This window comes from Pseudoflavonifractor capillosus, from assembly GCF_016899775.1.
In the GTDB taxonomy this organism is placed as follows: domain Bacteria; phylum Bacillota; class Clostridia; order Oscillospirales; family Oscillospiraceae; genus Lawsonibacter.
Genome location: NZ_JACJJE010000014.1, coordinates 1 through 56548 on the forward strand (window position 1 = coordinate 1; position 56548 = coordinate 56548).

Genomic DNA, 56548 nt, shown 5'->3' on the forward strand with positions numbered 1-56548 from the left:
GTAAACAACGTCATCCGCTTCCTGCGGGAGCGGGAGATCGTGCACTTCCAGCGGTTTGGCGAGTGTCTGCGGCTTTGCAAGGAAAAGATGGACGCGAAAAACGTCTACCTCACCAACCCTGCTTTTGACAAGCAGGCCGCCGTACAGCCCCAGCCCAGGAACATGGCCCACGGCTGAGCGTATACAGCAGACAGCCCGGACCCTGCCTGGTCCGGGCTGTCTCCGCATATTTCTCTGGCTCATTACATTTTTCCGCTCTGACTCTGCGTTTCCCACTCATATAGGCGTGAACACACCGCTTTTTCCGCTGGAATCTTCCTTTTTCTCAGCCTGGTCTATCAATCAGGCAGGCTGTACAAAGCTAGGCCTTGTTTGAAAAATGTCAACATACCCGAACAGGGAGTCTTTTTCCGTCATACTGCGTTACTTTTGCGCCGTTGTTCGGCGCAAAAGTCCTCGCTTTGCTTGCCGGAATCCTTGCACAGCAAGGCTTCCGGGGCATTTGATCCCACTCGAGGCGAACTGCCGCCCCCTCGAGCTCCCCCGCCTCAACTTGAGCAGATTCATCTCAGCAGAGGTTTTTTGACAAGCCGCGCGGGGTCTGGTCCTGAAATAGGGCCAGACCCCGCAGTCGGTTTTTCTATGATGTACCCGCTGCTTCAGAACAGCTCCCTCTGCTCCAAACAGCCTGTGGGACGGAGATTGTATTTTTCCGCATCAGCCCAGGATCATGGGACCCACAATGGCATACGCGATGACAAACACCCAGGCAAAGGCCACGCTGATCCAGGCGGCCTGGAGGGCCTCCTTGGTGTTGGTGCACTGGGCGATGCCCAGCTGTCCGGCGAAGTTGGAGGTGGGATAGATGGAGCCGGTGAGCCGGGTCGCCGCCAGAATAGAGACGGCGAAGCAGCCCATGGGCAGGCCGGCCGAGACCGCCAGACCGCCGAACATATCGGAAATGATCTTGATCTCCGCCACAGCGGCCGCCTCGATGCCGAAGCCGCCCACCACAGAGGCCACCAGCATAACGGCAGTGGCGCTGTTGCTGGCAAGTCCGCCCAGCAGGTTGGACAAGGCGTCAAAGCCGCCGCCCAGAGTTACCAGATTCAGCAGCACCTCGATGCTCACAAAAATCAGGAACATATTGGCCTGAGAGGCCACGCCTTTTGTAATGCAGTCCACCGACCGGTCGATCTCGATGCGGCCGAAGATGGCCACTACGGCGGCCAGCACGATCATCACGATGAGGGCGTAGCTGGTGCCCTGTCCGGTGGCGATTCCGTAGCCCACCAGGAGCACGAAGCACAGCAGGAAGGCGATGGTGGTCACCTTCTGCTGCTTGGTGATGACCACCTGGTCCAGATGCTTCACGTCATCCCCCAGGGTGTAGCTCTCCTTGCCCTGGGTGCGCTTCTGGGCACGGTTGGCGCCCACCCAGGCGCCGGCCAGCCAGACGATGGCAAAGGGGATGGCCGCCTGAATCATCAGCTGTCCATAGGACAGGCCGGTGACCTCCTCAGTAATCAGGGTGACGCCGGTGAGGGGGCCCAGGATCAGGCCGATCTCCCCCGCCACCTTAAACAGGGTGGCCACCACAGTGGGGGTCACCCCCAGAGAGGCCATGATGGGCAGCATCACCGGGGCGATGACCGCGTTGCCGCCGCCCAGCGTACCCAGCAGGCCGCAGACAATGATGGACACGATCACCAGGGCGATCTTGCCCTTGGTCTGGGTGTTAACGCCAATGCGCTTGACGATCCAGTAGACCAGGGTGTGGGTCACACCGGCCTCATTCATCAGAACGCCCAGGCCGGCGCCCATCATAATGATCAGGCCGATCAAGGCGGTGGATGAGCCCAGAGCGGTGCTGAACGCGGCCGCCATATCCCCCAGGTCCTGTCCCATCAGGAGCGCGCCCACCAGGACGCCCACCATGATGCCGGACACATTGCTTTTGCCGATAAAGATCAGCACGATCATCACGATCAGGGGAATCAGAGCCAACAGAGATGGGGCAGTGATCAAAGACCAGCTTCCAAGTTCCATAGTTGCATTTCTCCCTTCATGCTTCAAGTTCTGTATCCAGGGTAGTTCTCTCCCTCTCTCATGTTTTGATGAGCACACCTCCCGTTCTGGAGCCAGAGGCCGCTCCGTCCCATACGGCCGGCTGGCCGCCCACCAGGACATAGGGAATCCCGGCGGGCTTTTTTACGGAATCGGTATATTCGGACCGGTCCGCCACGCGGTCCGGGTCGAATACTGTGACATCGGCAGCCGCCCCCTCCTGCAGCACCCCCCGGTCAGTCAGGCCCAGGATCTGGGCCGGCAGTCCGGTGAGCTTATACACCGCATCCTCCAGCGGCATCAGCTGATGCTCCCGCACCAGGCGCAGGAACCGTGGGAAGGTGCCGAAGCTGCGGGGGTGGGGATTGGTCCGAGTAATGGTCCGGTCAAAGGAGAAGCCATAGCCGTCGCTGCCTACCGCAATGCGCATGTCCCGCATGATGCGGAGCATATCGCCCTCGTCAATGCAGAAGTAGATGCAGGCCACTCCCCCCTCGCACCGGGCCAGGACTTCCAGCACTGCGTCCACTGGGGAGAGTCCCAAGATCTGGGCCAGTTGGGCCACCGTCTTTCCCTCCCACTCCGGGTGGTGGCCGTGGGTGCTGGAGACCAGAATCCGGTCCGGACCGCCTCGGTTCTCCATCTCCTCACCGGTCTCGTCCTTCAGGGCCTGGGTGGGGGCCTTGACCCGCTGGAGCATGGCGGGCACTCCGCCGCCATGGGCCCAATGGGGGAGCAGAGCGCTCAGGGAAGTGGAGGTCGCCGTGTAGGGGTATTGGTCGCAGGTGACGACCGCCCCCTCCCGCCGGGCCGCCTCGATGCGCTCCAGCAGTTCCTCCGCCCGCCCCCACTGGGGCTTGCCCATAAGCTTCAGATGGGAGATCTGCAGATGGACCCCCGAGCGCAGGGCGATGCCCAGCATCTCGTCCACCGCCTGGAAGATGCGGGGGCCCTCATTCCTCATATGTACGGTGAGCAGGGCGTCATGTTCCCGGAGCACCCGGGCCAGGGCCGTAAGTTCCTCTTCCCTGCCGTAGGCGCTGGGGGGATAGATGAGCCCCAGGGACATTCCAAAAGCCCCCGCCTCCAGTTCCCGGGCCAGGAGGTCCTTCATGGCCTCCAGTTCCTCCGGAGCGGGATCCCGGTCGTCAAACCCCATCACCGCCGCCCGCAGAGTGCCGTGCCCCACCAGCAGGCCGTAGTTGGCGGAGCAGCCGTGGGCCTCCACCGCCTTTTGGTAGTCCTCCAGGTGGTACAGGCCGGTGAGCTGCAGATCTCCCACCGGCAGCTCCAGCTCGCTGAAAAAGTACTCCTGATTGGCAGCCAGGCGCTCCGGGGTGTTGGGCAGGATGGAGGTGCCGCAGTTGCCCACAATCTCAGTGGTTACCCCCTGATAGAGTTTGCTCTCCGGCTGGTAGTCCACCAGGGGGCAGGCATCCGAGTGGCTGTGGATGTCGATAAAGCCGGGGGCCACCGCAAGGCCGGAGGCGTCCAGCACCCGTCTGGCCTGGCCGGCCGGAATGGACTCCTGGGCAATGCGGGCAATCCGGCCATCCTGAATGCAGAGGCTGGCCCGGTATGGCTTTCTTCGGGTCCCGTCCACAATCAGTCCATTCTGAATGATGAGGTCATACATTGACACATCCTCCTCTCTACACTTCACACAAGTCCGCTCTCATGGCGGCGCAGAAAGTCCAGGGCGTTCTGGTACAGGATGCCGGACACCACCGGCTCCGGCAGGCCGCGTCCCAGCAGATAGCCGTAGATCCCAGCCGCTTTCTCCGGGGAATTCAGGCACTCCGGCAGTTCCGCCCCGTCAAAGTCGGAGCCCAGAGCCAGGCACTTCTCCGCCCCCAGGGACAGGAAGTGGTCCACATGGCGGTACAGGTCGTCCAGGCTCTCTACCTTCCGGTCCTCCCGCAGGAAGGCCACGAAGTAGTTCAGCCCGATGAGGCATTTCCGGCGGACCATCTCCCGGATCATGCCGTCGGTCAGGTTCCGCTTGTGGGCAGCCACGGCCCGGGCGTTGGAGTGGGTGGCCACGAAGGGGCGCTCCGCCACCTCCAGCAGGTCGGCAAATCCGGCGTCGTTCAGGTGGGACACATCCACCAGGATTCCGTACTTCTCCAGCTGTGGGATCACCTGCTTTCCAAAGGGAGACAGGCCGTGCCCGGTCTGGTGGCCGGAGCCGATCTCGTTCTCCCCGTTCCAGGTGAGGGTAACCGCCTTCACCCCGTCCGCCGCCAGCAGGGGGACCCGGTCCAGATCTCCCGCCAGGGCAGAGCCGTTCTCCACGCTGAGAAAGGCCGCCGTCCGTCCGGTGCGGAAGGCCTCCTCCAGGTCGTCGCAGGTCCGGCAGCGCAGGACCCGGGAGGAGAATCGCTCTGTCTGCCTGAAAAAGCTGTCCCGGTTGCGCTCATAGTAGGCAACGGCCTCCGCTCCATGGTACTCGTCCGGGATGAACACCGCATAGAACTGAGCCCAGTGAACGCCCTGTGGAATATTGGACAGGCGCAGAACCCGCTGGGGATCGTCCAGGGTATCGGTCTCCCCACCGCTGGTGTATTTGCAATCAGTCAGGGTGTCGCAGTGTAGGTCTATCAGCGCATAGGGCTTTTCTTCCAAGGCTCTCTTCCTCCTTTGATCAAATCGTCAAACCGGCTCTTTTTTCCCGCCCCTCCGCATCATTTGATACCGCTTCAGGGCGTTCTGGTATGCCACGAGGACTGCCTTTCGGGAGGAGCCCCCGTAGCACTGCTCCAGCTTTTTCTCCAGCCAGCTGTCGATCTTGGGAAAATTCCGCCCGATAAACAGCCGCTTTAAGTACTCCTCCGTCAGCTGCAAGGTGTGGGTGCAGCCAAAATCCAGCACCTGCTCCGTCTCCTCGTCCACCTCAAACGCCATATAGAAGGAGCCGTACATTTTGGTAATGGCGTTGTCCGCATTGGTTCTGGACTCGCCGATGATATAATAGCTCTGTACCTGATCCTCCGGGAAACGATCCATCTCTGACATCATATTCCATTCCTCCCTGTATGCAGCTGGCCGGCGTTCTCCGCCTGTCTCCCTGGATTTCTCAGACCCCGGAAACAAAAAACCAGTAAGAATCACGCAATCCACATTTGAGATTACGTCTCCTTACTGGTTTTCATGCACGCAGTCACAGGGGGAAGCCTGTGTGTAGTAACATGAAGCAGCTTCGATTCAATTTCTGCTCACGTCCGGCCAGCTGTTTTGGACGATTCAAATAACTTCACTGTTGTTTTTCTTCTACAATTTATACTATACATCCACCCATTCCTTTTTGTCAAGGCTTTCTTTCCAGAGGCGAAACAGTTCCCCGCCGACCGCCCTCCGCCTTCCTCGGCAGACCGCGGGCTGTATCCGGCAAAATGGTCGACGGCCGCTCTGCCAATCTGCGCTGTTTCTCTTTTTTGCAGTCCCGAGCGCAGCTGCATTTCATCGCGGCTCTTTCTTTTCTGCACAAGGGAAAATTCCACATTTCACTTGCATATAAATTGTATAAAAATATTACTCATATTTTATATAATTTGTGGAGATTGCCGGTTTTGTGTCTTTATGTTATATTTAAGGTACCATCTCGGACGCAGCTTTTTGAAAGGAGGGTAGAGCAAGCCATTCAAGAAAAGGAATCTTGGCTGTCGTTCCGTTGTACAAGACGCAACCAACCTGTGTTGAAAGGAGTGTTGACATGAACGTGAACCGCACCCGTAAATGGACCGGCCTGCTGCTGTCGGGAGCCGTGCTGAGCAGTCTGTTGGTCACTTCCTCCCTGGCCGCAGAGTCCTCTGCCTCTCTGGAATTTCAATATCCAGAGGATGTGAACCCGGCGGAAGTCACCATCACGGTGCACGAGGGCTATCCATCCGCCAGCGGCGAGGACGCTGTGACCGCCCTGCCCCAGGTATCCCAAAATTCTGACGGCAGCTTCGTCCTCAGCGAGCCCGGCACCTACTGCTATTGGGTCCGGGGCGACGGCTACTACAACGTGTGCAAGATCTTCAACGTGACACAGGAGGATCTGGCCGCCGGAAGTATGGAGTTGACGGTGGAGACGGGGAAAATGGCGTATACCGGCTATGAACCCACCTCTCCGGACCTGGCCAACGTCCCCGACAATTACGCCCAGGGGGCCGCAGACACCGTTCTGACCCTCTGGCCGGATGAAATTCTGGACCACTTTACCACAGATACTCTGGCCAACTATCAGGAGTATGATACCCCCTTCTTTACAGAAGAACGCGCCGATCACGAGTTCACCTCCCAGGAAGAGATGCTGGACTATTTGGAGGCAAAGGACGCCGCCGAGCCGGACATGTATCTCTATAACCTGGGCACAACCCCCGCCTACCAGTATGAAATGCCCATAGCAGTCTTTACCGACACCGACCTCTCCTCCGCAGCCTCTCTGGAGGAGGCCGGCGAGCTGGTGTCGGACAACGGCAAGCTCACTGTGTGGATTCAGGCCCAGATCCACCCCAACGAGCCCGCCGCCGGCGAGGCCGCGCTGGTCATGGTCTCCGATCTGTGCGGAAGCTATGGCGACGCCGTGCTGGACGACATCAACGTAGTGGTCGTCCCCCGCATCAATCCGGACGGGTCCTACCTGTTCACCCGGGCCACATACCAGGGCTTTGACATGAACCGGGACCACATGGCTCTGAAGGCCCCGGAGCTGGCCTATCTCCATACCGCCTACCGCTACTTTATGCCCGAGGTTGCCATTGATTTCCATGAATTTGGATTCTACGGCGTCACAGAAGACGGCTATATGCGCAATGCGGACGACCTCCAGGTTACTCCCGCCACCAGTCTGAACGACGACGAACGCGTGACTCAGCTGGGTCTGGACGCAGTGGATGCACTGCACCGGAACGCGGAAGATTCCGGGCTGCGGGTCTATCACTACGGGATTACCGTCAATAACCCCATTGGCCGGGCCTATTACGGTCTTTATAACTCTCTCTCCGTTCTTGTGGAGACGCGGGGCATCGGCGCCGGCGCCACCAATTTCGAGCGCCGGGTGTACTCTCAGCAGCTGTCTGCCCACTCCATTATCGACTACGCGGTCGCCAACGACGACGCGATCAACGAGGCTGTGGCCGACGCCCGCCTTCAGGTGATCGCGGACGGCGAGGCCTTCAATTCCGACGATATTGTGGTTCTGCACCAGGTGGCCTCTGGTGCCACCCAGTCTGCCACCCCCCTGACCCGGTATCAATACAGCGTAGACGGCAGTGATACAAAGACTTCCTCCGCTACGCTCGCCATCAACGATACCGTGGTACGCAGCCGTATCCGCCCCACCGCCTATGTCATCCCCAAGGACATCCCCAACGCGGAGAAGATCCTGTACATCCTGGACAACCAGGGGGCGGAATACTACGAACTAGCTCCCGGCTCCACCGCCAATCTGAAGCAGTATTACTATGTGGGCGAGTACACCTACGAAGGCAGCAGCAAAGGCTTTACCGCCGACTTGCGGGAGGAGGCCGCCGTTACCTTTGACCAGGGAGCATACGTCATCCCCATGGATCAGGTCTCCGGCAATGTGATCGCCATGACCATGGAACCCGACGTCAACGACTCCAACGGCTACGACGGTACTCTGGTCCAGTATGGACTGGTGAGCTATGATACTGCCACAATGAATTTCCCAATTTACCGCTATGAAGGAAACAATCCCAGAACTACGCTGGTCAGCAATGCTCCCGAAACTCCATCGGAGCCTGAAACTCCCACTGAGCCTCAGCCGGAAACCCCCGCCGCCTCCGGCACCTATACGGTTCAGTCCGGCGACTGTCTTTGGAATATTGCCCAAAGAGAATTGGGCTCCGGCACCTTGTGGGAAGCCATTTATGAGGCAAACCGGGATCAAATCACGGACCCCAGCCGAATTCAAATTGGACAGGTTCTGGTAATCCCCGCCGCCTGACGCGCCTCGGCGTTTTTCCCAGCTTTGGCACAGTTATACCGCCGCAGGAGATTCTTCTATTTTGAATTCCCGCAGCAGGGTTCGGCGGCTTATCCGAACTGTCCCTGCACCATAAGTTTCTTCTAATCAAAACGTGTCCTTACCACCGCCTCCGGCGTGTAAGGGCACGTTTTGATACTGCTCTCCTCGAACTCAGCACAGTCCCGGGATAATCGCCCCCAGTCCGCCATTTCCAACAAGGCACAGCGGGCCCCATTTTGATCCCGATATCGGCACTGAGGAACTGGGCCACATGGAGATGGTGGCAGCTATTGTCCACCAGCTGACCCGAAATCTCAGCGACGAGGACGTGCGGAATAGCCCTGCTTTCGCCCCCTACTTCGTGGATCACACCACTGGGGTCTACCCGACGGCGGCCTCCGGCTTTCCCTGGACCGTCGGATCTATCCAGTCCACCGGAGATCCTATTGCCGATCTGACGGAGGACTTGGCCGCAGATGGTGCAATGACGTAAGGCCAACATCCCTCAAAATGCATCAAACTCCCTGATTCCACTTTTCTGTGCGGAATCAGGGAGTTTTTATTCCATATCATAACAGTTTAGACCGCAGATGTGGCATTTACACCTCAGTTAATCCCGTCTCTGACAAAAGAAGATCCCAATTTTTCTGGAGCACATCACGATTTTCCATTACAGTCTCGGCCGTACGATCCCGCATTGCCTCTTTGGCCATACTGCAGGACCGTCGAATCAATTCAAACCACTGTGACAGATTTAGGGCACAGGGGTTGCCACAGTTAGGGGGCAACAAAAACTTCACCGCATTTCCGCTGCTCCCAACGATATCAGAAATAAACAGCATTTTTTCTCGCTTCAACTTTGCGTTCAGTTTCTGACGCTCTTGCTCTGCCACTGGCAAGAAAAGATTATCTGGTGTTCTGGTCAGAGAAAGATAGGCATCAATCAACAGGTTTTTTATGGCAACCGGTACCGCTGTGGAAACCAGGTGCCGCAGATCATATCCGTCCAGATACATTCGCTCCGCAATTTTAGCCAGTGAATCGTCCCTTCCCCCGGCAGTAAAGAATTGAGTGAGACAAAAACCAGGTACTGGAATTCCCCTTGCTGTGCATACATCCGAGATAATGTGCCCTATATAATAGAATACAGCCAGATACTTTTCCTGTTCGGGTACTTCTTTCGGCGAGAGGAACACCCGAAGACGACCTTCCTCATCAATACACGTTGTGGTCCCGCACAGAATATCTGCCACGGCAAAAAAGAGTCCCAAAAAGGGGTCATGGGCAAAACTTCTCAGCCTGTGATTATTAGGATTCATTACCCCCTTTTGGAGAGACAGATCATACGGCACCTTACAGACATCGGAAAACCATTGAAGGATTGGAATCAACTCTCCATCTGCCGTTTTTCCGATTTTTCGGAGCGCGGCGGTCAGCAAACTCCCATCAAAACGTTCTCCGCCCCGATAAATCTTTACCACTTCCGGAGTCCCCACAAAAATCACATCGATCACAATCGATGCAATTCCGGCCAAGGAAGCAATCACATATTCTTCACTCCGGAGTTTTGGAAATACTCTGTCCGTATGGGAAAAGTCACAGATTGCCTGGTCTATATATACATCTATTTCTGACGTCTGGCCGTCAGAAAGCTCTGGCAAGCGGATCTCTGCTCCTGTTTCTTCCGCCAATTGATTGATTCCCGCAATCAGTGCATTGATTGTCTCCCGTTCCTCCCGCCTCTCTTTTTCCAGGTCAGTGCAGGCTTTTTTTGTCTGATCTACATCGGATTGGATGAGGGACAAATCTTTTTGAAACTGAATGATCGATTTTTCCTTGGAGGCCTCGTAGCTGTGATCATTCTTCTCCTTCATATTCCGCCCCTATCTCATAAGAAGACTTAAAAACTGCCATGTCTTGGTACGATTTTTGCAAATAGTTCAATGTTTTTTTCATATTTTTTATGGCATCTTTCTTTTCTTCGTCTTCCTTCTTCAACTTCTCTATTTCTCTCTGCAACTTATGAATTTCTCGACGCAGGTTCTCCATCACGGCCTGGGCACTCTGCACATCCTTTTGTGCATTGAGAATAATTTCTTTCAAGACAACTTCCAGCTTAGCGGCCTGACTCAGCGCAAAAGAGGGCATGGACTTTGCCAGTATGCTCACTGTCGATACTGCCGCTCCGCCGCCCGCAGCCCCAAGAAGCGCTTCTCCGCCAACAATTGCCACAACGCCGCCTGCCATGCCGGCACCGCCTACCGCAATTGCACCGCCTCCCGCCATTGCCAGACAGGCCGATGTCAACGCCGCTCCGGTTACCCCCGCAAAGTTAGACCCAAACAGCGCAACAGCAACAGGTCCCGCAAATATGCCTGCGGTAGCAGCCGCGGCGGCCGAAATTGCCACAACCGATACCGCCCCCAGCGCCACTTTCTGCATTTTGCCTGAAAGCTTATTGATGGTCTTTTGATATGTCTTTTTGAATCGGTCTACAAAAACCGGATCCATCAGGCCAGAGGACTTAGCCAGACTTTTTAGAAACGCCGTCTGATCGGAGTAATGCAGTTTCTGATAGTGCTTATCCGCGTCTTTTGTCTCTCCCAGCGGCGTATATGCACGAAAAAGCGTTCCTTCGAGCATAATGAGATAGAACCATGTCTGATTGATACTGCTACTTGCCTCATTCGCGACGGTGTCCAGTAGTTCCTCATAAGTGTAGAAAGTAATCTCATCGTCCATCGTAGCCTGAAGACAGGCGGACCAATGCTCCAGCCAATGTTCTTTGCAAATAATATCTTTCTGGTTGGAGTTGATGTCCCTCTTTGTCAACAGATATTCCAACGAATACAAGATCTTGATCTGCTGTTTGGTGAGACCAAACATTTCAACTGTGCTGCGTACTTCATTTTCCATAATTCTCGACTCCTCTTTCTATTTTTATAGGATTTCAACGAATGCTCCCTGGCTTTTCATCCACATATCGATCCCCTTTCCAAACACCTCTGCCCGAATCTCATACGTCCCGTCCCGCTCGCCGACGATCTCCGCTGTGGGCAGACGGTCCAGGACAGCCTCCACCGACGGCCCTTTATACAGAAAATGGACCGTCCGCAGCCTCCCTCCGTACATGAATTGGACCCGCTTTCGAAACTCCCCCTCTGAAAAGCGCTGACTATAGGGGACGGTGAAGTGTTCCGATTGTACCTGGATCTGTTCCAGACGGTCCACCCGATAGATAGTGGGATAGGGGTCCTCTGGATATTCAAATTCCTGATTCCGGTCCACGTTTTTCAAAAACGCCGCCAAATAAAAGTAGAATTCAGAGCACATCAGGCCCACTGGCTGGAGTCGGCGGTGCTTCTTCTCTCCTGTCTGAGTTCGATAATCCGCCTGGATCTCTGAGCGGCTTTGAATGGCCTGCCCCAGGGTCCATAGAATGTCTACCAGCGATTTTCCGTGGCGGGGCTCCACATAAAAATGGCGCTCGTTGGAAATGATCTCTTGGAGCTTTTCCCGCTCTGATAGCCGCATACCGTGAACCAGGAGTTTATCCAGGATCTGATCCAGCTCCCGCTTTGACAGCGACCGGCTCTCCAAGAGAATCTTGCAAACCGCCAGCATTTCCCCGCAGAAAAGAAACGCACCCTCACCCTCGGACAGCCGGTAGCAGTTCTGCCCCAGATCATAGTGAATCTCCAAAGGCGGGGTCTGCTCCGCAAAAAAGTTCCGAAGCTGTTCAATATCCCTCTGAATGCTGCGCTCGGACACTCCGAAGACTTGCGCGGCCTCTTTTTTCTGAATGCTCCCCCGGTTGGCCAACTGATCATACAGAGATAGGAGGCGGAATCCTTTTTCTTCTGCCATTTCTCTCCCTCCTTCTCCATTATACCGACCGGGTTAGACGAAACCTGTCCATGTGGAAAAATGCTCTCGTTTTCTATCCCCTATTCTACCCTAAAAGTTCTTTTGTTTCAACGCTAAAAGTTTATTTATAGAAGGAACTCTGCGGGATAAACTGGATGAAACTACTGGGGGGCGCTATATGGACTGGACAGCAATCGGAAGCAGAATACGAAAGCAACGGGAATACCTTGGCTATACAAGAGAACAGTTTGCCGAACTGCTGGAGGTCACACCGAAATTTTGTTCGGACATTGAACTCGGAGTCAAAGGGATGTCTGTTCCGACCCTCTGCAAAATATCTTCCACGCTCCGCCTGACCACAGATTATATTCTTTTTGGCAGAGCAGAGGCTCAGGCCGATGATCCGATCTCTCTTCTCCTCCACAGCTGTACAGATACAGAGCGGGAGTACGCCGAAAGTCTGCTGAAAACCTTTCTTTTGGCCATGAATACAAAAAAAGATTCGCCTTAGCCGGCGAATCTTTTTGCTTTCCGATAAAATGTGCTGGGCGATAAGTTCAGCTTTCTCATGGCTTCTGCTGCTGTCAGCTCTCCTGCCCGCCACCGCCGTATCACTGCGTCCAGACCTGGCGGCTCAATGGGTTTTCGCCCCTTGTATCGGCCCTGACCTTTTGCAGCCGCAATTCCCTCCCGCTGCCGCTGGAGGATGTATTCCCGTTCCAGTTCCGCCACCGCGCCAAAGACGGTCAGCATAAACTTTCCTGTGGGCGTCGTAGTGTCGATCGCCTCTTTCTGGGATATGAATTCTACACCTTTGCCCGCAAGCCGCTCTACCAATTCGAGTAGGTCGCGGGTGTTCCGAGCAAACCGGCTGATCGACTCGACAATAACGGTATCCCCCTTTCGCACATACTCCATCATTTTCTACAGTTCCGGTCTCTGTGCACTTTTCCCACTGGCCCGGTCGATGCAGAGCTCATCTACTCCCAGGCGTCCCATCAGAATCTCCTGGCGAATCGTATTCTGCTCTTGCGTACTCACTCTGATGTAGCCGATTCTCATTGTTCAATTCCTTTCTCTTGTCAAGCACATAGTTCCTTGGTATACTAAAATTGATAAAGTTTGTACAGAATCTTGTTTCGGGAGGTGGCTATTATGGCAGTCCGCACGCTATCTGAGATCCAGAATATCGTTTCCCGCTTAGCCAGACAATACGGTGCGAAGCGGATCTATCTATTTGGCTCTTACGCCCGCGGAGATATGAATGAGGACAGCGATATCGATCTCCGCATTGATAAGGGCGCAATCCAAGGGCTGCAGCTGGCAGGCCTTCTCCTTGATTTGGAAGACTCTCTTGGAGTGTCCGTCGACTTGATTCCAACCACCAGTTTGGATCCTCATTTTTTGGAATCCATTCACAACGATGAGGTGCTGCTATATGAAGCCTCTTAATCGTGATATCCACATCCTGGAGCATATTGTCTCCTATTGTCAGCAGATTGAAGAGACCGTTGCCCGTTTTGGCAACGATGGCTCTATTTTTTCCTCAGATCCTATTTATCGAAACGCAGCCGCTCTCTGTATTCTACAGATTGGGGAACTGGTAGGAAAATTGAGTGAGGAATTTCGATCTCAGCATTCTTCGATTCCCTGGCGTCAAATCAAAGCCATGCGGAATATTGTCGCACATAGTTATGGTACCGTAGATCCAGAAACTACTTGGGAGGTCATTCAATATGACATTCCAAAGTTAAAGAAATATTGCGGTTCCCTCTTAGATACTCCTGCAGAAAAAACTTGAACATTTCTCAAAAAGGTCGGTTTCCAAACTGGCACATGCCAAATCTCGGAAACTGACCCTTTTGAAATACATAATCCGTGTGCCACTAGGGTATGCCCTATTGGTACACGGATTTGGTTTATCCAGGCAGAATCAACAGGCCGCCGCTGGTGTTCAGGAACTGCTCCGGACGGCTGCATTGCCTTTAAACCGTGTTCAATTTCCCTTACACAGGGTCCTTTTCCTGGCTCCACCACTGGAATTTTCATGCGCTTTTCCTCACCATAATACTCTGCCATAAGGAATTACACCATTTATGCCATTCAAACCCTACAACTCTACCAGATGCTAATATCTGGTACATAGTTTTTCCTCTCATGTTTATGGATGCTCCTTTATGCTGGTAACAATCCATTTACCCGCATTATCTTTCTCAACTGTCCATAGCGAGGGAATGTTTTTACTGCCGCTGACAACTTGCCCCTCACTGTTGATCACCTCATAGGAATAATACACCCAAAGGTATCCCTCTGTGTCATCAAGGTGTGCAGACCAAAGTTCAAGAGAGTGATTGACAAAGGATACATCATTCCAATAGTCAGTATCGGTTGCATATCTTGAAAGCACGCCATACAGTTCTTCATTTTCTGCACTGTTATGTTCGCAATCGTGAAACGCCGCGTCCGCTTGCCGGAGTATGGATTGTGCTTCTGCGCGATCAGCCCCGCTGCCGATATACGCCAATTTTGCAATTTCACTGCTGCTAAAATATGAAGTGCCGCCAACTTCAATAATCCGATAAATCGGGAAATAATGTATAAACACCACTGCTGCCAACAAACAAACTGCTGTTATAGAAATTGCAATCCATTTTTTCTTTCGGATTTTCTTTTTAATTGTGACCAACGCATTCGCGTCATTTTTATTCTGCGATGCAGCAGCTTCATCAATTTGTTTTCCTGCTTTCAACGCTTCAAGTTCAGAGGCACATTCAGCACAAGTTTTTAGGTGTTCCCTTACAAATGCCGCCGTTTCCTCCCTTACCATATTTTCAAAGTACAGTGGCAGCACATCGCGAACAATACTACACTCATTCTTCACGACTGATTTCCTCCAAATCTATGTTGCATCATTTTTCTTGCTCGGTGGTAGGTAACACAAGCCCAATTATCGGTTTTATTATAAAGCTCACCTATTGCCTTGAACGATAGCTCCCCAAATACCCGCCACATGAAAACTTCTTTATACGGGTCAGGTAATTCATGCAAAATCTTTCGTATTTGTTTGGCTTCTTCCTGTGCTCCAATCAGTTCTTCAACGAAAGCGTCTGGGGCAATCATATTTTGCAGCTCAGCTTCATCAACGCTCGTTGTTCTTTCATTCTTTTTTTGATATGAGTAATATGTATTTTTTGCAATTTGGCAAAGCCAAACACGTATATCACATTCTCCCCGAAAGTCATCTATGGACTTCATGGCTTTGAAAAAAGTGTCGCTCGTAATTTCTTCTGCAATATGTTCATTGCCCGAAAGCTGTCGGATATACTGATACACCGATTTAAAATAAGTCTGGTAAATCGCGTCAAACTCCATTACACTACCACCTCCTTTCATTGATAAGACCGCATAAAGCCAAAAATCTTACAATCTTCTTAATACAAATTATAGCATCTCAACATAGTCCATAACAACTTCCTCTGGGAATACTCACTGCACAGCAATGCCGCGTGCATTCCCCACTTGCGGGAATCATACGCAACAAGGAGTGAAATGAACTCATAATGGGAAATAGCAAACATAAAATGACTTAGAAAGGAGCACACCCTTTATGAATCGACTTCCTCCTACCCCATCCTGCCGGAGCGTATTCCGGAAATCCGAGACTCCCCTGACGGCGGAGCGGTACACCAAGATCTGGATCCAGCTGATCAACCAGATGGAGCGCTCCAGCTCCATTGCAGCAGGGCTCCAGTAACAGCCACAAAAGCGGTCTCCTGACGAGCATTGTCAGGGGGCCGCATTTTTATAGGAGCGATGTCCAATGTCCAAAGCCGCAATCTACTGCCGCCTATCGGAAGAAGACCGGAATAAGGCCTCCGCCGAGGACGACAGTACCAGCATACAAAACCAGAAGTCCATGCTTCTGCAGTACGCCATACAGCAGAGCTGGGAAGTATTTCACATTTACAGCGACGATGACTACACAGGTTCTGACCGAAACCGCCCGGAGTTTCGCCGCCTCTTAGCGGATGCTCAGGCCCATAAATTTGATATCGTCCTCTGCAAAACTCAGTCCCGCTTTACCCGTGAGCTGGAACTGGTAGAAAAGTACATACACGGGCTTTTCCCGCTGTGGGGAATCCGTTTCGTCAGCATTGTGGACAATGCGGATACCGACAACAAGGGCAACAAAAAATCCCGCCAGATCAACGGCCTGGTAAACGAATGGTATCTGGAGGACATGTCCGACAATATTCGCAGCGTCCTCACCAATCGCCGGGAACAGGGCTTTCATATTGGCGCCTTCGCCCTCTACGGATACCAGAAGGACCCTGCTCAGAAGGGCCATCTGATCATTGACCCAGAGGCCGCCGCAGTCGTGCGCCGGGTCTTTACCTTGTTTTCACAAGGATACGGAAAAACGGCCATCGCCCGAATTCTGAATGAGGATGGGATTCCCAATCCCACCGAGTATAAGCGCCGGAAAGGATTGCGGTACCAATCTCCCCCTGGAAAGACAGGAACACTGTGGAAATACCCCGCCATCTCTCACATGCTGACCAATGAGATCTACATTGGCAACATGGTCCAGGGGCGGTACGGCAGTGTATCTTATAAAAGCAAACAGAACAAGCCCCGCCCCAAAGATCAGTGGATCCGGGTCGAACACACTCACGAGGCAATCATCGACCAGGACCTCTGGGATCGGGTCCACGCATTGATACAAGAAAAGGTAAAGCCCTTTACAGGCGGTTCGATTGGGCTCTTTGCCAAAAAGGTTCGCTGCGCCAATTGCGGATACACTATGCGCTCCACGAAAAACCGCGGGCGGCACTATCTACAGTGCTCCAACCGCCGAGTTTCGAAAGAGGCCTGTACCGGCGCATTTATTTCCGTAGAAAAGCTGGAACGCATTGTGGTCCAGGAGCTGAACCGGCTCTCCGCGCAGTATTTGGATCAAGATGAGCTGGAACAAAACCTTGCGTTTTCCAGCTCTCTCCTGGCTCAAAAACAGAAGGTGCTGGATCAGCTCTCTAAATATCAGGCGCAGCAGGAGGAGTTCCAAACGGGCCTGCGAGAGCTCTATCTGGATAAGGTACGGGGAATTCTGTCCGAGGCGGATTTTCTCAGTCTCTCCCAGGACTTCTCCAAGGAAAAGGAGCTTATCGAGGGGAAAATCACGGAAACCAACCGTCGGCTGGAAGAACTGGACGCCCGAATTGCCGCCGGGGACAACCGCCGGGAACTGGTCCAGCGTTACGCCAATCTGGAGCACCTGACCCGTGAAATGGTGGAAGCCCTCATTGACTATATTTTAGTGGGGAAACGTCGGCAGTGATCCGCTGGTTGAAATACATTGGTGAGTTGGAATTTTTAAATTAGAGATAAATATTTGCCTAGGAAAAGAAAATCATGTTTCTTTTCCTAGACTTTTAATCAAACGATTTTTTCGTTTCGGGGGCGGACCGCATAACAATGCTTATCCACCCTTTAGGGAATTCCTGTAAGTTCTTCAACAATATTCCCCCTGCATTGAAAAGTCTTCAGTTTCCAGACCACGGATAGAAATGCCCACTCCCCACGCATGTGGGGTTTACTAGTCCCCGGTAGCAATGCGAGCGCAGAACTTCGGTCCACCCCCACACATGTGGGGTTTACTCCTCCATGTTGCAGTCACGGGCGGCGTTCTGCGGTCCACCCCCACGCGCGTAGGGTTTACCGACCCGGACGGCCTACAATGACAGCGGCGACCGATTTATTCCCACGTGCGTGGGGTTTACATGTTCTTGTCCACCGGCTTTCCGCCCTTTGCCGATTCATCCCCACGTGCGTGGGGTTTACGTACCGGCAGACGCTGGGCCACAAACCCCTGATCGGTCTATCCCCACGTGCGTAGGGTTTGCAAGGACAGCATTTGCGACAACAAGCCCTTGGCGGCCCATCTCCACATACGTGGGGTTTGCTTGCCAAGAATGTCCGCCAACCGGGACAGATCCGGTCCATCCCCACGCACGTGGGGTTTACTCATCAAAGTCGGTGTTGGTGTCGCTGGCCTCCGGTCCATCCCCACGTACGTAAGGTTTACCACCTCCGGCAAGGGAATCTACGGCGTTAAGTTCGGTCCACCCCCCACCTGCGTGTGGTTTACTACAAGCGGTCTTGGCGCATCCTCCAGCGTCGCGGTTCATCCTCACGCGTGTGGGGTTTACTCTCGGACGTCGGTGGTGATATAGTCCACCACTGGTCCACCCCCACGTGTGTGGGGTTTACAGGAGCTTCTTGGTGAGGTTAACCCGCCGTCGCGGTCCATCCCCACATACGTGGGGTTTACGAGGGATTCAAGCTAGACGACACCCCCCACTACGGTTCATCCCCACGTGCGTGGGGTTTACAAGGAAATCGCACCAACCTTCAAAAATCGCGGTCGGTCCATCCCCACGCGCGTAGGGTTTGCCCGCTCATGGGGGAGTGGCTCTCTCGATCGTACGGTCCATTCCCACGCATGTGGGGTTTACCGCCAGATTAAGACTGTGGTGGACAATGTGGTCGGTCCATCCCCACGTACGTGGAGTTTACGCTTGTACAGCTGCTCCATCCTCCATCACCCCCGGTCCATCCCCACGTATGTGGGGTTTACGTACGCCGCTTTTTCGATTGGGACGGCAACAACGGTCTATCCCCACATGCGTGGGGTTTACTGTCTCAATGTAGCGCGAACCACCACGAGCACTCCGGTCCATCCCCACGTGCGTGGGGTTTACTGGTGGCCCCGGTTCGGGGTGACCATGGACGACGGTCCATCCCCACGTGCGTGGGGTTTACCGATCTCAACATAGTACATCATCCAACGACATCCGGTCCATCCCCACGTGCGTGGGGTTTACCCCGACCAGCAGACAGATAGTGTTAAACCGTTCGGTCCATCCCCACGTGCGTGGGGTTTACGCAATGGACAGCAACGCCGGACGCTTGAGGCCCGGTCCATCCCCACGTGCGTGGGGTTTACCTGGCGAGATGCGCTCGCAGTATGCTCAGTCTCGGTCCATCCCCACGTGCGTGGGGTTTACGATGGTCTGGATGTCCGCCGGACTATACTGGGCCGGTCCATCCCCACGTGCGTGGGGTTTACACTGAAATAAAATCAAAAATTTCACGTGTAAGCATTAAAACAGCACTTTTACCAGCCGAAAAATTCAAAATTTTATTTCTAGTAAAAATCAAGGGCTCAGCAGCAGCATTCCTAGACCATACGATTTTCCGGGACCAATCCCCTCCCGGACTGCATTTTGAAATTGCACTGCATCTGTAATCTGGAGCGTTCCCTGGTAGTGATATTGATCCAGATACATCTGGCCGCCCCGCGCTGGAACATGCCGGCCAGTCAGCTGGCTGCCCTCCAACTCCTGACAACTCAGTAGCCGAAACCCATTCTGCTCTCCTTTCCTGGTTAGCCATGTACAGCGTTCTTCCAAAGTCCTGAGAATCCGTCGCTGGCTGTTTTTCCCGTTCTTCTGCGCCACCTTTTTTGTGGGCGATGCCAGTAGGTCAAATCTCCAGATCTGCCCCTCCTGCATGGCATTCAGCCAGGGCGTCAGGTCTCGCTCCCCAGAAAAATGCATACCCGGCAACAGGCGTTCCCGATTCACCGGCCGATTGGAATAGAGATAGATTGCCAGTGCGTACCTGTCCTCACGGACCCGATAGATTACACCCGAACTTTTCCGATCGCTCTCAAAAAGCCCCATAATCATTTGATGAAGCTGCTGGCAGTCGCCCAACGCCTGCCGGATTCCACGCTGCTGAGGAATCAAGTCAATTTTCGTCAGATACATCTTGTCCCTCCCTGGTGATAACCCCCCGATAGACTGTCCGAAGGCCAAACTCTCGTCCCCCTGAGAGTCTTTCGTCAGGCCGGGTAAAACTTCCCGCCCCGTCTCTGGGAATCTCACATTCATAGTACAACGCCTGCGGAGTGGATTTGTCCCCCTTCCGCATACAGACCGGGTAGCGCTGGATCGCATCCAATAAGTCGGAGTATGCCTCTGTCACTCCTTCAAACACAGGGCGGGATGGGACGCAGCTCTTTCGTCCCAGGTAGATGGGCCACACCGGCTGCTTCAGAGCCGCTGTCACCCGCTCCCGCCAATCATCCGGCAGATCCAGCACCACCAAAAAACTGGCGTCCTGGAGATACCAGCGAGGTGAGATGACCGTATTGCTTGACCGGGGTTTTCCCTCCGCGTTATAAAGCGGATACCCCTGAACCGTGTGGAAATCCAGCACACGGATCCCGGGGCGATCCGCCCGCACCGCCATATGCAGTACTGCGGACAGGGCTGCGATCTCCGGATCTCCCCGCTCCAATCCCATAGCGCACGACAGAAGACCTACTACGCCGGATTTGCTTGGAAAATCCCCACTGTCCCGGATGTCCCATTTAGAGTGGTCCCCCCAGGACTGCAGCGCCCCTTCCAGCCGCAGGATCAGCAAAGTTTTCTTTTCTTCCATCACATTCGCCTCACGCCAGAGCAGCAGCCGCCTGTTCGATCAATTCCGGCAGGGTCTTGCACACCGTAGTCTCACATTCTGGTACGATAGAGCATGCTGTGGGACAGAACCACAGCCGTTGTTTCACGTTTAATCCAAAACTGTTCTGTATCGTGTCGACTTGACTAGCCAGCGCCTGAACACTGCCCTTCACCAAATCGTAGTCATTGGCCAGCTCCGGTTTAATCGGCCGCACAAAGGCGTTGACCATACTGACCGGCACCTTCTCCTCCTTGCATTCCACAAGGATCGCACTGGGAAGCACGTTTCCAGCAAAGCTGTTCTGTTTCCCGGATGGGTTGGTCAACGCCATAGTACGGATCAACGCAGGGATGGCCGCTTTCACCAACTGCTCTGCATCCGGCGTATCCTTCAGGTTTTTCATCAAAATATCCGTATCCAGAGAGGCATAGATGTAGTAGCATGCGGAGTTGTAATCGGTATCCCCGATCATGGCGGACCCTTTTTCCTCTATCACCTCCCCGGAGAGCAGATCATCCATGGCGGTGAAATAGTCGGATTCCATGTTCATCTTATTGGTAGAGATCGCGTGGGCCACCTGCATGGCGGCTTCCACATCCCGGAACGCATTGGAAGTCACCATTCTCCCAAAGAGTGCCATGTCCAGTGTGACAGGGCGGCTCTCCGCTCCCTTTACCGCCTCCTGCAGCTCCTTTGCCTTCAATGCCTTGACCTCTTTCAGGGATGGACAATCCTTGAGCTCTTCATAAATAGCTTCCGCCACCGCCTGGATATCTTCCGGCGCATAGAACACAATCTGTGCGGTGTAGCTGCCATCCTTATTCTCTGCGCCGTCTTTGTTTCCAAATCCACTGATTTTGGGGAATACAGTGTCAATATACTCTTGACTGACCCCCATCTCCGCCAGCTTCTCTGCCACCAGTTGGGGCAGCTTACGGGTTCGAATGCCCAGATGTTCCGCTCCGATGGCCTGAGAGAACAGCGGCGAACGCCTCCAGCTCCGCTTCAAGCACTGGCTGGACACACGGCCCCGGGTCGTTCCGCCAAACATACAGGACTTGGGAGCGCCAGACTCATCCCGGTTCAGATTGACTGGAGGATAGTTCTTGAGCATATGGATTTCGTATAACATGGATCATTCTCCTTTCAATTCTTCTTGCTGCTCTTCAGGCTTGATATAAAGGGCGCGAGCCCACTTCCGCTGCACGCTCTGTTTTTCACCGTTCCAATAGAACAGATCCTCCAGCAAATGCTGACAGTCCACTGCATATCCTTTCGATCTCACAAACCGGATCAGTCTGGACAGCTTTTTGAGCATAAATCCATCCTCGTCCCACTGGAGATCCAGAAGCATTTCCAATCGGTGGCCGGTGCTCTCGGACATCTCTTTATCCCGACCAAGTTGATAGAAGATCTGCTCCAAAGGCTGGCGGCGTTTCTCATCTGTATCCCAGAGACAGTACAGACAAGCTGCCGCAAATGCTCGCTCCTCCTGCCACTGCGGTATGGAGAAAGGCAGGCACTGAAAGAAAACACGCATGGCCTGTCCATCCGCCTGACTCAGCATGGTCCCAGCTTCCCGCTTCAGAGACGCACGCTCTCCTCTCGGCAAGGTATCTAGCCGCTGGAAGAAACTGCTCCAATCCACTTCCTTCATATCTTCATCCCCTTCTTGATTGCCGCGATTTCTTTTCCAAGCACTTTTTGCTGATAATCCATAACCTGGAGCATAGCTCTTCCACGCAGGGTCAGCTGCTCCAAGGTCCAATCTACACATTCCGCTGCTGTCCTGCATTGCCAGTTGATGGCCTCTGTCAGATTGGCAGCATAATCAAATCCAGGCTGTGCCAACGCATCAAACTGGCTCCACAATATCTGCTCGCAAACCGCGTAGTACCTCTGTCTGGCCTGAACACGGCTCTCCTCCGGGATCTCCTCCAGAGTCAGTGCTTTATAAAGCGCCCGGCCCAACCGCTCCGCTTGCGCGACAAACTCGGTAATAAAGTGCAACGCGTTCTCATTTCCCAGCAACTTTTTGGGAATTTGAAGGTCGTGCCTCTGTGCCCTCATATAGTTTGCCTGATTGGTCTGAACTCCGTAAATCACAAGAGTCATCGGACTATCCGAGGTATCCAATTTTTCATACTGCGCTATGATCTGGGGAGCACGCTTTCCTTTCGTGTCAATCAGATCCGTTAGGTTGCGCCAGATCGCTTCATCCGCAGATGGCTTCCAGTTAAATCGTCCCTTTGCATTGTATCGGTATGTAACATGCGGGTCTGTCCAAGAATCTGTCACTTCGAAGTTCATTCCTTGGCTGAAATATACGTTTTCAACGTATTCACCAGACTCATCTGAAATTAGATGGATCCGCCTTGCTGGGAAAAACATACCAAACAGCCATGATGTCCTCGCCACTTTTTGTTTGGATACCACTTCATCCGGATTACGCCACAAGACCGGAGGCCGATCAAGGGGCAGATCAATTCGATCCACCTCGATCATACCAAACACTAAAGTCTGAAACAGGTTCTTTCCCCGGATCAGTGTAAACCATGGCGGAGCGCCGTTCACATTAGAGGGATACCCCTGCGCCCCTGCGGTACAAAAAATCTGTGCAGCCAACATCATCCGCAGCGCTTTGCCGGGCGTGTAAGTGATCTTCTCCCGCTTGTGATCGAAATGGATGTGGTTGTTTCCATTTGGGATAGAGTAATCCAATGTGGAGACCGGTTTTGGATCTCGATCCCAATCTGCACGATATTGGGTCTGTAAAAATGGCCGCTCTGAATCGAAGAGGTCAAAGCTCACCCCCTCCTGTTCACACTGGCGCACATAGCGCTGGATAGTATCCCGATCAAATTGCCCCTCATCCAATAACTCCTCCAATACTTCCTCGTCCTCTGGTCGAAGCATGTCCATGAGAAACACGATCAGAAAGCGGTAAACACTGTACTCTACCATAGGAGATGGATCCTGAATTTCGCTGAGCAGGTGGGCCCTCTCCAGTGTTTCCAGCAAGCTAAGCTCTTTCATGCTTCCGTCCAACTCTTTTACCGGAATCCACAGCTGCGTTAAAATCTGAAACGACGCTTTCACACACCTCGCCCCTTCTCAAAAAATATACCCAACTCTTTGTCTGCAACGACTTGGGTTCCATCAGCTTGAGCATACCGCATATTTCCATTTTCATCTACTGCGGCAGGATAAATTTCGATTCCCTCCAGCAGTCTTCTGCCGAAGAGCACATCTTCCCTTCCGTGCCGCAGAAGTTTTGCCCGAACAGAGACACTGGCCTTCAGGATCTCCCGCGCCTCTTCTCTGGTCACATCTGACAGACACAGTCGGTCTCCACAATGCCGACTTTTGCTGCGTAAAGATCCAAACCGCTCCGGCGGCAAAAGTACAATACGTACGGTCGGTTCACCCAAGCGCGTCTTGGCCGAGAGGTAGCTGCTGCTTTCCAGATCGTCAAACTGAATCCGTTCAGCTTCTTTGATCGGGGTGTATCCCTTTTCAGGGGCATTGATCAGATAACCTCCGCCGGCCGCCGCTTGAACCTGATCTTCCATTAGGTGATCTATCCAGAGATCCAATTCCTCCGGTGGAGCCGCTTCTGGGCTGTAGCCTTGCTCCACCAATGTGGGCAGATCCTCTGGAATCCGTATTTCACTGCGTTCTTCCAACAGATGAATACTCTGCTTCAGAAGACACTCTGGGTAAATATAGCCGTCCGCCTCAATTTTTCCTGTCTCATCAGGAATCAGCACATAGAACCGTGGGGCAGCAAGATGAGGCGGCCGGGGCGTATCTTCATGGCGAAACTCCCGTCCAAGGCGCTGGAGCAGAAGGTCAATTGGCGCGATCGAAGTCATCATAACGTCAAAATCCACATCCAGAGACTGCTCCACCACCTGAGTGGCCACTAGAATAGCCTTCTGCGGGCGAGCTGCCTTTTCTTTTCCAAAGAGACGGATACAGCGCTGTTCGATTTGATCCCGCTGTCCAATCGGAAAACGCGCATGGAATAAAAGCAATTCTCCATCAAATTCTTTGGTTTTGAGCGCTTGGTAGGTCTCCTGGGCTTGCTGGACAGTATTGAGCAAAATACAGAGGCATCCACCGTCTTTCACCAGTCCCATCGCCTTCTCGGCAATCTGTTCCGCATGATGCAGCACCGGGCAAAGCTCGACGGATACTGTCTGTCGTTTTTCCGTCCGGCTGATCGGCCGCACGATTACATTCCCTGACTCTGTTACAGCAGTAATCGAAGGATAGCATGGCTGGATTGGATGATCGGTATAGGCAGACAACATTTGCGCCTTTTTCTCCGGCGGAAGCGTGGCAGACAACAGGACCACAGGGATCTCCAGGGCTTTACACCATTCTAGCAGCCGATGGAGGATCTCACTCATATAGACATCGTAGGAGTGGAGCTCATCGATCACCAAAGTTTTCTCTGCCAATCCCAGCAGCCGTAAAACGCCGTATTTCACCAGCAAGACAGACATCATTGCCTGATCCACCGTGCCAACCGCATAGGAACTCAATAACCCTCGACGCACTGGAAGAAGCCAGCTTGAGGCATAGCGCTCCTCCTCTGTCTCGAATTTAGGCCAGGATTGGGTATTGTCTCCGTCAACCAGCCAGGCCATACTGTGAAGGAGACGGACTGAGTCTGGAAACTGATGCAGCTTTAATAAAGTCCGCATACGTCCAACCATCTGATTGGAGGTAGCTGCTGTAGGCAAACCAACATAGAAACCACTTTTCCCCCACTGTTTGGCCATTCGAATCCCTGCATAGATTCCGGCCTCCGTTTTTCCCTCCCCCATAGGTGCCTCCAACAGTACCACAGAAATGCGCTCCTGTGCCTGTTGAAAAAGGGCCTCAGTTTCTGATTGCAAGCCCCGCATTCCATCTCTTGGAATATTGGGCCACACATCATGAAATTCATTTCCAAAGTCTGCGGCCTGCGATGTCAGTCCGCTCAGCATCAAAAATTTTTCCGCAAGACATTTCGCGTGCTCCTCCCCATCCGGCTGATTGATCCAGAGTTCTGCTTGGGCAAAATAGTTACTGGATGCAATCCAGTCCGACAGGATCACAATTCCAAGCAGCAGCGCACCTACACTTCCTCTGTTTTCTTTCCCAAGAGGGGGTAAAAATAATTCCTCAGAGCGTAAAAATCGAAGCCGCATCCGGTGCTCGAATTCTTCCTGAAGATGATTCCAAAAGAGATCTTGCCGGTCCCCTTCCGTTCCGCTTTTCCCTTGGTGATGCACTTCCAGAATATCCGCATAGAATTTAGCTGCGCTTTGATTCGAGGCTTCCTTCCAGAGGCGTTCCCGCAGACAACGCCAGGTAGTTTTCTCATGACGGATCTGGTTTAAAGCAGGAAAGTCTGGTCTTACACCCTCTTTATCCATACTTTCCTTCATAGGCAACCAGCGATATTGAAATTGCCCTTCTATCTTACCCACATCATGGAGGGATGCAAGGTATCCAATCCAGTTTGTAAATTCCTCTGCAGTGCACGACAATGCCGTCAACAATTTATTTCGTACGCCTGCGACAATCATCTTATGGACGATGACTTGTGCGACGATCCCAGAAATGAGGGAATGGGTCAGAATGGATTGAAAAGGTTCTGTCTTCGCCCATATCTGTTGTAAACCAATGCTCATAGGAATACCTCCTCTCACTTATATTGAAATCATTTTACATTCAAATCTGTCCAATAAATGAGACTCAGGAAAATTTTTTATTTCTGTGATTTTAAGAAAACATTATTTGAACGCTGTTTGTACAATAAAGATTACTGCCTCTAAGAAAGTTATCCTTACGCCATCGCAGCAGAACAGAAAGCCCGCCTCACCTATGACAACATTCTGCGCCTTTCCGACGACCCGGACGTAAACAACGTCATCCGCTTCCTGCGGGAGCGGGAGATCGTGCACTTCCAGCGGTTTGGCGAGTGTCTGCGGCTTTGCAAGGAAAAGATGGACGCGAAAAACATCTACCTCACCAACCCTGCTTTTGACAAGCAGGCCGCCGTACAGCCCCAGCCCAGGAACATGGCCCACGGCTGAGCTACGCTTCACCGCCCAGCAAACATACGGCCCGGACCAAACACAATGCGGTCCGGACCGTATGTTCTATGAGCTCAGACCTCCTCCCTGTCCGCCGGCCTCTTCAACGGGCAGCTCGATTGATGGAAAAAGGACGCGCCTGGAGCATAGCCCAGACGAGCCCTCGTTTTCTCTATGAAATCTTAAAAAATACTTAAATATAGTTTTATGGTAATTTCTCTGCGGTCTGGTATACTGTGGCCCATATCAGAAAAACCCAGACCGCTATATAACAGGAGGTATGCCCATGGGGTGCAGCACCAGCGTCTATCTGCAGATCCGGGACTGGAACTACTGGTGGAACGTCTATCAGTTCGGCGGAGCAGAGCCCTCCGTCCCACAGGGAGCGGAATTCAGCCTTACCTTTGACCAGGACGGGGAGGAGTTTTATTTTGCCTTTGACTTCTACAACCTGTCTGCTCTCCGGCAGTTCTGCTCAGACGAGTCGGAGGCGTTTGTGGAGCCGGACCACCCGGACCGCCCCCTGTTTCTGGACCTGGCGGAACAGCTCTCCGTCGGAAAGCGGGATTATTTCATCGGCGCCCTCTACTATGAGAAGCCAGTTCCCAGCCTGGCCCTATGCAATCGTCCACTCTCTGAGAAGGAGACGCTGTTCGACCGGAAATCTCTGCTGGCCGCGCCCTATTACGCGGTGGTCTTTCTGCGGGAGGACCGCCCCCTCACGCCGGAGGTCCTCATCTCCTGGGTGGAGCGGCTGGCTCCCTCCCTATTGGGAAAAACGCTCTCCTGCCGCCTGGGCTGGTCTCCCTCCCGGGAGACGGCCCTGAAGCGCTATCAAGAGGAGGGTTCCCCTTGGAGCACATAATTTCCATTCCCATCACCCCACCGGATCAGGACGCGCTGGTCCCCCAGGTGGGCTTCGCTCTGGAACAGCTGAGAGAGCTGGACTCCCGAAAAAAGCATCCCAAGCTCTGGGCCCTGTCGGACAAGCTCTGTCCACCCAGATATTCTCCCTATACGACAATCCAAAAGCGCCGGAGGCACAACCGCATTCTGGGCCTGCTGAACTGGGCGCTGGGGGCCTTTGGCACACTGATTGTACTGATGCCCTCGGAGATGCCCTTCTCTGTCACCGCCGCGGCCTCCATCTGCCTGGGGGGTGGGGTCGCGTTTCTGTGGCGGTACTGGCGGACTGTGCTGGGAGTGCTCAGCCTGCTCCAGGCGTCCTTTCTCTGCTTTCTCAGTCTGGGCAGCCCCGAGGAGCTGCGGGACCTGATGCACTTCGGGCTTTTCTGCGCCGCCCTGGGAATCGCCGCGCTGGCCACCCGCAAGCAAGGCGGCCGCTCTCCCTATGATCCGGCGGCCCGAAACCTGCTCCGGAAGCAGCAATTCGGTCATGGTTCCACCCCGGTTCAGGCCGTCTTTTCTCCCTCTGGCCTGTCACTCCACTTTGACCAGGGGCCTGAGCCCATCCAGAAGCTCTCCTACGACTGCTTCGAGTGCGTCATTGAGACCCAGGATCTGCTCCTGCCGGTCCGTGACGGCCGTGTCATTATCCTGCAAAAAAAGGACCTGCCCGCCGGGGCTCTCCCGGAACTGCGGGAGAGCCTGCGGGAGCAGGTCCTCTACATGACCGTGGTCCCATCCGCCGCGCACCGATAGCCGGGGGACGCCCATGGAACAAATCACTATTACACTGCCCCTGCCGGAGGCCTGTACTCTGCTGGAGTGGCTCTATCAGCGGAACAGCCGGGAGGATCTGCCGGAGCGCTGTTTCTCCCACTTTGGGGAAAAGGCCGCACTCTGGAGTCTGGAGTGCCTGCTGGAGGCCGCCCTGACCGCCGAAGCAGGCACTCACCGCCCTCAGCCGGACCGGCCGGGTCCTGACGTTGGATTAACGGCCGAAAGCCACGGAAACTCTCCCATTTGACCGCCGGGATCAGCCCCGCGTTTCACCGTTTCACCGGCTGCCGGATCACCGTTTTCAGCCGCTCCGGCCTGCACCGCCGCACATCACTGAGGTAGATCTCGTGGTGGCGGCGGTGTTCGCTCTGGTCTATAGCGTACCCCTGTTCCTCCGCACAGCGCTCCATGGCCCGGATGGTCTCCCCCTCCCCGTCGTAGGGGCCCAGGTGCATGCACTGGACGCACAGCCCGTCCTCATAGGAGAAAAACTCCACTCCGGAGCAGTCCAGCCCCTTTTTCTGCTCCGCCTCCCGGACGGCCCAGTGGAACGCCTCCCGGGTGACAAACTGGGGCAGGCGGATCATGGAGATCCAATGGAACCGCTCCTTGTGGGCAAAGTCGATGGCTCCGCCCCCTTCCATCCACCACAGGCCCTCCAGGGGCGGCACCACATAGTCAAAGTAGCCCTCCAGCTTATGCTTGCCCAGCTTGCTCATTTTAATGGTGTAGGCCACGGCGTACAGCTGGCCGATGGCCGACTTGTAGGCTCCGCCCTCCTGGTTGGGGTCCCCCTGGCCCCGCACGGCGAGAAAGTCCATGGCGGGGACCTCCACAATCTGGGGCGTCTTAGGGGGCAAGTAAAACTCCTTGTACTCCTTTTTATAGTCAAACGGCATAGTCATTTCCTCCTTTTCCCGACTGATTGGGCCCGCAGGGCCTCACAGGTCACTTGAACCAGCCTGGTAAGCCCCTCCCGGTCGTCCACATCCTCCGCCAGCAGGTAATCTTTCGCCCCCTCATAGGGCGGTGCCTTGGGCAGCCGGGGGAAGGCGGCCTCCCCCTGAAAGGTGGGCTTCACAAACAGCTGGTCGTCACAGATCACGGCAAAGAAAACCCCGCCGCAGTATAGGCCGTACTCCCCGAACATGGGTCTGGCACGGACGTCTCCCGCCTCCCGCAGCTGTTCCGTGATAAACTCCACAAATTCTCTATGGGACGCCATGGGTTTCCCCTCCTCCGTATCGCTCGGCCAGCCACTCCCCCACCTGCCGCAGGTCCTCCCGCAGCTCCGCTGGCTCTAAAAGCTCCGCCCTGTCCCCGAAGGTGAGCAGCCAGGGCAGCACGCTGTCCCGGTCGGGAAAGCCCCAGGTAAACCGCAGCCGTCCATCCGGCTCCAGCCGAAAACTGTCCGCCCCATACTCCTCCACCAGCCGCCACTTACAGGAGGGGTCGAAGAGGGCCGTCACCTGGAACGCGGCGGGAAAGACCCGCTCCGGCTCCAGGTCAGGCAGGGGGGCCGTCCGGGGCTGAAAGGGCTCCCCGAGCGTCAGACCGGTCATGCGGTTTAGCTTGAACAGGCGGAAGTCCCCCCGGTCCCGGCACCAGGCCCACACATACCAGGCGGACCAGCGGAACACCAGGTAATAGGGCTCCGCCTCCCGCTCCGATTCCCCCTTGGGGGCGTGGTAGGTAAACCGAATTGTGCGGTGGTCTCCCAGGGCGGTGCGGATGATCTCAATCTTGGGGGCCAGGGCGGTCCGGTACCAGGAGGACAGGTCAATGAGGGTGTCCGCCCCCTCGGGGATCAGCGTCCCCGCCCCGGCGGACAGCTTCTCCATGAGTTGGGCATATCGGCAGGTGCCGCTGACGCTGTCCAGGCTCCGCAGGCCCGCCAGGATGTCCTGCATCTCCGGCCCGGTGAGAACGGTGCGGTCCACCCGGTAGCCCTCCAGAATGGAGATCCCGCCTCCCGCCCCCTGGACGGTGACCAGGGGAATCCCCGCCCGGCACAGGGCCTCCACGTCCCGCTGGATGGTCCGGCGGGACACCTCGAACCGCTCCGCCAGCTCCGGCGCGGTGACCCGCTCCCGCTGGAGCAGGATGGACAGAATGCCGATGAGCCGGTCCAGCTTCATGGCGCTCCCTCCCCTCTTGAATTGAGCCCATTATACCACAGGAACCGGACAGCAGTCTGTCCGGTTCCCTGGGCCGCTCTGAATTTTTTCATGGACGGCAAAAGACCTGGCGCGGGCACGCTCCGCAGCCAGGTCTTTCCTCTTTCCAATACGGTCCCACGCTTTGGCGCTTACCGCTGAGCTGTTCTATCCTGAAAAGGAATTTCCCCTTACAGCTCCAGCCCCCGATAACGGTTGAAACAGGCGAAAATCTCCTGCCGCCTTGGCCGGGCCAGGAAGGGCACGCCGGAGCGCCCCTCGCACAGGCCTTCCAGCCCCTGCCGGTCCAGCACCGCCTCCAGCTCGTCCACCACCTGGCGCAGGTCCCGTTTCCCGTCCAGGAGGCGCCGCTGGGCGTACACTATACACTCCCCCAGGGCGGCGGTCTGCTCGCCGTCCGCCAGCTGCTCCACATGGCGCAGGTCGATAGTCTCCCGGTCGATGGAGACCCCGTCTCGGCCCAAGGATTTGAGCTTGATCCGGCCCCCATCCCCGAATTTCCGGGAGGCCCTGGGGCATCGGTCAAAGCTGGGGGCAGCCGCCGGCTCCAGCCCTTCGGTATGGAGGGGAAAGGCCGCCGCCTCCCGCTTGGCCAGGGCGGTGACGTCCCGGGGCTCGTACCGGTCCATCTGGATCACCCGGTCGGCCGCGTGAAAATAGGCGCCGGAGCTCCCCGCCACCAGGACGGTGGACACCCCCCAGCGGTCATACAGCTCCCGGACCCGCTCCAGAAAGGGGGTGATGGGCTCCATGTCCCGATGAATCACCCGCTGCATCAGCTCGTCCCGGACCATGAAGTTGGTGGCGCTGGTGTCCTCGTCGATGAGCAGCAGGGAGGTCCCCGCCTCCAGGCTCTCCACCACGTTGGCCGCCTGGGAGGTGCTGCCGCTGGCGTCCTCCGTCTCAAAGGACACGGTGTCCTTCCCGTTGGGCAGGCCGTTGATGAACATGGAGATGTCGGTGCGCCGGATGCTCCGGCCGTCCTCCGCCCGGATTTTCACCGCGGTGCGGTCGGTGATGACATACTCCCGCCCATCCCCCGCCACGTGGTCATAGACCCCCAGCTCCAGGGCCTTCAGCAGGGTGGACTTCCCGTGGTAGCCGCCCCCCACGATCAGGGTGATTCCCCTAGGAATCCCCATGCCGGTGATCTTCCCCCGATTGGGCAGGTCCAGAGTCACCGCCAGCTCCCGGGGGGCGCGGAAGGGCACCGCCCCCTTCATGGGCCGGGAGGACACCCCAGACTCCCGGGGCAGGATGCTGCCGTCCGCCACAAAGGCGCACAGACCCAGCTCCGGGAGTTTTTGGCGGATATACTGCTGGTCGTCGGCCAACTGGGCCACCGCCCGCAGCCGCCGGCTGTCCAGGCCGGAGCAGCACAAGGTCTCCTGCACGCACCGGGGCAGGAAGTCAAACAAAATCTTCTCCAGCTCCCGGGCGTTGATGGTCCGCCCGTTGGCCGGGAAGCCCACCTCCAGGCGCAGCAGCACATCCCCCCGCTCCGGGTCCAGACGGCAGGCGGTGCGCTCCAGCACCTCCGGCCCACAGCGGCTGACCGAGATCAGGCCGCTCTGGCCCGACCCCTTGGCCTGGAAGGAGAACTGGGCCGCCCGGCGGCCAAACTGGCGGGTCAGCTCGTCCTGGAGGGCCAGACGGCGGCACCGGGTCTCATACAGGGCCCGGGGAAAGCCCGCCGTCTTTCCGCTCACATGGATGCTGAGCTTGGAGGGGGCGGCAAAGGGGTCCCCCTGGACATGGTCGATGGACAGTACATACCCCGGGAACTGGTACGCCCCCCGGGTGTCTTTATAGGCCGGATAGCCCCGCCGGTCGATCCGGGCCAGTAAATTTTTCAAATCAGCAGACGTCTGCATGATCTTGGTTCCTCCGCTTTCATGTGATTTCGTAAATCGGTCCTGAGCGGGATAGCCGGAGAGGGCTCCCCTGTTCAGGACCGATTGCGTTCATTCCAAAACCTATCCGGGACGCCTCTCTCTGGTGCGGCCTGTCAGGTAATCCAGGGTCGTCCCATAATAATCGGCCAGCGCCATTAAACAGCGCACGGGAATCTCCCGTTTCCCGGTCTCATAATTGCTGTACACCCGCTGGTCAATCCCAAGAATGGCCGCAATTTCTCTCTGGGTCTTATCCGCGTCCTGCCGCAAGTCGCGAAGCCGCGGAAAATACACCGCACCACCCGCATTCAAATCGTCAGTCCTCATCGGGAAACAGCTGAATGTCCAGCGCCTCGCAGAGAATAAAAAATTGCTCCAAGGACGGATTTTTTCTGCCCCGCTCTATTTCACTTAAAAAAGTCTGTGTAATTCCTAACTGCTTTGCCAGCTGATTTTGGCTTAACCCTTTCATTTCTCGATGCCGCTTTAAAATCGCTCTATAGTCTTTCATTGAAATCACCATCCATATTTATTATAGCTGTCAGCTATTTATTTGAAAATTAGAGCTTACAGCTCTTGACTAAAATAGAGCTAATGGCTATAATAGCCATTAGCTCTATTCGAGGTGATATATATGGATGATTTCTCTATGGACTGGGATCAGGAGATTCAGGACATGGTGGACGACCTTCTTCTGGACGCCCTGGTTCTGGAGCTGTGCCGCCTGGCCGCGGCTCGGGCCCCCTCCTCCCTCACACGCTTTCCCGGGGAGTGCCTGCCCGAACTGATCTCCCGCTGTGGGGATCACCTGTCCCAGCACGCCTTTGGCCTGCATGTGTGGAGCCGGGAGCTGTCCGCCCCCGTCAGAGGCGGCTCTCCCACATCTCCCGGGTGAGAACATAGAATTTTGTGAGCTTTTCCTGCCCGGTGGGCTCGTCCACCACGGTCTCCTCCATCTGGAAGGAGAAGCCGCTCTTTTCAATGACCCGCTGGGACTGGGGGTTGTCCGCGTAGTGGCTGCACCACACGGCGGCCAGCCCCATCTCCTCAAAGGCGTACCGCAGCAGCTCCGAGACCGCCTCGGGCATGAGGCCCTGCCCCCAGAACGCCGGGCTCAGGGCATAGCCCAGCTCGTCGTTCTTCTGGGGGAACTCCTCCCGGGTCTTTCCGGTGTACCCCGCCGATCCGATCACCTTCCCGGAGGCCCGGTCCACCACCGCAAAGGTGTTGGGGGCGGCAAATACGGTTCGGATGATCTCCAAACTCTCCGCCTGGCTTTTATGGGGCGGCCACCCGGCGGGCAGGCCCACCTTTGGGTCCTTGGCGTACTCATACAAATCCGCCGTGTCTCCCTCCGTAAAAGGGCGGAGGAGCAGCCGCTTTGTCTCCAACTGCGTCATGTTTGCTTCATCCCCCGTCTCATTCTGCATTCTGCCTTCTGCATTCCCTAATCCTCCCAGGGCTCCTTGTGGGGCTGCCACCCCTCCACCAGGGGGCCCAGCTGCCCGATGGTCTTGGGGGTGCACACGGCCACCACGTCGATGGTCTCGCCGTAGTCCACCTTCTCCACCTTGGCCTCCTGATAGAGCCGCTCCACCAGGCCGCCCTTGTCGTAGGGCAGGTGGATGGTCACCCGCTTGGCCCCGGTGTCCAGCCGCTCCCCGATGGCGGCCAGCAGACGGTCGATCCCCTCCCCGGTCTTGGCGGAGATGGACACGATGTTCTCCCCGTGGGGCCGGATCTCTCCGGTCCACAGGTCGCACTTGTTAAAGATCTCAATGCGCGGGGTCTTCTCCGCCCCCAGCTCCAGAATCAGCTGGTCCACCACCGCCGCCTGCTCCCGCCACTCCGGGTTGGAGGCGTCGATGACGTGGAGGAGCAGGTCGGCAAAAGACAGTTCCTCCAGGGTGGCCTTGAAGGCCTCCACCAGGTGGTGGGGCAGCTTGCGGATAAATCCCACCGTGTCGGACAGGAGCACCGTGCAGGTGTCGGAGATCTCCAGGGTCCGGGTGGTGGTGTCCAGGGTGTCGAACAGACGGTTGTTGGCGGGGATGGCCGCCCCGGTGAGCTTGTTGAGCAGGGTGGACTTGCCCGCGTTGGTGTAGCCCACAATGGCCACCACCGGCACCTCGTTCTTGATGCGCCGCTCCCGCTGGGTGGCCCGCACCCGGCGGACCTCCTTCAGCTCGGACTCCAGCTTGGCAATTTTCCGGTGGATGTGCCGCCGGTCGCTCTCCAGCTGGGTCTCGCCGGGGCCGCGGGTGCCGATGGCGCCCTCCTGGCGCTCCAGGTGGGTCCACATGCCCAGCAGGCGGGGGAGCAGATACTTGTACTGGGCCAGCTCCACCTGGAGGCGGCCCTCCCGGGTCCGCGCCCGCTGGGCGAAGATGTCCAGAATCAGGGCGGAGCGGTCCAGCACCTGGACCTTCAGCTCCTCCCCCAGCACCCGCTGCTGGGAGGGGGACAGGCTGTTGTCAAAGATCACCATGTCCGCGTCCATGGCCCGGACCAGCTCCCGGACCTCCGCCACCTTGCCCTCGCCGATGAAGGTGCGGGGGTCGGGGGCGTCCTTCTGCTGGAGCACCGTGCCCACGCACTCGCCTCCCGCCGTTTTCAGCAGGTCGGAGAGCTCCTCCATGGACTCCTCGGTTGCGTTCTCCTCTCTCTCCAGGCGGTAGGCCCACAGGCCCACCAGCACCGCCCGGTTCTTGGGTTTTTGTGTATTGGTCTCGGTCATAAAACCTCCAAAAGCATCAAAATGGAATCCGCGGGGCAGGTCTGTCACCTCAACTGTGCCCCGCTGGGAAAGGCTGTAATCACTGCCCGGCTAAAAAGCCCTGATAAATTTTCTTCATCTCCAGCGCGTCCTCCACCTGGGTCCCCGCGCTTCTCCCATTCGATGTTCCATCGAATGGGGACCCTTGTTTTTTTTAATGCTCGGCGGAAATCAATTCCGCCTGTGCCAAGATTTTTGCTGCGCAAAAATGCTTGTACGGCGCAAACGCGCCGCCCCATCTGCGATGGGGCCCCCTGCGAAAGCGCCCGGCTACTGCTCCGGTAAAAATCCTTGATAAATGTTCTTCATCTCCAGCGCATCCTCCGCTTGGGTTCCAGCAGATTCGCAGATGAATGTAGGCGACCAGTTCCGCCGGGCGATCTCTTGGGCCAGGGGCGTCCAGTCGGGCCCAAAGCCCCCGTCGTCGGCGAAGGTGCGGTGGCACTTCTCGCCCCCCTTGGGGGTGAACTCGATGTGGGAGAAGTGGCTGTGGAAGCGGCCGGCCCGGTCCGGGCCCAGCACCTCCTCCACCCGGTCCAGCATCCGCTCAAAAACCTCCGGGCCGTCGTCCGCCCCCAGGGAGCGGGCGTACAGGTGGCCGAAGTCGATGCAGGGGAGCAGCCGCTCGTCCAGGGTGCACAGCTCCAGCACCTCGTCCAGGTCCCCCAGCTGATTGATCTTGCCCATGGTCTCCGGGCACAGGGCGATGTGGGCAAACCCCTGGCCGTCACAGGCCCGGATCACCTGGGGCAGGGTTTTGAGGGCGATCTCCTGGGCCTCCCGCCGGGTGCGCTTCATCAGGGCCCCGGAGTGGATGACCACCCGCTCCGCCCCCATCCAGGAAGCCGCCTGACAGGCGGCGGTGACGTACCCGATGGTCTTTTGGACGGCCTCCGGGTCGGGGTTGGCCAGGTTGATGAAGTAGGGGGCGTGGAGGGACAGGGAGATCCCCGCCGCCCGGGCGTTCTCCCCCAGCTTCCGGCAGGTCTCCTCCCCCACGTGGACCCCCTTGCCGCACTGGTACTCATAGCAGTCCAGGCCAAACTCCGCGATCCACTTGGGGGCGGCCAGGGAGGATTTGTGGATTTTGGAAAAGCTCTCCGAGTTGCCCGCCGGGCCGAACTTTGCACTCATAAGAACCTCCTTCTCCGCCCCAGGAGGCGGAAGGGGGTTTCCACAGCATAGCGGAGATACCGGCCCGGGTTGCCCGCCAGGCGGATGGGCTCCACCAGCAGAGGGACCACCCCGGCGTTGTTGGCCCCTAAAATATCGGTAAAGATCTGATCCCCAACCATGGCGGTCTCCCGGGGCCCCCGGCCCATGCGCTCCATGGCCCGGAGGTAGCCCGCCTTCTTCGGCTTGCCCGAGTGCCCCTGGAAGGGGACGCCCAGGGCCTCGGCGTACTTCTGGACCCGGCCGGGCTTGCGGCTGTTGGACAGGATAAAGAGCTGGATTCCCTCCCGCTCCAGGGCCTCCTTCCAGGCCGCTACCTCCGGGTCGGGCTCCAGCACCTTGTAGGGGGCCAGGGTGTTGTCCAGATCGGCCAGCACCAGGGTGATCCCCTTGGCCCGGAGGGCCTTGGGGTCCAGAGCGGTGACCGAGGGGTACACGCCCTGGGGAATGGGTGAAATGGGCACAGATGTGTCCTCCTTAGTCTGTTCTAAAGGGCCGCCTCCCCGCATACAGTGGGAGAGACAAGCCCGGGAGCGGGCTGCTGCCGCTCCCTGTCTCTTGCAAGTATAGCACGGGAGAAAAATTTGGACAAGGGGGAAGCTGTCATGTCAATGGAATCCATCCTCGTAACCGTCTCACCTGACCGCCTCCGGGAAGTGCAGGACCTCCCGGTGACGCCGGTCCATATGGCCTACCGCATGGGAAAGGGGCCCCATCTGTTCCGGATCAGCGGAAGCGCCGCCCCCAGGGGCGGATTCATGTTTCTGGACTGCCGGAGCTTTGACGGCCTGGGCCCCACCCCGCCCTTCTGCCAGGAGGTTTTGCGGGAGTGCATGGCTCGGGGCTTCACCGGGGTGGTGTGTGACTTTGAGGCCGGCCGCCTCCCGCCCCTGGAGCAGGTGGTGCAGGAGCTGGGAAACCAGTGCTTCCGCCGCAGCTGGACCCTCCTGGTCCCGGAGCAGTACGGACACTGCTCCCCCCACGCCCAGGTGTGCATCTCCTCCGCCCTGTCCGGGGGCACTCTGGTCCAGCGCCTGCGGGAGGCCCAGGAGCGCTTCGGCCGGGACCGGGTGGTGCTGGCCCTCCAGCGGGTGGCGGAGGACTTCTTCCTCCCCTCCCCCACAGGAAGCGGCACCCCTCTCACCCAGGAGGAGCTGCGGGAGCGCATCCAGCAGCGGCAGCCCTCCATCTTCTTCTCCCATGAGCTGTGCGCCCGGTACTTCACCTATATGAGCCGGGAGAGCGGGGCCCACTTCGTCCTCTACGACGACGCCTCCACTCTGGCCAAAAAGCTCCAGGTGGCCCGCAGCCTGGACATCCGCACCGTCCTGGCCGCCTGGCCGGAGATTGCCGACGCGGCGGAGGAGCTGGGACTGCGCCGCACCGCCTCCAACCGGGGCCTCCGTTGACGGGAGGCGAAAAAGCGGATACAATAGGGGCACCCAGTTTTATTTTTAAGGAGGAACCCCCTATGGTCCGTCACATTGTCTCTTGGAACTTCAAGCCCGAGCTCACCCCGGAGGAGCGCCGGGAGGCCGGAGCCCTTCTGGTCGCCCGTGTCAACGCCCTGAAGGAGCTCATCCCCTTCGCCCTGGAGGTGAAGGCCTTCTGCCCCCCTCTGGACAGCAGCAGCTGTGATTTCGTCCTCTACTCCGAGGTGCCCCAGGCCTCCGACCTGCCCCTCTATCAGAACCACCCCGAGCACCAGGCGGTGCTCCCCCTGATCCGGCAGTACCTGTGCGACCGCCGGTGCTGTGACATCGAGGGGTAAGCCTTATACACGTGAAAATCCTCCGCGCCAGCGGCGCGGAGGATTTTTTATGGTCGTGCGTCACATGCGCTCCGGGTACAGCCCGGCCTGCACCAGACGGCAGCGGATCATGGGGCCCACCCACATGGCAAGGAGCATCTTCACCAGATCCCCCGGAATAAAGGGGATCACGCACAGGCTCAAGGCGGCCATGGGAGTGCTGTCCATCACGAAACAAAACCAGGCGGTGCCGAAGGCGTAGCACACGGCGGTGCCCACGATCATCCCCGCCAGCTGGAGCCCCCGGTTCCGGTACCGGTCGATCACCAGCCCCGCGATCACCGCCATGGGGATAAAGCCCACGATGTAGCCCCCGGTGGCTCCGGCCAGCTTGCCCAGTCCCCCGGTAAAGCCGGAAAATACCGGGACGCCCACCGCGCCGATGAGCACATAGACCAGATAGCTCACCGTCCCCCGCTTCCACCCCAGCAGGTAGAGGGACAGGTAGATGGTCAGATTGGTGAAGGAAATGGGCACCGGCCCGATGGGGATGGCCATGGGGGCGACCACACAGGTCACCGCCGCCATCAGGGCGGTCATGGCCATGCGGTAGGTCTTGCCCCGGCGGGCGGCGTGGGTCACTTCTTGGTTCATGGGAGTGCTCCTTTCTTGGGTCGCGGCGTCTGTTCTCATATCTCATAGCCCAGTTGGGCCAGCATGGCCCGGTCACCGGCAATGCCGGTTCCGGTGGTGGTGAGCATGTCCCCGGTGATGGCCGCGTTGGCCCCGCACCGGAACAGCTTCCTTCCTCCGTCGGCGAAGCGCCGCCGCCCCGCCGCCATGCGAATCCAGGAGGTGGGATTCAGCAGGCGGAAGATGGCCACCGAGCGGAACACGTCCCCCTCCGTCAGGGGCTCCGCCTCCTCCAGCGGGGTCCCGGGGATGGGGGTGAGCAGGTTCAGGGGGATGGAGACCACCCCCAGCTCCGACAGGTCCAGGGCCATGTCGAGCCGGTCCTCCCAGGTCTCCCCCATGCCCAGGATGCCGCCGGAGCACACCTCCAGCCCGGCGGCCTGGGCCCGGCGGATGTTCTCCAGCTTGTCCTCATAGGTGTGGGTGGTGCAGATGTTGGGGAAATTCCGGCGGGAGGTCTCCAGATTGGCGTGGTACCGGGTTACGCCGGCCTCCCGCATGGCCTGGAACTCCTCGACGCTCTGGAGCCCGTGGGAGGCGCACAGGGCAAGGCCGGTCTCCTCCCCCAGACGGCGGTAGGCCTCCAGGGCGTGGTCCAGCTCCCGGCCGTGGAGGCCCCGGCCCGCGGTGACGATGGAGTACCGGTGGACCCCCGCGGCCTCGTTCCGCTTTCCCTCCTCCACGATCTCCTGGACGGGGAGAAAGGGGTACTCCTCCGCCCCGGTGTGGTAGTGGCAGGACTGAGCGCAGAACCGGCAGTCCTCACTGCACTTTCCGCTGCGGCCGTTGACGATGGTGCACAGCTCCCCTCGGTCCCCGCACAGGGTCCGGCGTACCTGATCCGCCGCCCGGCACAGTTCCTCCAGGTCTGTCTCCAACAGCACGCCCAGGTCGTCCCGCCGCCTCAGGCGCGCCCCGCTGATGATCTGTTCCGCCAATGATTCCATGGCCGCCCCTCCGTTCGTAAACCTTTCTTCCTCGTCAGTATACATTTTGCCGTCTCGATTGTCAACTACTTTTTTCTGTCGTTTACAATCCTCCAGGAAGTTCCCACCCAAAAGTTCGAGCCGTATTTCTTGCATTTCGCCGTTTTCTTCGGTATAATAAGGTACATTCCAGAACCTGTGATACGGTTTTTTCGTGCGGCAGAGCCCGCACGTCCCGCCGCTGCCTTTTCGTTGGGCTCCAGGCGAGATTTTACCCTCGGGAGGAGCAACGATATGATGCTGAACCAACGGAAACGCGGCCTTTCCGCCGCCGCGGCCCTGGCGCTGGCCCTGACTTTGGCCCTGCCCGCCTCCGCCGCCGACCCCCTCGCCTCCGGCGGCTTCGCGGAGGTGCTGATTTCCGCCCAGGAGACGGACATCCCGGAGGAAGCCCTCCAGCTGGCCCTCTACCAGCGGGACAGCACAGGGGCATTCCAATATACGGAGAATCTGGATTTTACAACGCCGGTGAACCGGGTCACCAAGGACGTGGAGCTCCATGTGACCCCCAACGCCCAGCAGGTGACTTTGACGGTGGACTACCTCACCGACCTGAACGGAGACGGGGCCTATGAGCTGCTCACCGGTGAGGACACCCCGGTGTGGGACGTGCTCACCGCCTCGGGCTCCCTCGCCGCCGCCAGCAGCGGCGTCTCCACCGCCCTGACCACCGGCAGGACCTATACCATTTCCGCCGATGACCTGCTGCGCCGGGGAACCGCCGCCATTCAGGACCGCACCACCAGCGGCAGCACCAGCTACCTGTCCGGGCTCAGCGCCTCCAGCACAGAGCCCGAGTCGGTCATCTATATGGTGACGGTGACCTACCACTCCTCCGCCGATGACGCGGAGTATGAGCTGTGCTACTACCTGCGCCTCTATGAGGAGCTGCCCGCTCCCTCTGCCGCCGACTACCAGGACGTGCCGGCGGACGCCTGGTATTACGGCGCGGTGGATTATGCTGTCTCCCACGGCTATCTGTCCGGCACCAGCCGGAGCCAGTTCTCCCCCGAGGGCACGCTGACCCGGGGCATGCTGGCTCAGATCCTCTATCAGGTGGCCGGACAGCCGGACAACGGCGTCAGCCACTACAGCGACGTGCCCGACGACTCCTGGTGCTACGCCGCCGTCTCCTGGGTCTCTGAGACGGGCATCATGGACGGCAGCAACGGCAACTTCAATCCCGACCGGGCGCCCGCCCGCCAGGAGCTGGCGGTGGCCCTGTACCGCTTCGCCCAGAATGCCGGACTGGACACCCGGGACCGGGCGGACCTGTCCGGCTACGACGATGCCGATCAGGTGGCCTCCTGGGCACGGGCCGGCGTGGAGTGGGCCGTCTCGGCGGGCCTGCTGGCCGGCCGCACCGCAGAGGACGGCGCGCTCCTCCTCTCCCCCGGCGAGCCGGTCACCCGGGCGGAATTCGCCGCGGTCCTCCAGACCCTGTGCGAGTCGGTCCTTCCCTAATCCAAGCCATACTGCGGCCCCGTACCTGTGATTCAGGTACGGGGTCCTTTTCATTGCTCCGGGTTCCGGCCTTGCAATTCCGGCGCGTCGGGAGTATGATAGAGAAAATGAGTTTCACCTGTAAGGAGCAGCAACGCTTATGAACGTATTTGATACCCACGCCCACTACGACTCCGGCGCATTCAACGGCGACCGGCTGGAACTGCTGGCCTCCATGCCGTCCCGGGGCGTGGAACTGATCGTCAATCCGGGCTGTGATTTGGAGTCCTCCCGCACCGCCGTGGAGCTGTCTGAGCGCTTCCCCTTCGTCTACGCCGCCGTGGGGGTCCACCCCTCCGACTGCGGAGAGTGGGAGGACAGCTGGCTGGACGAACTGCGGTCCCTGGCCGCCCGCCCCAAGGTAAAAGCCATTGGGGAGATCGGCCTGGACTACTACTGGAAGGAAAACCCGCCCCGGGAGCACCAGCAGCAGGTGTTCCACAAGCAGCTGGAGCTGGCGGAGGAGCTGGACCTGCCCGTCATCGTCCACGACCGGGAGGCCCACCACGACTGCCTGGAGGTGGTCCGGGCCCACCCCAAGGCCCGGGGCGTGTACCACTGCTACTCCGGCAGCCTGGAGGACGCCAAGGTGCTGGTCAAGCTGGGGTGGATGATCTCTTTCACCGGAACCATCACCTATAAAAACGCCCGAAAGGCCCTGGAGGTGGTGGAGTGGCTGCCCATGGACCGGATTATGATTGAGACCGACTCCCCCTATCTGACCCCAGAGCCCTTCCGGGGCAAGCGCAACGACTCCGGCCACGTCCACCTGGTGGCGGAGAAGATCGCCCAGATCAAGGGGCTGGAGCCCGACGAGGCGGCCCGCATCACCCTGGAAAATGGGAAGCGCTTTTTCCGCATCCCCTGACCGATGTCCCAGGCGGCAAAACAGCAGGCCGCTTAAATACAACAGAACCATCAACATTTGAAGGAGGCGTGACGGCTATGACCATCACCTATGAATATGAGGGCGCGCTGTATGTGAACCTCACCAACCGCTGCAACTGCAACTGCGAGTTCTGCCTGCGCCACGGGAAGAAGGAGGGCTCCATCTACACCGAGGACTCCCTGTGGCTGGAGCGGGAGCCCACCCGCCAGGAGGCCCTGGACAGCTTCCTGAGCCGGGACGTGTGCTCCTACCGGGAGATCGTCTTCTGCGGCTACGGCGAGCCCACCTATCGCATCGACGACATTGTGTGGCTGGTGGACCAGCTGAAGGAGCGCTTCGGGGACAAGCTGCCCCCGGTGCGCATCAACACCAACGGCCACGCCAATCTGATCCAGGGCCGGGACGTGATCCCCGACCTGAAGGGGCGCATCGACACCCTGTCCATCTCCCTCAACGCCAACACCGCCGCCGAGTACGTGGCCCTGTGCCATCCGGTCCAGGGGGAGGCCGCCTACCAGGCCATGCTGGACTTCGCCAAGGAGGCCAAGGACTACGTCCCCCACGTGGTGTTCACCGTGGTGGACAAGGGCACCGCCCCCGAGGAGATCGAGGAGAGCCGCCGCATCGCGGACAGCCTTGGTGTCAAGCTGCGGGTCCGCAGCTACATCGACTCCTGAGGGCATTTCGAAACTGCAAAAAACCACCCGTCTCCAGCCTCTGGCCTGGGAACGGGTGGTTTTCTTGTTTGGTCAGCGGGGCTTCTCCGCCGACACCAGCAGCATCATGGGCCGGCGCATCTCGTCCCGCATGCCGGGCAGGTCCAGCATATCCTCCGGGGGCTGGGGCTCCACCACGCGTTTGAGGCGGAACCCGCAGCTCAGCAGGGTGTTCAGATAGGTGGTGAGGGTGCGGTGGTACTTCACCACGTGCTCCCCCAGAAACACCGCATCCCGCTCCCCCTCATAGTAGTAGTTGTCCACCGGGAAGTGGAGAATCTCCCCGTCGGGACCGTAGTACCAGTCCTGGGAGCCGTAGGCGGTGAACACCGGGTGCTCCGCTGAAAAGACAAATGTTCCGCCGGGGGTCAGCCACCGGAAAATATTCTCCGCCAGAGGCCCGAAATCCCGGACATAGTGGAGGGCCAGGGAGCTGAGCACCACGTCAAAGCTGCCCTCCGGGAAGGCCAGGTCCTCCATGGCAGAGCGGCGGTACTGGATGGCCGGGGCGCTGTTTTTGATTCGGGCCGTCTCCAGCATCTTCTCCGACAGGTCGGTCCCCAGGACATAGGCCGCCCCGTGCCCGGCGGCATAACCGCAGTGCCAGCCGTAGCCGCAGCCCAGGTCCAACACCCGCTTCCCGGAAAAATCCGGCAGGAGTTTTTGCAGCTCCCGCCACTCCCCCGCCCCCTCCAGGCCCTGGGTGGAGCGGAGCATCTGGCTGTATTTTTGGAAAAAGACCGGATTGTCATAGGGGTTTTCTTTCATGGTATCCCTCTTTTCTGGTTCTTCCGGGCCGGCGGAGGCTTCCTAGAGCTTGACAAGGTTTTAATCTTTACAGTGTTTCTCAAAGAAAACGGAATGCGGGCGGCCCGGTGTGCCGCCCCTACGGCATCTTTGCAGTCTCCCAAAGCGGCGCGCCGAGGTCGTCGCGCCCCACCTCCCAGCACCATCCACACCTGCTCGGCAAAGCCAGGCGCGGAAGTGGAACCGCACCAGCCGCCATTTTTGCAAACCCAGGGCCCAGCAGCCCGATGAGGGCATCGGGCCCTACAAAATTGAGGCACAAGTTCACCGTCCGCAGAAAACGAACCGGCCCGACCATCGCCCCCTCATCCGTCTGGCCTAACGGCCAGCCACCTTCCCCCCCCCAGGGGGAAGGCTATAGAAGATCAGGGGGCGAACTATCCCTTTTAGGAAATCTTCGTCATATGCGCCGCCGCCGACTTCATCATCAGCCGCTTGGTGCCCACGTTGTCAAAGGCGATCTCCACCAGGGCGTCGCCCCCCATCTTCTGGATGGACAGGATCATCCCCTTGCCGAAGGCCTTGTGCTGGACCATGTCCCCCTTGCGGAAGTCCGCCGGAGCTGCGCTGGGCGCCGAGGAGACGCCGGAGGCCTTGGGCCGGGGCGCTCCGCCGCCGGACATGGCCCTGGTAAATCCGCCGTAGTCCCCGCCGGACGGGCGGCTCTCATACTGGGGCCGCTGGTCGAAGGGGCTCCGGCCGCCCGCGTAAGTCCCCCGCTGGCCGTAGCCCCCGTAGCCGGAGGTGCGGCTGGGGACGCCTCCCCAGTCGGAGGTCTGGTCCAGGAAATTCCGGCCGGACCGCTCCAGGTGCTCCGGGGGGATCTCCTCTAAAAACCGGGAGGGCCGGTTGGAGCTGGTGCGGCCAAAGAGCATGCGCTGGTTGGCGCAGGTGAGGTAGAGCTTCTCCTTGGCCCGGGTCATGGCCACGTAACAGAGCCGCCGCTCCTCCTCCATCTCGTCCTGCTCCCCGATGGCCCGGATACCAGGGAAGATGCCCTCCTCGGCCCCCACCACAAAGACCACCGGGAACTCCAGCCCCTTGGCAGAGTGCATGGTCATCATCACCACACAGTCCTGGTCCGGGTCGTGGCTGTCTAGGTCGGTGTACAGGGCGATCTCATCCAGGAAGCCGGCCAGGGAGGGCTCGTCCCCGGCGTTCTCCAGGTAGCCCCGGATGGAGGTCAGCAGCTCCCGCACGTTCTCCAGGCGGGTGCGGTCCTCCACGGTGTTTTTGGTCTCCAGCATGGTGCCGTAGCCGGTGCGGACGATCAGCTCCTCATAGAACTGGTCCAGGGGCAGTTTCCCCAGCAGCTCCCGCAGCTCGCCCATCAGGCTGGTGAACACCGCCAGCTTTCCCGCCGACCGCTCCAGCTCCGGGTACTGCCGGGCGTGATCGATGACGGCGTACAGGGAGGTGTTCTCCCGCCGGGCCACCTCCTGGGCGGTCTCCACCGTTTTCAGACCGATGCCCCGGGGCGGGTTATTGATGATCCGGGTGAGGCGCAGGTCGTCCCCCGGGTTGTTGAGGACGGCCAGATAGGCGATCATGTCCTTGACCTCCGCCCGGTCGAAGAAGCGGGTGCCCCCGATGATCCGGTAGGGGACCCCGTTGCGCTTGAAGGCCTGCTCCATCTGGTTGGACTGGGCGTTCATCCGGTAGAGGACGGCGTGGTCCTTCCAGGGGATGCCCTGGCTGTAGTCCTCCAGAATGCGGGCGGCCACATACTGGGCCTCATCGCTCTCGTTCATGGCGGTGTACAGGTGGAGCTTCTCCCCCTCCCCCGCTCGGGTCCACAGCTCCTTACCCTTGCGGCCTTGGTTGTTGCGGATGACCGCGTTGGAGGCCTCCAGGATGTGCTTGGTGGAGCGATAGTTCTCCTCCAGGCGGATGGTGCGGCAGGCGGGGTATTGCTTCTCAAAGGAGAGGATGTTCTCGATGGTGGCCCCCCGGAAGCGGTAGATGGACTGGTCGTCGTCGCCCACCACGCAGAAGTTCTCATAGCCCCCGGCCAGGGTGGAGGCCAGCAGATACTGCAAATTGTTGGTGTCCTGGTACTCGTCGATGAGCACATACCGGAACTTCCGCTGGTAGAAGCTCCGCACCTCCTCAAACTGCTGGAGGAGCCGCACGGTGTGGAGGATAATGTCATCAAAGTCCAGGGCGCTGGCCTCCCACAGGCGGCGCTGGTACTCCACGTAAATTTTAGCGATCTTGGCCAGGCGGTAATCCCCGGACTTCTCGCACTCGGCCAGGTATTCATCCGCCAGCTTCATGGCGTCCTTGGCCCGGGAGATGTACCCCAGCACCGTCCGGGGCGGGAACTGCTTGTCGTCCAGGTTCAGGTCTTTCAGGCAGTCCTTGATGACCCGGATGGAGTCGTCGGTGTCGTAGATGGTGAAGGAGGAGGCGAAGCCCAGCCGGTCGATGTCCCGGCGCAGGATGCGCACGCAGGCGGAGTGGAAGGTGGAGGCCCACACGTCCTCCGCCTCCGGCCCCAGCATTTTGGCCAGGCGGTCCTTCAGCTCCCCGGCGGCCTTGTTGGTGAAGGTGATGGCCAGAATGGTCCAGGGGGCGGCGGGCTCCAGGCGGCACAGGCGCTCCTGGCGCGCCTTGTCCTCCGGGGCAGGGGCGATTTTTCCGGCGGCGTAGTCCTCCAGAAAGGCCAGGTCGTCGGAGGTCACCCACTCGGGCACCTCCTCGCTGTCCGACCCCCGGCCGTACTTCATCAGGTTGGCGATGCGGTTGATGAGCACGGTGGTCTTGCCGCTCCCCGCTCCGGCCAGAAGGAGAAGGGGGCCCTCGGTGGCCAGCACCGCCTTCTGCTGCTCCGGGTTTAATTGGGAAAACTCCCGGGCGATGGTCCCCCGGCGGGCCTTGCAAAAGCGAAGTTCTTCTTGATGGTTGAGCATAGTCTCTCGTTCCTGTTCTCTCTAAAATCTCCCCGCCCGCCCCGCCGGGACGGACGGCTCATATCCAAACGTGCTTTTTATTGTATCGCAAAGGGCCCGCCCGGTCAACCGAAGTTTCTCCTCCTTGCGGCCGGCGGGGATGCCCTGTATAATAAAAGGCAAATATGCCCCATCTTTGATCCACCGGAAGGAGGTCTCCCCATGAAGTTCCTCACCAAGGAGTGGAGCCAGCAGATGACCAAGAAGGGCTTCCTGCTGAGCAGCCCTCAGGTAAACCCCCAGGCGGCAGCATTTTCTGAGTCGTTCTATCAGACGCTTTATCAAGAGGCGCAGCAGAAGCACCTGGATCTGATGCGGAAGGTAGCCGCACTGAGCAAGAAGCCCTTTCAGGCCGAGCGGGAGGCGGAGCAGTTCCGCCAGACCCACCAGCGGAGGGTGGAGGAGCTGCGCCAGTTCCTGCCCCAGGAAATTCTGGACCAGGTGGCCGACGTGCGGGTGCTGGCTCTGGACGTCTCCACCCAGGAGGTGAAGGAGGCCGCCGACCGGTGGTGCCAAGAGAACCGGCGGCAGGCGGAGCAGGTCTTCCAAACCTGCATGGACTGGCGCAAGCAGGTGCGGCCCCAGGTGGGGGCACAGCTCCAGGACCGGTTCTCCTTCCACGACAGCACGGTGGTCAAAGTGGAACGCGCTCCGGACCGTCTCACCCTCTTTCTGGAGGACGGCGGCTACTCCCCGGTGAGCCGGGTGGACTTTCTCTCCCCCCGCATTCTGGAGGAGGACGAGGGGCTGGAGGGGGCCGTCTGGCTCTATGAGGAGATCCACCCCGCCCAAGGGGGCAACGAGTACCACGCCCTGCTGTGGCGGGAAGGTGACCATCTGCTCTATTTCACGGTATTTGCAAAAGATCTTCGCATGTATGAGGAGTAACAGGGATTTACCCCCTGAAGCCGCAGAAAAAGACATCCCCCGCCCGCAATGTGCGGGCAGGGGATGTCCTCTTTTTGTCTATGTTATGCCTGTTTTCCCTGGGCCTTTTCCTGGATGCCCTTGGGGGCCACCATGATACGCAGGTGGGAGCCCTCGCCGCACTTGCTCTTCTCGTCGTGCACCTCGATGTCGAACCACATCTTTCTCCGCTCGATGCTTCGCAGACGGGCGGTGGCGGTCACCTTCATGCCCACAGGGGTGGGGGCCAGGTGGCGGCAGTGAATCTCCGCCCCCACAGTGGTCATCCCCTCGTCCAGATAGGCCTTGGCCAGCTCTAGGGCGGCCGCCTCCATGAGGGCCACCATGTTGGGGGTGGACAGGATCTTGGACCCGGCGCTGCCGATGCGCTTGGCGGTCATCTCGTCGGTGACCTCCCAGGTCAGACTGTACTCGGTGGGTTTTTCCATGTTCTGTTCCTCCTTATGATTTCGTCCCATATTATGGTTTTGTTTCCAGGTCTTCTTCCCTCGCCGCCTCCTGTCCCCTGCGGCCGCGCAGCTGTTTCAGCGAATCCCACTGGGACAGGGCCAGCCCCACCAGGGTCAGCAGGGTGCCTCCGGCGGACATGGGGGTGACCACCTCGCGGAGGATCAGGACGGAGCAGACCACCGTAATCACCGGCACCAGATAGATGTACACCATGGTCCTGATGGGACCCAGGGTCTTGATGGCAAAATTCCAGGTGACAAAGCAGGCGGCGCAGGCCCCCAGCCCCAGGTAGAGGAACATCCCCACATAGCTGGGCTCGCTCAGCCGCTCCAGCCCCAGGCGGAAGTCCATGACCGCGGCGGCGGGGATCATAAAGAGGATGCCCCAGCCGAAGATCCGCCGGGTGGTCTGGATCACGTTCCAGCCGTAGCCGCCGATCTGCTTGGTGAGCAGGGAGTAGACCGCCCACACCACGGCGGCCAGCACCGCCAGCAGGTCCCCCCGGGGGTCCAGGGAGAGCTGGCTGCCATTGAAGCTGATGAGGCAGATCCCCGCCATGGACACCACAAAGCCCAGAAGGAAGCTCCAGCGGGGCCGCTCCTTCCCCCGGCTGAGAAGCAGGGTGAAGAGGGCAGCAAACAGGGGCGAGGCGGACACGATCACCCCCACATTGGAGGCCGTGCTGAAGGTGAGGGCGATGTTTTCCAGCAGATAGTAGAGGCACACCCCCGTCAGCCCGGCGGCGGCAAAGACCGCCTCCCTGTGCCAGTTCCCCACCTTCAGCCGCCGGGGGCACACCAGCCACAGGGCCAGAAAGCCCAGTACGAACCGGAACAGCAGGATCTCAATGGGAGTAAATGCCTCCAGCAGCAGCTTGGTGGCGATAAAAGTGGTCCCCCAGTTCACCACGGTAAACAGCGCCGCCAGGTGCCCCAGGGACAGTTTCTCTTCCATGTCCGCCCTCCTCATCTCAGAGCTTTCAGTTCAGTGTACCACGAGAGGGCGGGCGCTGTAAAGGAAGAAACGCCGCTGCCCGGCTCTCTCCTCCCCATCCAGGGGTCGACGGATGGGGAAAACTCTGGTATACTGAGAAAAACATTCCCTTCCCCAGAGGAGGGTCAGGAGGCGCAGTATGGCCCATATTTTTGAGATCACAGACATCCATGCACCGGAGCTGCGGCCCTACGCCCAGCTCACCCACGCCCAGCTGCGCAGCCGCCGGAACCCGGAGCAGGGTATTCTCATCGCCGAGAGCGCCAAGGTCATCGCCTGCGCCCTGAACGCCGGCTGCCGGCCCGTCTCCTTCCTCATGGAGCAGCGGCAGCTCCCCGCCTTCGCGGAGCAGTTCCAGGACCGGTGCGGAGACGTGCCCGTCTACACCGCCGACCGGGAGGTCCTCGCCCAGCTCACCGGCTATGCCCTCACCCGGGGGATGCTGTGCGCCATGCGCCGCCCGGCCCTCCCCGCCATGGAGGACCTGTGCCGAAACGCCCGGCGGATCGCGGTGCTGGAGCATGTCACCGACTCCAGCAACGTGGGGGCCATCTTCCGCTGTGCCGCCGCCCTGGGGATGGACGCGGTGCTGGCAGCCCCCTCCTGCTGCGACCCGTTTTACCGGCGTTCCATCCGGGTGAGCATGGGGACGGTGTTCCAGATCCCCTGGACCTGGATCGACGGGGCGTGGCCCACCCCCGGCCTCTCCCGGCTGAAGGAACTGGGGTTTCAGACGGCGGCCCTGGCCCTGGACCACCGCTCCGTCTCCATTGAGGAACCCGCGCTGGCCCGTGCGGACAAGCTGGCCCTCCTGCTGGGCTCCGAGGGGGACGGCCTCTCCCCGGAGACCATCGCCGGGTGCGACTACACGGTGCGTATCCCCATGTTCCACCAGGTGGACTCCCTGAATGTGGCCGCCGCCGCGGCGGTGGCCTTCTGGCAGCTCCGGCCCCGGACCTCCGGGGAGGGGTGAGCCATCTATAAAAAAGCTGAAATCCGGCGCGGAGGTTACCTCCGCGCCGGATTTTTGCGCTCATGGCGGAAACACTCGTCGCACAGCCGCCCCCGGTGGTGGAGGGGCAGGGCCTTTCCGCAGCGGGCGCAGAAGCGGATGTTGTTTCGCAGCCGGTGGAGCAGGATCTCGTTGATCTCGTCTGCCACCCGCTCCCGGCTGTCGTAGAGCTTGTCCTCGTCCACAGGGCAGTCGAAGGCCTTGGCAAAGGAGAAGTAAAGGTCCAGCTTCCGGTAGTACAGCTCCAGCTCCGGCAGAGTGACCTCCCCCTCCGGCTGTCCCGGCTGCTCAATGGGCTCCCCCCGCTGCCAGCGGTTCAGAAACTGGAAGAACAGCTCCCGCAGGGCCTCCTCCGTCTCGTCAAAGGGGATGTTGGCCGCCCGCAGCTCCTGCTCCTTGGAGAGCAGGAATCCCATCTCCCGCATCTTGGAGATGATGGCGATGTACCGGGTGATGTCCAGCTTGCGGTAGGGCTCCACCGTGGGCATCTGGTTCCACTGGGTCAGGACCTCCAGCAGGTCAAAGTCCACCTGGAGCACCAGGTCGGAGAAGCCCACCACCGCGTACTGCAGAGGCGGGACCACCGCCTCCAGCCCGGCCCGGATTAGCTCCAGGTTCTGGGTGGCCCCCACATAGCCCTTGGCGTACATGCCGTACCGGCCCGCCCTACCTGCGATCTGGCGGATCTCCTCCGGTTTCAGGGGGCGGCGCTCCACCCCGTCAAACTTCTCCGTGTCCATGAAGATGACCCGCCGGATGGGCAGGTTCAGCCCCATGCCGATGGCGTCGGTGGACACGATATACTTCATCTTCCCCTCCAGGAACCCCTCCATCTGTCTGCGGCGGGTGGCGTAGGGCAGGGCCCCGTAGATGATGGCGGGCTCCTTGCCGCTCTGGCGCAGGTCCTCTGCCACGCTGAGCACCCCCACCTTGGAGAAGGTGATGAGGGCGTCCCCGGGCTGCACCCGCTGGTAGTCGATGGGGTGGGTCATGCAAATCAGAGGGGTGGTCCGCTGGTGCTCCTGCACCTCATAGGTGTCCCCGCAGCTCTCAATGAGGCGGATGAGCAGGTGCTTGGCCTCCGGGGCGGCGCACAGGTGGACCTCCGGGGCCAGCACCCCCAGGATGGCCCGGGTCCAGGCGTACCCCCGCTGGGGGTCGGCGATCATCTGGCACTCGTCGATGACCGCCACGTCATAGCGCCGCTCCAGGGACAGTTTCTCTGCCGTGGCGGCCATGTGGGTGTCCCCCTCCCGGAGGTCCTCCTCCTCCCCGGTGGACAGGCTGCAGTCCACCCCGGCGTCCAGCAGGGTCTCCTGGGCCTCCAGGGCCAGCAGCCGCAGAGGGGCCAGATAAATTCCGGTCCCGGCCCGGATGAGCCGCTGAAACCCGGCGTAGGTCTTGCCTGTGTTGGTGCCCCCCAGGTGGAGGACAAAGCGGCGGCGCATGGCCCGGGCCTCCGGGTACTCGTCCTTGGGGTTCAGGGCGATGAGCAGGGACAGGCTGGTGCGGATGGCCTTTGGCACATACCACACCGACCAGACGGCCCCCAGCCCTTCCAGCAGCAGCTGCCCGGCAGGAAAGCCCTCCGCCTGGAGAAAACGCTCCACGTCGGCCTCAGGCTGCTGATCCGTGAAGTCTGCCAGCGCCTGCCCGGAGGCAGCCCGCAGCACATTGGGATAGCGGGCGTAGACCTGCCCGGCGAGCGGGTGGTCCGGGTGCTCCCCCAGCCAGCTCCCCGCCTGGAGGAAGTGCTTCAAAATCTCGGGCAGGCGCCTGCTGTCGCACCGCTGCTCCAGGGCCAGAAACTCCCCCAGCCAGGCCGCCGCCTGGGAGGTGCGCACTCCCCGCCCCTTTGTCCCGGTGGGGAGCCGGTCCAGAATGCCCCGGTGGTAGTGCTCCGCCAGCCGCCAGGCTGCCCCGCCGTCCGGCTCCGCCGCCTCCCAGGCCCGCCGCAGCGCCCCGCATACCGCCTCCACATCCCGGGGCTGGCGCTCCCCACCGGAGCGCCGGCGGTTTCTGCCCTGGGCAAACTGGGGGGTGCTCTCCGCCCGGCTCACGTCCTCCTTGCTCCAGGCCCGGACGAAGCGCCCGTCAAAGGGCAGATAGCGGGGCTCCGGCAGCAGCTCCCGGATCAGAGCGTTGGTCCACCCCCGCCGCTTCAACAGGGAGGCGGTCCAGTATTTTCCTCGGCTGCGTCCCGACACGGTGCATTCTCCTCTCTCCTGTGCAGTCGCTCTCCTGTCCAGTATAGCCGAAGCGGGCAAAATCTTCAACCGCAGATCGCGCTGCCCCTTCCGTCCGCTCTATGAATTGGGCGGCAGCCGCAGGTCCAGCCCCCGGATGCGCCGGCGCAGGGGCAGGATGGCGGAGGGGGACACGGACAGCTCGTCCACCCCCATCCGGAGAAAGAGCTCGGTGAGGGCCAGGTCTGCCCCCAGCTCCCCGCAGACCCCCACCCAGCAGCCGTGGCGGTGGCCCGCCTCCACCGCCATGCGCACCATCCGCAGCACCGCCGGATGGTGGGGGTCGTAGAAGGGGTCCAGCCTGGGGTTCTGCCGGTCAATGGCCAGGGTGTACTGGGCCAGATCGTTGGTGCCCAGGGAGAAGAAGTCCACCTCCCGGGCCAGCTCGTCGGCGATCATCACGGCGGCGGGGGTCTCCACCATGATCCCCACCTCCACGCGGCCTATAGGACAGCCCTGGCCGTTCAGCTCCCTGCGGCAGTCCTCCAGCAGCTCCCTGGCGTCCTTCACCTCCCGCACGGAGATGATCATGGGAAACATGACGGCCACCGTCCCGTAGGCGCTGGCGCGGAGGATGGCCCTCAGCTGCGTTTTGAACAGGTCTTTCCGGGTCAGGCAGATGCGGATAGCCCGGTAGCCCAGGGCGGGGTTCTCCTCCCTCTCCAGGCCGAAGTAATCCGCCTTCTTGTCCGCCCCGATGTCCAGTGTGCGGATGACCACCTTTTTCCCCGCCATGGTCTCCACCACCCGGCGGTAGACGGCAAGCTGCTCCTCCTCCGTGGGGGGGTGACCGCTGTTCAGATAGAGGAACTCGCTGCGGAACAGCCCGATGCCCTGGGCGTCGTTCTGGAGGACCAGCCCTACGTCGGCGTCGCTGCCGATATTGGCGAACACCTGGATCTCGGTGCCGTCCAGGGTTACATTGGGCTTCTTTTTCAGCCCCTGAAGGAGGGACGCCTGCTCGGCGTCGGCCCGCCTTCTGGCCTCCATGGCGGCCAGGAGACTGGGCGCCGGGTCCACATACAGGCACTGGTTATAGCCGTCCAACACCGCCATTCGGCCGTCCCAGGCCGGGTCCGCCTCCACCCCCACCAGGGCGGGGATGCCCATGGTCCGGGCCAGAATGGCGGTGTGGCTGTTGGTGGAGCCGCCCCGGGTGACAAACCCCCGCAGCTTCCGCTTGTCCAGCTGCACCGTCTCGCTGGGGGACAGGTCGTCCGCCATCAGGATGAAGGGCTCATCCCAGTCCGGCTTCTCCTCCGCTCCCGCCAGGACGGCCTGGAGCCGGTGGGCCACGTCCCGCACATCCGCCGCCCGGGCCTGCATGTAGGTATCCTCCATGGCCGCAAAGGCGGCGGCAAAGTTCTCTCCCGTCACCTGGACCGCGTGCTCGGCGGTGCCCCCCTGGGTGCGGATGACGCTTCTCACCGCGTCCAGAAAGTCCTCGTCCTCCAGCATCATCTGGTGGATCTCAAAGATGGCGGCGTTGTCCTCCCCCACCTCCCCTACGGCGCTCTCATAGAGAGACCTCAGCTGGGCCTGGGCCCTGGCGCGGGCCTGCTCAAACCGCTCCAGCTCCTCCTCCGGGGCAAGGCCGGAGATGGACTGGGCCTGGACCTCCCGTTTCTGAAACCAGCGGAGCCGGCCGATGGCAATTCCATCCCATATGGATTTCCCTGCGGCAGCCTTCATATCCGTCCACATCCTTTCCTGGGCGGCAAAAGCGCCCTGCGGATTTTAGTCTCCGCAGGGCGCTTTCTTTTATGTGGGCCTCTCTCACAGATTCTCCTGGAAAAACTTCTCCATGGCGGCGGCGGCCTCCTCCTCATCGGCCCCCTCCACGGTGACGGTCACCGTATTTCCCTGCTTGATTCCCATGCCCATCAGGGCCATGAGCTTGGTGGCGGCGGCGGTCTTGCCGTCCTTCTCCACGGTGATAGAGCTCTGGAAGGCTTTGGCCGCCTTTACCAGCAGGCCGGCGGGGCGGGCGTGGATGCCCACGGGATCGGTAATGGTGTACTGGAACTGTTTCATGATTGTATGCACTCCTTTTCTTTGTATCCGTTTCCGGGATGACCCGCCTTTAGTTACGGCGGAGTAATAACATGGATTCGTAGGGCCGCAGCTCCATCTCCGGCTCAGGCTTGGAGTCGGGATAGTTGGCCAGCAGAACCTGGTATCCCTCCAGGTCCACCGGGCATTTCCAGGTACAGGGCTTTCGGTAGAAGTTGCTGACGCACAGCAGCTCCGTCCCCTCCCAGCTGCGCCGGTAGGCCAGCACCGAGGGGTTCTCCGGGTCCAGGGGGGCGAAGTCCCCCCGAGAGATCACGTCGTGCTCCCTGCGCAGCTGAATCAGGGTCTTGTAGTAGGAGAAGATGGAGTCCGGGTCGTCCACCTGGGCGGCGGCGTTGATCTTCTCACAGTTGGGGTTGACGCTGATCCACGGGGTCCCGCCGGTGAAGCCGCCGTTTTCCGAGCCGTCCCACTGCATGGGGGTGCGGGCGTTGTCCCGGGAGTGGACCTTCAGAATGTTATAGGCGCTCTCCTGGCTCATACCCTTGTCCCGCAAAATCTGGAAGTGGTTCAGGCTCTCCACATCCCGGTATTGGCTCAGATCGGTAAATCCGGCGTTGGTCATGCCGATCTCCTCCCCCTGGTAGAGATAGGGGGTGCCCCGCAGGCAGTGGATCACCCCGGCCAGCATCTTGGCCGACTGCTTCCAGTACTCCCCCTCGTCCCCAAAGCGGGAGACCACCCGGGGCTGATCGTGGTTGCACCAGAACACCGCGTTCCATGCGTTGTGCTCCGCCATCCCCTGCTGCCAGGAGAAGATGATGTCCTTGAGCTTCTGGAAATCCGTGGGCACCAGCACCCACTTCTCGTTGCCCATGAAGTCCACCTTCAGGTGGTGGAAGGAGAACACCATGGTCAGCTCGTGGCTGTCCGCCCCGGCATACTGGAAGCAGTTCTCCATGGAGGTGGAGGACATCTCCCCCACGGTGATGATCCCCGGGTCCCGGCCGAAGGTGGCCTCGTTGAGCTCCTTGAGATACTGGTGGATCTTGGGCCCGTCGGTGTAGAACCGGCGGCCGTCCCCCTGGTGGTCGTCCTCAAAGGAGTCCTTGCTGATCAGGTTGATCACATCGAAGCGAAAGCCCCTGACCCCCTTGCCCATCCAGAAGCGGACCACGTCCTGGACCTCTCGCCGGACCTCCGGGTTGTCCCAGTTCAGGTCCGCCTGGGTCTTGTCAAAGAGATGGAGATAGTATTCGTCAAACTGGGGGACGTATTCCCAGGCACTGCCGCCGAATTTGCTCTCCCAGTTGGTGGGAGGGGCGCCGTCGGGCTTGCCCTTTTTCCAAATATAGTAGGCCTTGTACTTTGGGTCCCCGGCCAGGGCCTTTTGGAACCACTCGTGCTGGGTGGAGGTGTGGTTGAACACCATGTCCAGCATCAGGCCGATGCCCCGCTGCTCCGCCTGGCGGGAGAGCTCCTCAAAGTCGGCCATGGTGCCGTACCGGGGGTCGATGTTCCGGTAGTCGGCCACATCATAGCCGTTGTCGTTCTGGGGGGACACAAAGAAGGGGGTCAGCCAGAGATAGTCCACGCCCAGCTCCTTCAGATAGTCCAGCTTGGCGGTGACCCCTTTCAATTCTCCCAGTCCGTCCCCGTTGGTGTCCAGGAAGGACTTGGGGTAGATCTGATAGACGACGCTCTTCTTAAAATCCTGCATGGGTACAGCCTCCTCTTAGAAGCGGATGACCACGGTCCGGCCCGCCTGGGCGTCCACGTTGGTCTCAAAGGTGGGGGCAAGGTCGCCGGGATCGGTGACCAGGAAGGCGGTGGTAGTGGGGTGTCCGGCCGCCTTGATCTTCTCCGGATCGAAGGTGATCAATTTGTCGCCCAAGTGCACCCGGTCCCCCTCCTTCACGTGGAGCTGAAAGCCGTCGCCGTTCATGGACACCGTGTCGATGCCCACGTGGATGAGCAGCTCCGCCCCGTTGTCCAGGGTGAGCCCCACCGCGTGGCGGCTGTCCTCAATGACGGAGCACACGGTGGCGTCGGCGGGGGCAACCACCACGTTGCCGGTGGGCTCAATGCCCACCCCCTCCCCCAGGATGCCCTGGGAGAACACCTGGTCGGGGATCTCCTCCATGGGGATGACCCGGCCGGACAGAGGGGCGGTGACGCCCTCCGCCCCAGCGGCGGGGGGCTCCGCCTGGGGCTGTTCCTCTGCGTCGGGGGCGACGGAGGGGGCCGCGGGCTCCGCGGCGGCCGTACTCAGCCCCCGGTCGGCGGCGGACAGCTTCCGGCTGCCCACCAGGATGGTCAGGACAAAGGGCACCGCGACGGCCACCAACATGGCGATGAGGAAGTTCAGCCAGAACT

53 protein-coding genes and 4 pseudogenes (1 of these 57 cut by a window edge) are annotated in these 56548 nt (G+C 59.1%); 20 read left to right on the plus strand and 37 right to left on the minus strand.

All coding sequences use genetic code 11. The features are described from left to right. Positions 1 to 177 (plus strand): annotated as a pseudogene (locus H6B31_RS17175) (manganese catalase family protein); the annotation flags it as partial. A 540-nt stretch (positions 178 to 717) separates the two neighbouring features. Here the strand turns inward: H6B31_RS17175 and H6B31_RS06160 are convergent. From H6B31_RS06160 to H6B31_RS06175, 4 genes are read right to left on the minus strand one after another with little or no spacing between them, the layout of a single operon-like run. After that, a complete protein-coding gene (locus tag H6B31_RS06160) occupies positions 718 to 2049 on the minus strand; it encodes a TRAP transporter large permease subunit (RefSeq protein WP_177696485.1) in 1332 nt (443 codons plus the stop codon). Positions 2050 to 2107: 58 nt separating this feature from the next. Further along, entirely contained in the window at positions 2108 to 3703 is a 1596-nt protein-coding gene (locus tag H6B31_RS06165) for an N-acyl-D-amino-acid deacylase family protein (RefSeq protein WP_204897750.1), read from the minus strand. 23 nt (positions 3704 to 3726) lie between these two features. Then, the gene (locus tag H6B31_RS06170) at positions 3727 to 4692 is read right to left on the minus strand and encodes a dipeptidase (RefSeq protein WP_204897751.1); all 966 of its coding nucleotides are present in this window, start codon (positions 4690 to 4692) and stop codon (positions 3727 to 3729) included. Between the two features lie 27 nt (positions 4693 to 4719). Continuing rightward, positions 4720 to 5085, minus strand: coding sequence for a DUF3870 domain-containing protein (locus H6B31_RS06175; protein WP_243418881.1), 366 nt, complete (start codon positions 5083 to 5085; stop codon positions 4720 to 4722). Positions 5086 to 5779: 694 nt separating this feature from the next. On the opposite strand from H6B31_RS06175, the gene H6B31_RS06180 reads away from it, so the two are divergent. Together H6B31_RS06180 and H6B31_RS06185 are read left to right on the plus strand one after the other, a co-directional pair. After that, positions 5780 to 8023, plus strand: a complete 2244-nt coding sequence (locus tag H6B31_RS06180) for a LysM peptidoglycan-binding domain-containing protein (RefSeq protein ID WP_204897752.1) — start codon at positions 5780 to 5782, stop codon at positions 8021 to 8023. A 265-nt stretch (positions 8024 to 8288) separates the two neighbouring features. Then, positions 8289 to 8522 (plus strand): annotated as a pseudogene (locus tag H6B31_RS06185) (manganese catalase family protein); the annotation flags it as partial. Between the two features lie 121 nt (positions 8523 to 8643). On the opposite strand, the gene H6B31_RS06190 reads toward H6B31_RS06185, so the two are convergent. From H6B31_RS06190 to H6B31_RS06200, 3 genes are read right to left on the minus strand one after another with little or no spacing between them, the layout of a single operon-like run. Then, complete coding sequence (locus H6B31_RS06190) at positions 8644 to 9918, minus strand: hypothetical protein (protein WP_204897753.1); 1275 nt, start codon at positions 9916 to 9918, stop codon at positions 8644 to 8646. After that, on the minus strand, positions 9902 to 10960 hold the full coding sequence (locus H6B31_RS06195; RefSeq protein WP_204897754.1) for a hypothetical protein: 1059 nt from the start codon (positions 10958 to 10960) through the stop codon (positions 9902 to 9904). Before H6B31_RS06195 ends, H6B31_RS06190 begins: the two co-directional genes overlap by 17 nt. A 24-nt stretch (positions 10961 to 10984) precedes the next feature. Further along, positions 10985 to 11911, minus strand: coding sequence for a helix-turn-helix transcriptional regulator (locus tag H6B31_RS06200; RefSeq protein WP_204897755.1), 927 nt, complete (start codon positions 11909 to 11911; stop codon positions 10985 to 10987). Positions 11912 to 12089: 178 nt separating this feature from the next. Between H6B31_RS06200 and H6B31_RS06205 the strand changes: the two genes are divergently transcribed. Continuing rightward, complete coding sequence (locus H6B31_RS06205; protein WP_204897756.1) at positions 12090 to 12422, plus strand: helix-turn-helix domain-containing protein; 333 nt, start codon at positions 12090 to 12092, stop codon at positions 12420 to 12422. Here H6B31_RS06205 and H6B31_RS06210 read toward each other — a convergent pair. After that, positions 12419 to 12973 (minus strand): annotated as a pseudogene (locus tag H6B31_RS06210) (recombinase family protein). The gene H6B31_RS06205 and the pseudogene H6B31_RS06210 overlap by 4 nt on opposite strands. Positions 12974 to 13066: 93 nt before the next feature. On the opposite strand from H6B31_RS06210, the gene H6B31_RS06215 reads away from it, so the two are divergent. Continuing rightward, positions 13067 to 13363, plus strand: coding sequence for a nucleotidyltransferase family protein (locus H6B31_RS06215; protein WP_204897757.1), 297 nt, complete (start codon positions 13067 to 13069; stop codon positions 13361 to 13363). Then, positions 13350 to 13712, plus strand: coding sequence for a HepT-like ribonuclease domain-containing protein (locus H6B31_RS06220; RefSeq protein ID WP_204897758.1), 363 nt, complete (start codon positions 13350 to 13352; stop codon positions 13710 to 13712). The genes H6B31_RS06215 and H6B31_RS06220 overlap by 14 nt, the downstream gene beginning before the upstream one ends. Before the next feature lie 360 nt (positions 13713 to 14072). Here H6B31_RS06220 and H6B31_RS06225 read toward each other — a convergent pair whose 3' ends face one another. Both H6B31_RS06225 and H6B31_RS06230 read right to left on the minus strand, forming a co-directional pair. Next, positions 14073 to 14792 carry a zf-HC2 domain-containing protein gene (locus H6B31_RS06225; protein ID WP_204897759.1) on the minus strand — a complete coding sequence of 240 codons (720 nt, stop codon included), beginning with the start codon at positions 14790 to 14792 and terminating at the stop codon, positions 14073 to 14075. Further along, the gene (locus tag H6B31_RS06230) at positions 14789 to 15283 is read right to left on the minus strand and encodes an RNA polymerase sigma factor (protein WP_243418882.1); all 495 of its coding nucleotides are present in this window, start codon (positions 15281 to 15283) and stop codon (positions 14789 to 14791) included. Before H6B31_RS06230 ends, H6B31_RS06225 begins: the two co-directional genes overlap by 4 nt. Positions 15284 to 15518: 235 nt before the next feature. On the opposite strand from H6B31_RS06230, the gene H6B31_RS06235 reads away from it, so the two are divergent. Next, positions 15519 to 15665 carry a hypothetical protein gene (locus H6B31_RS06235; RefSeq protein WP_204897761.1) on the plus strand — a complete coding sequence of 49 codons (147 nt, stop codon included), beginning with the start codon at positions 15519 to 15521 and terminating at the stop codon, positions 15663 to 15665. Positions 15666 to 15731: 66 nt separating this feature from the next. Continuing rightward, complete coding sequence (locus H6B31_RS06240) at positions 15732 to 17249, plus strand: recombinase family protein (protein WP_204897762.1); 1518 nt, start codon at positions 15732 to 15734, stop codon at positions 17247 to 17249. A gap of 1879 nt (positions 17250 to 19128) precedes the next feature. Here H6B31_RS06240 and cas6e read toward each other — a convergent pair. From cas6e to cas3, 6 genes are read right to left on the minus strand one after another with little or no spacing between them, the layout of a single operon-like run. Continuing rightward, entirely contained in the window at positions 19129 to 19743 is a 615-nt protein-coding gene (gene cas6e / locus H6B31_RS06245) for a type I-E CRISPR-associated protein Cas6/Cse3/CasE (protein WP_204897763.1), read from the minus strand. After that, entirely contained in the window at positions 19724 to 20419 is a 696-nt protein-coding gene (gene cas5e / locus H6B31_RS06250; RefSeq protein ID WP_204897764.1) for a type I-E CRISPR-associated protein Cas5/CasD, read from the minus strand. The genes cas6e and cas5e overlap by 20 nt, the downstream gene beginning before the upstream one ends. A gap of 10 nt (positions 20420 to 20429) precedes the next feature. After that, complete coding sequence (gene cas7e, locus H6B31_RS06255; protein ID WP_204897765.1) at positions 20430 to 21572, minus strand: type I-E CRISPR-associated protein Cas7/Cse4/CasC; 1143 nt, start codon at positions 21570 to 21572, stop codon at positions 20430 to 20432. A gap of 3 nt (positions 21573 to 21575) precedes the next feature. Beyond that, a complete protein-coding gene (gene casB / locus H6B31_RS06260) occupies positions 21576 to 22097 on the minus strand; it encodes a type I-E CRISPR-associated protein Cse2/CasB (RefSeq protein ID WP_204897766.1) in 522 nt (173 codons plus the stop codon). Further along, entirely contained in the window at positions 22094 to 23539 is a 1446-nt protein-coding gene (gene casA / locus H6B31_RS06265) for a type I-E CRISPR-associated protein Cse1/CasA (RefSeq protein WP_204897767.1), read from the minus strand. Before casA ends, casB begins: the two co-directional genes overlap by 4 nt. Beyond that, positions 23536 to 26127 (minus strand): CRISPR-associated helicase Cas3', encoded by a 2592-nt coding sequence (gene cas3 / locus H6B31_RS06270; RefSeq protein ID WP_204897768.1) that lies wholly within the window; start codon positions 26125 to 26127, stop codon positions 23536 to 23538. The genes casA and cas3 overlap by 4 nt, the downstream gene beginning before the upstream one ends. Positions 26128 to 26289: 162 nt before the next feature. Here cas3 and H6B31_RS06275 point away from each other — a divergent pair. The 4 genes and pseudogenes from H6B31_RS06275 to H6B31_RS06290 all read left to right on the plus strand — a co-directional run. Next, positions 26290 to 26532: pseudogene (locus H6B31_RS06275) on the plus strand (manganese catalase family protein); the annotation flags it as partial. A 286-nt stretch (positions 26533 to 26818) separates the two neighbouring features. After that, entirely contained in the window at positions 26819 to 27397 is a 579-nt protein-coding gene (locus tag H6B31_RS06280) for a hypothetical protein (protein WP_204897769.1), read from the plus strand. Continuing rightward, positions 27385 to 28194, plus strand: a complete 810-nt coding sequence (locus H6B31_RS06285; RefSeq protein WP_204897770.1) for a hypothetical protein — start codon at positions 27385 to 27387, stop codon at positions 28192 to 28194. Before H6B31_RS06280 ends, H6B31_RS06285 begins: the two co-directional genes overlap by 13 nt. A 13-nt stretch (positions 28195 to 28207) precedes the next feature. Next, positions 28208 to 28462, plus strand: coding sequence for a hypothetical protein (locus H6B31_RS06290; RefSeq protein ID WP_204897771.1), 255 nt, complete (start codon positions 28208 to 28210; stop codon positions 28460 to 28462). Positions 28463 to 28484: 22 nt separating this feature from the next. Here the strand turns inward: H6B31_RS06290 and H6B31_RS06295 are convergent, their stop codons facing one another. The 6 genes from H6B31_RS06295 to H6B31_RS06320 form a co-directional block, all read right to left on the minus strand. Next, positions 28485 to 29114 (minus strand): GyrI-like domain-containing protein, encoded by a 630-nt coding sequence (locus H6B31_RS06295; RefSeq protein ID WP_204897772.1) that lies wholly within the window; start codon positions 29112 to 29114, stop codon positions 28485 to 28487. 2 nt (positions 29115 to 29116) lie between these two features. After that, positions 29117 to 29440: a TfoX/Sxy family protein gene (locus H6B31_RS06300; RefSeq protein WP_204897773.1), complete on the minus strand. Its 324-nt coding sequence runs from the start codon at positions 29438 to 29440 to the stop codon at positions 29117 to 29119. Continuing rightward, a complete protein-coding gene (locus tag H6B31_RS06305) occupies positions 29427 to 30353 on the minus strand; it encodes a helix-turn-helix transcriptional regulator (protein ID WP_204897774.1) in 927 nt (308 codons plus the stop codon). Before H6B31_RS06305 ends, H6B31_RS06300 begins: the two co-directional genes overlap by 14 nt. 209 nt (positions 30354 to 30562) lie before the next feature. Further along, the gene (locus tag H6B31_RS06310; protein ID WP_204897775.1) at positions 30563 to 32266 is read right to left on the minus strand and encodes an ABC-ATPase domain-containing protein; all 1704 of its coding nucleotides are present in this window, start codon (positions 32264 to 32266) and stop codon (positions 30563 to 30565) included. A 102-nt stretch (positions 32267 to 32368) separates the two neighbouring features. Continuing rightward, positions 32369 to 32614: a helix-turn-helix domain-containing protein gene (locus H6B31_RS06315; RefSeq protein ID WP_207752267.1), complete on the minus strand. Its 246-nt coding sequence runs from the start codon at positions 32612 to 32614 to the stop codon at positions 32369 to 32371. Further along, positions 32604 to 32798, minus strand: a complete 195-nt coding sequence (locus tag H6B31_RS06320) for a helix-turn-helix domain-containing protein (RefSeq protein WP_204897777.1) — start codon at positions 32796 to 32798, stop codon at positions 32604 to 32606. Before H6B31_RS06320 ends, H6B31_RS06315 begins: the two co-directional genes overlap by 11 nt. A gap of 123 nt (positions 32799 to 32921) precedes the next feature. Here H6B31_RS06320 and H6B31_RS06325 point away from each other — a divergent pair, with 123 nt between their 5' ends. After that, positions 32922 to 33182, plus strand: a complete 261-nt coding sequence (locus H6B31_RS06325) for a hypothetical protein (protein WP_204897778.1) — start codon at positions 32922 to 32924, stop codon at positions 33180 to 33182. Here H6B31_RS06325 and H6B31_RS06330 read toward each other — a convergent pair. The 4 genes from H6B31_RS06330 to H6B31_RS06345 form a co-directional block, all read right to left on the minus strand. Continuing rightward, positions 33151 to 33687 carry a GNAT family N-acetyltransferase gene (locus H6B31_RS06330; protein ID WP_204897779.1) on the minus strand — a complete coding sequence of 179 codons (537 nt, stop codon included), beginning with the start codon at positions 33685 to 33687 and terminating at the stop codon, positions 33151 to 33153. The two genes, H6B31_RS06325 and H6B31_RS06330, sit on opposite strands and share 32 nt — an antisense overlap. Before the next feature lie 47 nt (positions 33688 to 33734). Further along, positions 33735 to 35024, minus strand: a complete 1290-nt coding sequence (gene hflX / locus H6B31_RS06335; RefSeq protein ID WP_204897780.1) for a GTPase HflX — start codon at positions 35022 to 35024, stop codon at positions 33735 to 33737. Positions 35025 to 35333: 309 nt separating this feature from the next. Then, a complete protein-coding gene (locus H6B31_RS06340) occupies positions 35334 to 36197 on the minus strand; it encodes a TIM barrel protein (RefSeq protein ID WP_204897781.1) in 864 nt (287 codons plus the stop codon). Further along, complete coding sequence (locus tag H6B31_RS06345; protein WP_346014042.1) at positions 36194 to 36700, minus strand: YqeG family HAD IIIA-type phosphatase; 507 nt, start codon at positions 36698 to 36700, stop codon at positions 36194 to 36196. The genes H6B31_RS06340 and H6B31_RS06345 overlap by 4 nt, the downstream gene beginning before the upstream one ends. 147 nt (positions 36701 to 36847) lie before the next feature. Here H6B31_RS06345 and H6B31_RS06350 point away from each other — a divergent pair, with 147 nt between their 5' ends. Next, a complete protein-coding gene (locus H6B31_RS06350; RefSeq protein ID WP_243418883.1) occupies positions 36848 to 37645 on the plus strand; it encodes a glycoside hydrolase family 18 protein in 798 nt (265 codons plus the stop codon). Positions 37646 to 37707: 62 nt separating this feature from the next. Then, complete coding sequence (locus H6B31_RS06355) at positions 37708 to 38007, plus strand: Dabb family protein (protein WP_204897784.1); 300 nt, start codon at positions 37708 to 37710, stop codon at positions 38005 to 38007. 60 nt (positions 38008 to 38067) lie between these two features. Here the strand turns inward: H6B31_RS06355 and H6B31_RS06360 are convergent, their stop codons facing one another. Then, positions 38068 to 38640, minus strand: coding sequence for a biotin transporter BioY (locus tag H6B31_RS06360; RefSeq protein WP_204897785.1), 573 nt, complete (start codon positions 38638 to 38640; stop codon positions 38068 to 38070). 35 nt (positions 38641 to 38675) lie between these two features. After that, complete coding sequence (gene bioB, locus H6B31_RS06365; protein WP_204897786.1) at positions 38676 to 39626, minus strand: biotin synthase BioB; 951 nt, start codon at positions 39624 to 39626, stop codon at positions 38676 to 38678. Between the two features lie 273 nt (positions 39627 to 39899). Between bioB and H6B31_RS06370 the strand changes: the two genes are divergently transcribed. From H6B31_RS06370 to H6B31_RS06380, 3 genes are all read left to right on the plus strand, one after another. After that, positions 39900 to 41129: an S-layer homology domain-containing protein gene (locus tag H6B31_RS06370; protein ID WP_204897787.1), complete on the plus strand. Its 1230-nt coding sequence runs from the start codon at positions 39900 to 39902 to the stop codon at positions 41127 to 41129. Between the two features lie 139 nt (positions 41130 to 41268). Then, a complete protein-coding gene (locus tag H6B31_RS06375) occupies positions 41269 to 42036 on the plus strand; it encodes a TatD family hydrolase (protein ID WP_204897788.1) in 768 nt (255 codons plus the stop codon). A gap of 77 nt (positions 42037 to 42113) precedes the next feature. Further along, positions 42114 to 42734 (plus strand): TatD family nuclease-associated radical SAM protein, encoded by a 621-nt coding sequence (locus H6B31_RS06380; protein ID WP_204897789.1) that lies wholly within the window; start codon positions 42114 to 42116, stop codon positions 42732 to 42734. Positions 42735 to 42806: 72 nt separating this feature from the next. On the opposite strand, the gene H6B31_RS06385 is transcribed toward H6B31_RS06380, so the two are convergent. Then, positions 42807 to 43541 (minus strand): class I SAM-dependent methyltransferase, encoded by a 735-nt coding sequence (locus H6B31_RS06385; RefSeq protein WP_204897790.1) that lies wholly within the window; start codon positions 43539 to 43541, stop codon positions 42807 to 42809. Positions 43542 to 43966: 425 nt separating this feature from the next. Beyond that, complete coding sequence (locus H6B31_RS06390) at positions 43967 to 46492, minus strand: ATP-dependent helicase (RefSeq protein WP_204897791.1); 2526 nt, start codon at positions 46490 to 46492, stop codon at positions 43967 to 43969. A 201-nt stretch (positions 46493 to 46693) separates the two neighbouring features. Between H6B31_RS06390 and H6B31_RS06395 the strand changes: the two genes are divergently transcribed. Then, complete coding sequence (locus H6B31_RS06395) at positions 46694 to 47419, plus strand: DUF4085 family protein (protein WP_204897792.1); 726 nt, start codon at positions 46694 to 46696, stop codon at positions 47417 to 47419. Between the two features lie 83 nt (positions 47420 to 47502). On the opposite strand, the gene H6B31_RS06400 is transcribed toward H6B31_RS06395, so the two are convergent. Both H6B31_RS06400 and H6B31_RS06405 read right to left on the minus strand, forming a co-directional pair. Beyond that, a complete protein-coding gene (locus H6B31_RS06400; protein WP_204897793.1) occupies positions 47503 to 47886 on the minus strand; it encodes a thioesterase family protein in 384 nt (127 codons plus the stop codon). 31 nt (positions 47887 to 47917) lie between these two features. Beyond that, positions 47918 to 48862, minus strand: coding sequence for a DMT family transporter (locus H6B31_RS06405; protein ID WP_204897794.1), 945 nt, complete (start codon positions 48860 to 48862; stop codon positions 47918 to 47920). Positions 48863 to 49040: 178 nt separating this feature from the next. Between H6B31_RS06405 and H6B31_RS06410 the strand changes: the two genes are divergently transcribed. Beyond that, positions 49041 to 49874 carry a TrmH family RNA methyltransferase gene (locus tag H6B31_RS06410; protein WP_204897795.1) on the plus strand — a complete coding sequence of 278 codons (834 nt, stop codon included), beginning with the start codon at positions 49041 to 49043 and terminating at the stop codon, positions 49872 to 49874. Between the two features lie 35 nt (positions 49875 to 49909). Here the strand turns inward: H6B31_RS06410 and H6B31_RS17685 are convergent, their stop codons facing one another. From H6B31_RS17685 to treP, 5 genes are all read right to left on the minus strand, one after another. Further along, positions 49910 to 52120 carry a helicase-related protein gene (locus tag H6B31_RS17685; protein WP_204897796.1) on the minus strand — a complete coding sequence of 737 codons (2211 nt, stop codon included), beginning with the start codon at positions 52118 to 52120 and terminating at the stop codon, positions 49910 to 49912. Positions 52121 to 52219: 99 nt separating this feature from the next. Then, positions 52220 to 53851 (minus strand): phosphoenolpyruvate--protein phosphotransferase, encoded by a 1632-nt coding sequence (gene ptsP, locus H6B31_RS06420; protein WP_204897797.1) that lies wholly within the window; start codon positions 53849 to 53851, stop codon positions 52220 to 52222. Between the two features lie 84 nt (positions 53852 to 53935). Next, positions 53936 to 54193: an HPr family phosphocarrier protein gene (locus tag H6B31_RS06425; protein WP_204897798.1), complete on the minus strand. Its 258-nt coding sequence runs from the start codon at positions 54191 to 54193 to the stop codon at positions 53936 to 53938. 49 nt (positions 54194 to 54242) lie between these two features. Continuing rightward, positions 54243 to 55892, minus strand: coding sequence for an alpha,alpha-phosphotrehalase (treC, locus tag H6B31_RS06430; protein WP_204897799.1), 1650 nt, complete (start codon positions 55890 to 55892; stop codon positions 54243 to 54245). A gap of 15 nt (positions 55893 to 55907) precedes the next feature. Next, positions 55908 to 56548, minus strand: partial view of a PTS system trehalose-specific EIIBC component gene (gene treP / locus H6B31_RS06435; protein WP_204897800.1) — the 3' end only. It continues 1321 nt past the right edge of the window; 641 of the gene's 1962 nt are visible here — the last part of the coding sequence; the start codon falls outside the window, past its right edge; its stop codon occupies positions 55908 to 55910.

Excerpts from the sequence above, each read along its gene's own strand:
- H6B31_RS06370 (WP_204897787.1), top strand. The coding sequence starts at position 39,900 with ATGATGCTGAACCAACGGAAACGCGGCCTTTCCGCCGCCGCGGCCCTG.
- H6B31_RS06215 (WP_204897757.1), top strand. The coding sequence starts at position 13,067 with ATGGCAGTCCGCACGCTATCTGAGATCCAGAATATCGTTTCCCGCTTA.
- H6B31_RS06205 (WP_204897756.1), top strand. The coding sequence starts at position 12,090 with ATGGACTGGACAGCAATCGGAAGCAGAATACGAAAGCAACGGGAATAC.
- H6B31_RS06350 (WP_243418883.1), top strand. The coding sequence starts at position 36,848 with ATGGAATCCATCCTCGTAACCGTCTCACCTGACCGCCTCCGGGAAGTG.
- H6B31_RS06400 (WP_204897793.1), bottom strand. The coding sequence starts at position 47,886 with ATGGAAAAACCCACCGAGTACAGTCTGACCTGGGAGGTCACCGACGAG.
- H6B31_RS06325 (WP_204897778.1), top strand. The coding sequence starts at position 32,922 with ATGGATGATTTCTCTATGGACTGGGATCAGGAGATTCAGGACATGGTG.
- H6B31_RS06195 (WP_204897754.1), bottom strand. The coding sequence starts at position 10,960 with ATGGAAAATGAAGTACGCAGCACAGTTGAAATGTTTGGTCTCACCAAA.
- H6B31_RS06200 (WP_204897755.1), bottom strand. The coding sequence starts at position 11,911 with ATGGCAGAAGAAAAAGGATTCCGCCTCCTATCTCTGTATGATCAGTTG.
- H6B31_RS06390 (WP_204897791.1), bottom strand. The coding sequence starts at position 46,492 with ATGCTCAACCATCAAGAAGAACTTCGCTTTTGCAAGGCCCGCCGGGGG.
- treC (WP_204897799.1), bottom strand. The coding sequence starts at position 55,892 with ATGCAGGATTTTAAGAAGAGCGTCGTCTATCAGATCTACCCCAAGTCC.
- H6B31_RS06190 (WP_204897753.1), bottom strand. The coding sequence starts at position 9,918 with ATGAAGGAGAAGAATGATCACAGCTACGAGGCCTCCAAGGAAAAATCG.
- H6B31_RS06280 (WP_204897769.1), top strand. The coding sequence starts at position 26,819 with ATGGGGTGCAGCACCAGCGTCTATCTGCAGATCCGGGACTGGAACTAC.
- H6B31_RS06320 (WP_204897777.1), bottom strand. The coding sequence starts at position 32,798 with ATGAAAGACTATAGAGCGATTTTAAAGCGGCATCGAGAAATGAAAGGG.
- H6B31_RS06300 (WP_204897773.1), bottom strand. The coding sequence starts at position 29,440 with ATGGCGTCCCATAGAGAATTTGTGGAGTTTATCACGGAACAGCTGCGG.
- H6B31_RS06405 (WP_204897794.1), bottom strand. The coding sequence starts at position 48,862 with ATGGAAGAGAAACTGTCCCTGGGGCACCTGGCGGCGCTGTTTACCGTG.
- H6B31_RS06360 (WP_204897785.1), bottom strand. The coding sequence starts at position 38,640 with ATGAACCAAGAAGTGACCCACGCCGCCCGCCGGGGCAAGACCTACCGC.
- H6B31_RS06175 (WP_243418881.1), bottom strand. The coding sequence starts at position 5,085 with ATGATGTCAGAGATGGATCGTTTCCCGGAGGATCAGGTACAGAGCTAT.
- H6B31_RS06310 (WP_204897775.1), bottom strand. The coding sequence starts at position 32,266 with ATGCAGACGTCTGCTGATTTGAAAAATTTACTGGCCCGGATCGACCGG.
- H6B31_RS06230 (WP_243418882.1), bottom strand. The coding sequence starts at position 15,283 with ATGGAGTTTGACGCGATTTACCAGACTTATTTTAAATCGGTGTATCAG.
- H6B31_RS06240 (WP_204897762.1), top strand. The coding sequence starts at position 15,732 with ATGTCCAAAGCCGCAATCTACTGCCGCCTATCGGAAGAAGACCGGAAT.
- cas5e (WP_204897764.1), bottom strand. The coding sequence starts at position 20,419 with ATGGAAGAAAAGAAAACTTTGCTGATCCTGCGGCTGGAAGGGGCGCTG.
- H6B31_RS06235 (WP_204897761.1), top strand. The coding sequence starts at position 15,519 with ATGAATCGACTTCCTCCTACCCCATCCTGCCGGAGCGTATTCCGGAAA.
- H6B31_RS06395 (WP_204897792.1), top strand. The coding sequence starts at position 46,694 with ATGAAGTTCCTCACCAAGGAGTGGAGCCAGCAGATGACCAAGAAGGGC.
- cas7e (WP_204897765.1), bottom strand. The coding sequence starts at position 21,572 with ATGTTATACGAAATCCATATGCTCAAGAACTATCCTCCAGTCAATCTG.
- H6B31_RS06380 (WP_204897789.1), top strand. The coding sequence starts at position 42,114 with ATGACCATCACCTATGAATATGAGGGCGCGCTGTATGTGAACCTCACC.
- H6B31_RS06425 (WP_204897798.1), bottom strand. The coding sequence starts at position 54,193 with ATGAAACAGTTCCAGTACACCATTACCGATCCCGTGGGCATCCACGCC.
- ptsP (WP_204897797.1), bottom strand. The coding sequence starts at position 53,851 with ATGAAGGCTGCCGCAGGGAAATCCATATGGGATGGAATTGCCATCGGC.
- hflX (WP_204897780.1), bottom strand. The coding sequence starts at position 35,024 with ATGACCGAGACCAATACACAAAAACCCAAGAACCGGGCGGTGCTGGTG.
- H6B31_RS06340 (WP_204897781.1), bottom strand. The coding sequence starts at position 36,197 with ATGAGTGCAAAGTTCGGCCCGGCGGGCAACTCGGAGAGCTTTTCCAAA.
- H6B31_RS06355 (WP_204897784.1), top strand. The coding sequence starts at position 37,708 with ATGGTCCGTCACATTGTCTCTTGGAACTTCAAGCCCGAGCTCACCCCG.
- cas6e (WP_204897763.1), bottom strand. The coding sequence starts at position 19,743 with ATGTATCTGACGAAAATTGACTTGATTCCTCAGCAGCGTGGAATCCGG.
- H6B31_RS06220 (WP_204897758.1), top strand. The coding sequence starts at position 13,350 with ATGAAGCCTCTTAATCGTGATATCCACATCCTGGAGCATATTGTCTCC.
- H6B31_RS06315 (WP_207752267.1), bottom strand. The coding sequence starts at position 32,614 with ATGAGGACTGACGATTTGAATGCGGGTGGTGCGGTGTATTTTCCGCGG.
- H6B31_RS06180 (WP_204897752.1), top strand. The coding sequence starts at position 5,780 with ATGAACGTGAACCGCACCCGTAAATGGACCGGCCTGCTGCTGTCGGGA.
- H6B31_RS06330 (WP_204897779.1), bottom strand. The coding sequence starts at position 33,687 with ATGACGCAGTTGGAGACAAAGCGGCTGCTCCTCCGCCCTTTTACGGAG.
- casB (WP_204897766.1), bottom strand. The coding sequence starts at position 22,097 with ATGAAGGAAGTGGATTGGAGCAGTTTCTTCCAGCGGCTAGATACCTTG.
- H6B31_RS06290 (WP_204897771.1), top strand. The coding sequence starts at position 28,208 with ATGGAACAAATCACTATTACACTGCCCCTGCCGGAGGCCTGTACTCTG.
- H6B31_RS06305 (WP_204897774.1), bottom strand. The coding sequence starts at position 30,353 with ATGAAGCTGGACCGGCTCATCGGCATTCTGTCCATCCTGCTCCAGCGG.
- cas3 (WP_204897768.1), bottom strand. The coding sequence starts at position 26,127 with ATGAGCATTGGTTTACAACAGATATGGGCGAAGACAGAACCTTTTCAA.
- bioB (WP_204897786.1), bottom strand. The coding sequence starts at position 39,626 with ATGGAATCATTGGCGGAACAGATCATCAGCGGGGCGCGCCTGAGGCGG.
- H6B31_RS06385 (WP_204897790.1), bottom strand. The coding sequence starts at position 43,541 with ATGAAAGAAAACCCCTATGACAATCCGGTCTTTTTCCAAAAATACAGC.
- H6B31_RS06165 (WP_204897750.1), bottom strand. The coding sequence starts at position 3,703 with ATGTATGACCTCATCATTCAGAATGGACTGATTGTGGACGGGACCCGA.
- H6B31_RS06160 (WP_177696485.1), bottom strand. The coding sequence starts at position 2,049 with ATGGAACTTGGAAGCTGGTCTTTGATCACTGCCCCATCTCTGTTGGCT.
- H6B31_RS06375 (WP_204897788.1), top strand. The coding sequence starts at position 41,269 with ATGAACGTATTTGATACCCACGCCCACTACGACTCCGGCGCATTCAAC.
- H6B31_RS06410 (WP_204897795.1), top strand. The coding sequence starts at position 49,041 with ATGGCCCATATTTTTGAGATCACAGACATCCATGCACCGGAGCTGCGG.
- H6B31_RS06295 (WP_204897772.1), bottom strand. The coding sequence starts at position 29,114 with ATGCCGTTTGACTATAAAAAGGAGTACAAGGAGTTTTACTTGCCCCCT.